The following is a 56680-nucleotide window of genomic DNA, read 5'->3' as shown; positions in this document are numbered from 1 at the left end:
CTTTTACGGCGATGTGTGGGCGGAGGACTGGGAGGCCTATCTTCGGAGTGTGAAGGAAGCCCTGGGCATGCCCTACCCGGACGGCATCAACGTGTCGGTCAACGGGGCGTGGCTGGACCTGGACGGGCTGGAGCCCTGGGCCCTGGACGGCCGCACCATGGTGCCGGTGCGTCCCTTCCTGGAGGCGCTGGGTGCCAAGGTGGACTACGCGGACAACGTGGTCACCGCCGTACTGGCCGACGGGGTCACCCTGGAGCTGACCGGTGGGAGCACCACCATGACCAGGGTGTCCGGGGATAAGATTGACAAGATCGAGATGGACGTGCCCCTGACCGCAGTGGCCAACCGGACCTACATTCCCGCCCGCTTTGCCGGCGAGGCGGTGGGCATGGCCGTGGAGTGGGACGGGGACTATCAGGCGGCCCATTTCACCGATTGGGACAGGATTGCGGAGCAGATTGACGAGAAGTTTGCCACCCTCAACACCTTGATGTCCCTGGATCAGGGTGAGCTGGACCCGGAGCAGACCTACCGGGTAACGGGGCTGGCATCCCAGATTGTGACACTCTACGGCGAGACCGAGGCGGAGAACGACACCTCCACCCAGACCGTGACCCTGAACGGCCTGGTCCGGGGCGGCCAGGTGGATCTGGATCTGGGGGTGGACATGGATCTGGGCGGCCTGCGCGAGATGGTCGTCGCCGGTATGCCCCAGGAGGAGGCACTGCTGGACCTGCTGTCCGACTTTGAGATGGAGGTCCGGGGCGACCTGGACCAGGGGACACTCTATATGACCGGAAACAAGCTGGGGGAGCTGCCTGGCAGCACCCTGGCCAGCGGCGAGTGGGTGGCCCTGGACCCCACCGAAGGCGGGGACACCCAGATGGAGGAGGCTGTCACGATGGGCAGCCTGCTGACCGCCGGACTGAAGGCGAGCGGCGTCAGCGGGGACGGAATGCCGCCCTGCGTCAGCGCCCTGGACACGGCGGAGATGCTGGCCCTCATCCTGGGGGATGACTGCTTCACCGTCTCCACCGCAGGCAGCACCACCACCTACACCCTGAAGGTGGATACCCTTGGATTGACTGACAAGGTTACTGCCTTGACAGAAGAGAAGGGAACCCCGGAGCTGTACCTGCTGCTGAGCTACCTGAGCGGCGGCCTGAAGGTGGACTGCAATGGTACCTTCCGGGTGCGGGATAACCAGATGGTGGATATGGAGCTGGATATGACGGTGAAGGTGCCTGCCCTTGCCGTGAGCAGTACGCCTATGGATATCAGCTTCTCCGCCAGCGGGGACAGCACCAATTTTGAGTGTACTCTGACAGCCAAGGCCGCCTACGGCGGAAAGCTGGAGATGAAGATGGAGATCCTTGTGGAAGAGACCGGCGACATGCCTGTCACCACGCCTCCTGAGGGCGCGGCGGTCCGCACCGCCGACGCGCTGGGCACCGGTACAGTGTATCCCGGCGGGCTGGAGAGCCTGGCCGGCATCATCCGATAACGCAAAAAATCCACCTTCCCGCCGGGGAAGGTGGATTTTTTATGGATTTAGGGGATCAGCCAGAAGCCGACCGCGCCGCAGGCCGCGCCCATGACGGCGCCGGCCAGCACGTCCCGGGGGAAGTGGACGCCGCCGATGACCCGGATGAGGGCGATGAGCACCCCGATAGCCAGGAATACCCCGCCCAGGGGCGGGCACACCCACCAGAAGGCCATGTCGATGACAAAGACCGAGAATACATGGCGGCTGGGGAAGGAGTTGCCCTTGGTGTCCTTGGGGATGAGGGGGGTGATGTCCAGCACCTCGTAGGGCCTGGGGGCGTTGCACCACTTGCGGAAAAAGCTGAGGGCTATAAAGGACACCCCCGGCGTGATGACCGCCCGCAGCAGCCGGTGGTCCCGGGTGAGGAGCAGGAACAAGAGCAGGGCGGGGTAGGCGATGTAGACCGACAGGGTCAGCACCTTGTTCACCGCCCGGACGGCTCCGGCGTAGGGGCGGAAGGGGGCGGACAGGCGGGCGTAGAGAGAAGCTGTCATGGGAACCTCCTGAGGGAATGGATGGATACAAAACCGCACCCGCCCGTCGGGCGGGTGCGGCAGATGGTGCGGGCTGATATCAGGGCAGGTCGGCGTCGATGAGGATATTGTCCGTGCCGTGCTCCTCAAACTCGGCCATATAGCCGTCGATGCGGCGGTTGAGCTCATCATAGTTGGTCTCGTCGATGGGGGGATCGTCCATGTCCCGGCGGGCCAAATCCTCGGCGAGAATCTCGAAAAACACGTTGTTTTCGTACTCCATAATGGCCTCGTGTATGCCGCCGTCCACAAAGGCCCGGGAGGGCACCACCTCGCCCTGCCACAGCTCGGCCAGACTGGGCATCCCCTCCTCCGCCGCCTTGGAGAAGAGCAGGCTCTCCACCTCGTCGTAGTCGGCGAAGCGGTCGTCGCCCCGGGTGGAATTGAGGATCCAGTTCCCGATATAGACCATGTCAAGCAGCCGGCGGTACTGCTTCTTTGTCAGTTCCAGCTTCATGCGCGAAACCTCCTCGCTGTCGTGACATTGCGGAGCATGGGGCTGAGCTGCTCCGCTTGCACATATTATATTAACAAGATAGGGAAAAGTCAAACCCGGCGAAAGGAGAAATCCGGTGAAATTTCCCCTTGTGTTCCGCCGGAGTTTCGCATATAGTATAGAGGAAGCGGCAGGCGGAGGAATTCCGCCCCGCAATTGTTTTGTCTGGAGGTTGTTGCTGTGGACCGTCGGCCAATCGGCGTGTTTGACTCGGGCATGGGCGGCCTGACCGCTGTCCGGGAGCTGATCCATCTGATGCCGGAAGAGGACATCGTCTACTTCGGCGACACCGGCCGGGTGCCCTACGGCAGCCGCTCCCGGGACACCATCATCAAGTACGCCCGGCAGGACGTGGCCTTTCTCAACACCTTTGATCTGAAGGCCATTGTCATCGCCTGCGGCACCGTGTCCACCACGGCGCTGGAGGTGCTGGAGCAGGAGAACCCCATCCCGGTGCTGGGCGTGGTGCGGCCCGCTGTGGCGGAGGCCGCCGCCGCCACCCGCAGCGGGAAGATCGGCCTCATCGGCACCCAGGCCACCATCCGCACCGGGGCCTATGAGCGGTACATCGCCAAGCTGCTGCCCGACGCCCAGGTCACCGCCCGGGCCTGCCCCCTCTTTGTGCCCCTGGTGGAGAACGGCCGCTTCCGCCCCGGGGACAGGGTCACCGAGATGGTGGCCGAGGAGTACCTCACCCCCCTGAAGGAGGCCGGGGTGGACACCCTGGTGCTGGGCTGCACCCACTACCCCCTCCTGTCCCAGGTCATCGGCAACTTCATGGGCCCGGACGTGACGCTCATCAACACCGGCGCGGCCTGCGCCCGGCAGGTATCGGCCATGCTGAAGAAGCGGGACGGCCTCAACAGCCCCGACCACGTGGGCACCCGCCGCTACTTCGCCAGCGACAGCGCCGCCGACTTCGCCTCTCTGGCCTCCATCTTCCTGGGCCGGGACATCACCGGCGCGGTGGAGCAGGTGGATATTACAAAATATTGAGGAGAAACGGGCACCGGTCCTTTACTTTTCCCTCAATTTGGGATATAATACCTTGCATTTTGGTTCACATCAGAGGTCGAGAGAATGGATAAGAGCGTCATTATTTCCATCAAAGGCAGGCAGTCCTACGAGAACGTGGAGGACGAGACCATCGAGCTGGTCACCGAGGGCCTGCTGGCCAAGGAGGGCGAGGGGGAGTACACCCTCAGCTACCAGGAGAGCGAACTCACCGGCCTGGAGGGCACCCTGACCACCTTCCAGATCGAGGACGGCCGCATCACCCTCATGCGCCACGGGGAGGTTAACTCCCAGATGGTGTTCGAGGAGGGCCGCCGCCACCTGTCCATGTACAACACCCCCTACGGGGCCCTGGCCGTGGGCATCAAGACCCACCACATGGACTGCCGCATGGACGAGCACGGCGGCAGCATTGAGATCAACTACGCCATTGAGATCGAGCATGCCGTGGCGGGGCAGAACCTGTTCCAGATCCAGGTCCGGGAGAAGCCCCCGGTGCTCCGGCAGTAAGTTCACGGGCGGCAGGGGCCGCCCTTTACCAGATATTGATGAGGTGATTTGAGATGTCCAACATGATCCAGTCCGCCAAGGACCAGGTGGCGTCCCTGACCCAGGCGGCCTACGAGAAGGCCGCCGCCGATGGGCTCCTGCCCGCCGGCGCCCAGGTAAAGGCCACCATTGAGATTCCCAAGGACGTGTCCCACGGGGACTACGCCTCCTCCTTTGCCATGGCCGGGGCCAAGGCCCTCCACATGGCCCCCAGAGCCATCGCCCAGATCATTCTGGACCACCTGGAGCTGGAGGGGACCTACTTCCAGAGCGCCGAGATCGCCGGCCCCGGCTTCCTGAACTTCCGCCTGGGCAGCCGCTGGTACGGCGAGGTCATCGCGGACATCGAGCGGGAGGGCGCCGCCTACGGCGCCGTGGACGAGGGCCACGGCGAGAAGGTGATGGTGGAGTTCGTCTCCGCCAACCCCACCGGTCCCATGCACATCGGCAACGCCCGGGGCGGCGTGCTGGGCGACAGCCTGGCCAGCGTGCTGGAGCGGGCGGGCTACAACGTGTGGCGTGAGTTCTACGTCAACGACGCCGGCAACCAGATCCACAAGTTCGCCATGTCCATCGACGCCCGGTACCGCCAGCTCATCCTGGGGGAGGAGAACGTGCCCTTCCCCGAGGACGGCTATAAGGGCGACGACATCAGAGAGCTGGCCGCCGCCTTCCGGGCGGAGCAGGGCGACAGCTGGATGGACAAGAGCGAGGAGGAGCGCCAGGAGGCCATGGCCAACTTCGGCCTCAAGCGCAACATCCCCAAGATGCAGGAGGACCTGCGCCGGTACAAGATTGAGTACGACGAGTGGTTCCTGGAGTCCTCTCTCCACAACAGCGGCTATGTGGCCGAGACCGTGGGCCTGCTCACCGACAAGGGCTGGACCTACGAGAAGGACGGCGCCCTGTGGCTCAATACCATTGAGCTGCTCAAGGAGAAGTACATGCGGGAGGGCAAGACCCGGGAGCAGGTGGACAAGCTGGACCTGAAGGACGACGTGCTCCGCCGGGCCAACGGGTTCTACACCTACTTTGCCGCCGACATCGCCTACCACCGCAACAAGCTGGAGAAGCGGGGCTTCCAGACCGCCATCAACATCTGGGGTGCCGACCACCACGGCCACGTGGCCCGGCTCCAGGCGGCTCTGGACGGCCTGGGCCTGGACGGCTCCCACCGCCTGGTGGTGGTGCTCATGCAGCTGGTGAACCTGCTCCAGGACGGCAAGCCCGTCCGGATGAGCAAGCGCTCCGGCAAGGCCATCGCCCTCCACGACCTGCTGGACGAGGTGAGCGTGGATGCCTGCCGCTACTTCTTCAACTCCCGCTCCTTCACCAGCCCCCTGGACTTTGACCTGGACCTGGCCGTCAAGGAGGACTCGGACAACCCGGTGTACTACGTCCAGTACGCCCACGCCCGGATCTGCTCCCTGGTGGCCCGGATGAAGGAGGAGGGGGCCGGCGTGTCCGCTGCCGCCGACATCGACGCCTCTGTGTTCACCACCCCCGAGGAGCTCTCCCTGGTCAAGACCCTCTCCCTCTTCCCTGAGGAGATCCGCCTGGCCAGCCGGGACTACGACCCCTCCCACATCAACCGCTACCTGCTCACCCTGGCCGGCGATTTCCACCGGTTCTACAATTCCTGCCGCATCAAGGGCGAGGAGAAGCACGTGCTGGCCGCCCGGCTCAAGCTGGCGGACACTGTTCGGTCCGTGCTGGCCAACGGCATGGCCCTCATCGGCGTCACCGCCCCCGAGAAAATGTAATTTTGCCTTACAACAATCCCCCGCTCATCTGAGCGGGGGATTGTTTTGTCACTCGCACTCCACCTGGGTGTACGCCTCTGCGCCGCAGGCCTCATGGCCCTCCTCGTCCTGGGGCGGGAACAGGGCCAGGGACGCCCCGAAGAGCAGCGCCGCCAGAATCGCCACCGCCTGCACCTTGTTCTCCTTCAGCAGATGGCCGTACTCCTCCCACAGGGGGAGCCTGAGGCCCTCACCCAGCTTCTCCGCGCCGTAGCAGATGATCAGGGCAATGACCGCGCAGCACGCCAGCCGCACCGCCGTGTCCCGCTTGTTCTCCTTCCGCTCCATCACCGCCGCCTCCTTCCGCGCCTGTATCACCAGTATATGCGCCCCGGCGGCGGGCATGTGAGGAGGAACGGCGTATATTCTGTTTGACCGGTGCTCTGCGCCATGATATAATCTAAAATGGATGTGAATTGGCATATTGTGCCGGAACTTTGACGCAATATTACCCGTCCGCAGCTGGACTGTATTTTACTTTCCCTGACGTCTGAAGAAAAAGGGAAAATGAAGAAAGGAAGGATTCCATGGAACCCAAAGAGATCCAGGAGCTGGCAATCACCGCCACCAAGGGCCGGCTTTTGGGCCTGTCGGCCATCTACCGCGCCGCCTCCGGCCACACCGGCGGCTCCCTGTCCGTGATGGACATCCTCACCGTCCTCTATTTCCATGAGATGAAGGTGAACCCCGACCAGCCCAGGGACCCTGACCGGGACCGCCTGGTGCTGAGCAAGGGCCACTGCACCCCCGCTCTGTACTCGGTACTGGCCCTGCGGGGATTCTTCCCCGTGGAGGACATGCAGCTCTTCCGCAGCATTGACGGCCACTACTCCGGCCACCCCGATATGGTCCACGTAAAGGGCGTGGATATGTCCACCGGCTCTCTGGGCCAGGGGATCTCCGCCGCCGTGGGCATGGCCCTGGCGGGCAAGATCGACAAGAAGGACTACCGGGTGTACGCCATTCTGGGCGACGGCGAGCTGGACGAGGGCCAGGTGTGGGAGGCCGCCATGTCGGCCGCCAAGTACAGCCTGGACAACCTGTGCGCCGTGGTGGACTATAACAGAATGCAGATCGACGGCACCACCGACGATGTGATGCCCCTGGGCGACCTGTCCGCCAAGTGGGCCGCCTTCGGCTGGAACGTGATCGAGACCGACGGCCACGACTACGCCGCCCTGGCCGACGCCTTTGAGCAGGCCAAGACTGTGAAGGGCAAGCCCACCGTGGTTCTGGCCCACACCGTCAAGGGCAAGGGCGTGTCCTTCATGGAGGGCGTGTACACCTGGCACGGAAAGGCCCCCAACGACGAGCAGTACGCCCAGGCCAAGGCCGAGCTGGAAGCACATCTCAAGCAGCTGGAAGAGGAGGGGAAGTAAGATGGCAGGAAGCATCGCGACGAGAGCCGCCTACGGCGCGGCCCTGATTGAGCTGGCCAAGACCCACCCGGAGCTGCTGGTCCTGGACGCGGACCTGGCCCAGGCCGTCAACACCAGCAAGTTCGCCCAGGAGTATCCCGACCGCCACTTTGACATGGGCATTGCCGAGGGCAACATGACCGGCGTGGCCGCCGGTCTGGCCACCTGCGGCAAGCACCCCTTTATCAATACCTTCGCCATTTTCGCCACCGGCCGGGCCTGGGAGCAGGTGCGCAACTCCATCGCCTATCCCGGCCTGCCCGTCACCGTGGTGGGGTCCCACGGCGGCCTCTCCGTGGGCGAGGACGGCGCCACCCACCAGTGCATCGAGGACCTGAGCAACATGCGGGTCATCCCCGGCATGACCGTGGTGGTGCCCTGCGACGGCAACGAGATGACCTTTGCCACTGAGGCCCTGCTGAACCTGAATGCCCCCGCCTACCTGCGTCTGGGCCGCATGGCGGTGGACAACGTCACCGACGAGCTGCCCGGCTACAAGTTCGAGCTGGGCAAGGGCGTCACCATGCGCGACGGCAGCGACGTGACCGTCATCGCCTGCGGCCTCATGGTCCAGGAGGCCCTCAAGGCCGCCGAGACCCTGGCCGGCGAGGGCATCTCCGTCCGGGTCATCGACATGCACACCATCAAGCCCCTGGACGAGGAGCTGGTGCTCCAGGCCGCCAAGGAGACCGGCGCCATTGTCACCAGCGAGGAGCACAATATCGTGGGAGGCCTGGGTGCCGCCGTGTGCGAGTACCTGTCCCAGGCCTGCCCTGTGCCCGTGGTGCGCCACGGCGTGGAGGACTGCTTCGGCCGCTCCGGCCCTGCCAAGAAGGTGCTGGCCGCCTACGGCCTCAACGCCGAGGGCCTGGCCAAGAAGGTGCGGCTGGCTGTCAGCCTGAAGAACCGGTAAGAACAGAGACGATGCCAAAACCAGCGGCAGGCCGCAGCTGCGGCCTGCCGCTTTCAATGCCCGAGCGGGCGGTAAGAAAGGAGAATGTGCTGTGATCAAACTGATTGCCACTGACATGGACGGCACATTGTTGAATGATGACCACGCGATGGTGTCCCAGCGCAACGTGGACGCCCTCCGCAGGGCGGCGGAGCAGGGCATTGAGGTGGTCATCTCCAGCGGGCGGACCTGGAGCCTGCTGAAGGAGATCGCGGACCAGCTGGGCGTGGTGCGCTATGTGGTCATGTCCAACGGCGCGGCCGTGCTGGACCGGCAGACCGGGGAGTGGGTGCTCCAGAAGGGCATGCCCAAGGAGCAGGCGCTGAAATTCGTGGAGATCCTGCTCCGGTACGGCGCGGGCTTTGAGCTCTTCTGCGAGGGCCAGAACTACGTCGACCGGCGGTATGAGGCGCTTGTCATGAAGGAGGCGCCCTCCGCTGCGTATGGGGCCATGTTCCGCCGGCAGGCCATGATCGTGGACGACCTGCGGCCGGTGATCGAGAAGAAGCTGGTGGAGAAGCTCTATGTATTCCATGTGGAGCCGGGCACCCAGGGGCGGATTGAGGAGGAGCTCAGAGCTGTGGGCCCCTATGAGTCCGCCTGCGCCTATGAGTCCAACATGGAGATCACGGCTCCCGGCGTGGACAAGGGAGAGGCGCTGAAGGAGCTGTGCCGGAAGCTGGACATTGATGCTTCGGAGGTCATGGCCTTCGGCGACGCGGACAACGACCTGGGGATGCTGGCCTGGGCGGGCTGCTCCTTTGCCATGGCAAACGGTACGGACAAGGCCAAGGCGGCCGCCAAAGGGCTCACCGGTACCAACTCCGACTCCGGCGTGGCCCAGGGTGTGGAGCGCTGGGCGCTGGCACAGCAGAACTGAACACCGGAAAAGAAAAACAGCCATCCCTCCAGGGATGGCTGTTTTCATGTGTAAATCCGTGTGTAAATTTCGATGTACAGATATTGCGGATCTGTCAGACTTCAGATTTAAAAAGGGAGGAGCGGCTACACGGGATATTCCTTTAGTTCGTTCAAAAATTCCTGATAGTTTTCTTCAGACCAATAAAATGTCAATTCGTCTTCCGTGTACTCCGCCGGAGTGTCTCGCATAAAGTTGCTGCCAATATCGTAATCAAATCTTTTCAGCACAGCTTCTGCAAATTCGCGGAAAAACATTCCGATTCCAGTGATGACATTGCCGTCTTCCATGATGGGCTTGTGTATAAAGTTTTCTTTTTGGATAAAGGAGAAGGTATCTGCAAACTGCATAAAATACCCTGCGGTGAATTTCTTACCGTTTAAAATACCTGCCTTTGACAATAGGGCTGGAGAGGACGAGATTGCCGCAAAGACAACGGGGGTATTAACTCCGCCTTTGAGAAAATCGATCAGCGTTTCATCAAACAAAGCGGGCATCGGATTGATGGTTCCAGGGAGAATGACGCAGTCATAATCCGTGATAGTCACGTCTGCTGTTGTTTTGGTAGGGAAAACACGCAGGCCTTCTTCGCTGCGGTATTCTCTGTTCTCGCTTGCAATATAATCGACTGTTTCGCCGAACCAGACCGTCAGGGCAGAGGTCAGACAGGTAATCTCTTGCAGGGAAAAGTCGGGATATAATAGCACGGAAAATTTTCTCATCGGAGCACCTCTATAAATTATAATGTAAATTTATTCTAGCATGGACGTCTGAAATTTACAATAAAGCAAAAAGAGAGACGGGCTTTTCAGCACGTCTCTCTTTGGAAAATAGGATAGCAGAACGGACAACACACGGGCTTTTTGCGGTGCTGCGGTGTAAGCGCAGGGGATCTTAAGACTGAAATGCGTCCTTTACGTAGCTTATAAAATCCTTCTCAACCAATTCATAATCAATAGAAGACTGAAGGCGGCCAAGCTGATCTTTCCAAGCATCCACGTTCGTTCTCACCTTGCGGAAACCAAGGGATTCATAGACATGTTGTGCCCGTGTGTTCTTCACATTCGTGTCGAGAATGATTTTGGAATAGCCGTTTCTGAACAGCCAGCCAATCAGCAGACTCAGGACTTTTCTGCCCACACCACGATTTTGACAATCGGTTTCACAGAGCTTGATGCCGACTTCGGCCACACCCACGCCTGCATTACTATAACTGCACTCACCGATCAGACGATCGTCTTCCTGAATGATGATGCAACCCTTGTTAAGTCCTTTGATGACCTCGTCCTCAGTCGTCCCCACGCCATTGGGGAAGCCTGCGTGCGCCATCACAGCACCGTCGTTCCACCAGGCGGCGAGCTGCTTTGCATCGGCGGCTTCGGCTTGTCGGATGGTTAAATTTTCGTATTGAATCGTTTCCATCATCTTTCCTCCGTTAAAAATTCCATGTAAGAGCAGGGAAGGGGGATGGCGCATTTGTGCGTGCGTATAACAGTGTCGGATCAATGCGAACCTTGCCCCATGTTCAAGTCCGCGCCCAAACCCAGATCGCAACCCAGCGCAATGGCAGTATTATAGGGTTTTTCCGCGATAAAGTCAATTGTCGCGCCGCGCATCACAATGGACTTGGCCCTTTCCAACACCAGTTGTCCAATCCGCTACTTATGAACCGTACGCTTCCGGCAGGTGCGGCGCTTTTGGGGGCGCTCATGATCGCGGCCTTCGCCGGGGATCATCTGGCCGGCGCTGCCGAGGCTATGGTTACCCTGCTTGAAGTGACACCGGGAGGCTGCCGTGCCTGTACGGGAAAAACTGGATGCGCAGCAGGGGCCGGAGACGTCCAAGAAGGTTCCGGACGAGGTCAAGGGACAAAATACCGCCGGAAGTGCAAAATTAAATTGAGTTCCATGGCGCGTTTTTGAATTTGAAAAGGGTTTGACTTTAATTTTATAAGATTCTTTTGCTTTTCGATTGCCAAGCGGGCTTTAGTATGATATAGTGTAAGGAAGAACAAAGACGTTCGTTTGCGGAGGGAGTATGCCTCCGCATGCGAGCGTCTTTTTTGTTGCGGTGCCGGCCCAAAAGGCCGCCGCAGCGTGACGTTTTACGCCGGGAAGGAGAAGTAGCAGTGCAAGACTTTACCACAAGGAAGCAGCCCGCAGGGCTGTATGATCCGAGATTTGAGCATGATAACTGCGGTATCGGCGCCGTGGTGGACATTAAGGGCCGCAAGAGCCACAAGACCATCGACGATGCGCTGCAGATCGTGGAACATCTGGAACACCGCGCCGGTAAGGACGCCGAGGGCAAAACCGGCGACGGCGTGGGCATTCTGTTGCAGATCGGCCACAAGTTCTTCACCAAGGTGGCGGCGGAAGCCGGCATCACTCTGGGCGGAGAGCGGGAGTACGGCGTGGGCATGTTCTTTTTCCCGCAGGAAGAACTGCGCCGCAATCAGGCCAAGAAGCTGTTTGAGATCGTCTGCCGCAAGGAGGGGCTGAACTTCCTGGGCTGGCGTGCCGTGCCGGTGTGCCCCGAGATTCTGGGCCACAAGGCCCGCTCCTGCATGCCCAGCATCTGGCAGGGCTTTGTGGAAAAGCCCGCCCGTGTGCAGCCCGGCCTGGACTTTGACCGCCGCCTGTACGTGGCCCGCCGGGTCTTTGAGCAGTCCAGCTCCGAGACCTACGTGTGCAGCCTGTCCAGCCGGACCATTGTGTACAAGGGCATGTTCCTGGTGAAGGAGCTGCGCCTGTTCTACCCCGACCTGCAGGACACCGACTATGAATCCGCCATCGGCATGGTGCACAGCCGGTTCTCCACCAACACGGCGCCCAGCTGGAACCGCGCCCACCCCAACCGTATGATCCTGCACAACGGCGAGATCAACACCATCCGCGGCAACGTGGACACCATGCTGGCCCGGGAGGAGAGCATCTCCAGCAACTGCCTGAAGGACGACATGGCCAAGGTGCTGCCCATTGTGAACCAGGACGGCAGCGACTCCGCCATGCTGGACAACACCCTGGAATTCATGGTCATGAACGGCATGGAGCTGCCCCTGGCCGTGATGGTGACCATCCCCGAGCCCTGGAGCAACAACGACAGCATGGACCCCAAGAAGCGCGCCTTCTACCAGTACTACGCCACCATGCTGGAGCCCTGGGACGGCCCCGCGTCCATCCTCTTCTCCGACGGCGATGTGATGGGCGCCGTGCTGGACCGCAACGGTCTGCGCCCCTCCCGCTACTATATCACCCGTGACGGCCGCCTGATCCTCTCCAGCGAGGTGGGTGTGCTGGATGTGGACCCGGCCGAGGTGGTCTCCCGTGACCGTCTGCGCCCCGGAAAGATGCTGCTGGTGGACACCGTGAAGGGCGAACTGGTGGACGACGAGCGCCTGAAGGCGGACTACGCCAACCGCCAGCCCTACGGCGAGTGGCTGGACCGCAACCTGGTCACCCTGAAGGAGCTGAAGATCCCCAACCACCGTCCGCCTGAGCCCAGCCCCCAGGAGCTGGTCCAGCTGCAGAAGGCCTTCGGCTACCGGTATGAGGATGTGACCACCATGATCCTCCCCATGGCCAAGAACGGCGCCGAACCCTCCGGCGCCATGGGCGTGGACACCCCGCTGGCCGTGCTCAGCCACACCCATCCCCCGCTGTTTGACTACTTCAAGCAGATGTTCGCCCAGGTCACCAACCCGCCCATTGACGCACTGCGTGAGAAGGTCATCACCTCCACCACCGTGTATGTGGGCGCCCAGGGCAACCTGCTGGAGGAGAGCAGCGAGAACTGCAAGGTCCTGAAGATCAACAATCCCATCCTGACCGAGACCGACGTGCTGAAGCTGAAGGCCATGAATGTGCCCGGCTTCAAGGTGCAGACCGTCTCCATCTGCTACTATAAGAACACCGATCTGGAAAAGGCCATTGAGCGGCTGTTTGTGGAAGTGGACCGGGCCTACCGTGACGGCGCCAACATCCTGATCCTCTCCGACCGGGAGATCGACGAATACCATGTGGCCATCCCCAGCCTGCTGGCCGTGGGCGCTGTCTCCAAGTACCTGGTGCGCACCAAGAAGCGCACCGCCATGGCCCTGGTGCTGGAGAGCGGCGAACCCCGCCTGGTCCATGACTTTGCCACCCTGCTGGGCTACGGCGCCTGCGCCATCAACCCCTATCTGGCACAGCAGACCATCCGCCAGCTCATTGACGAGAAGCTGCTGGACAAGGACTACTACGCCGCCGTGGAGGACTACAACCACGCCGTGCTGGCCGGCATCGTGAAGATCGCGTCCAAGATGGGCATTTCCACCATCCAGTCCTACCAGGGCAGCCAGATCTTTGAGGCGCTGGGCATCAGCAAGGAAGTGGTGGACAAGTACTTCACCAATACCGTCACCCGTGTGGGCGGCATCACCCTGAAGGACATCCAGGACGACCTGGAGGAGCGCCATCAGAAGGCCTACGATCCCCTGGGCCTGGGCACCGACACCGAGCTGCCCAGCCTGGGCCTGCACAAGTTCCGCAGCGGTCCCCAGGCGGAACAGCACCTTTATAACCCCCAGACCATCCATCTGCTGCAGCAGGCCTGCTGGACCGGCGACTACTCCAAGTTCAAGGCCTACACCCAGGCCATCGACAACACCGGCTCCGATGAGATGCACCTGCGCAGCCTGCTGACCTTCCGCTATCCCGAGCAGGGCGTGCCCATCGACGAGGTGGAGAGCGTGGACAGCCTGGTCCGCCGCTTCAAGACCGCCGCCATGAGCTACGGCGCCCTGTCCGCCGAGGCCCACGAGTGCATGGCCATTGCCATGAACCGCCTGGGAGGCAAGAGCAACACCGGCGAGGGCGGCGAAGCGGAAGAGCGCTTCGGCACCGAACGCAACTCCGCCATCAAGCAGGTGGCCTCCGCCCGTTTCGGCGTCACCAGCAAGTATCTGGTCTCCGCCAGCGAGATCCAGATCAAGATGGCCCAGGGCGCCAAGCCCGGCGAGGGCGGCCAGCTGCCCGGCAGCAAGGTCTATCCCTGGGTTGCCAAGACCCGCCACTCCACCACCGGCGTGGGCCTGATCTCCCCTCCGCCTCACCACGACATCTACTCCATCGAGGACCTGGCTCAGCTGATCTACGACCTGAAGTGCGCCAACCGCAAGGCGGCCATCAATGTCAAGCTGGTCAGTGAAGCCGGTGTCGGCACCATTGCCGCCGGCGTTGCCAAGGCCGGCGCCGAGGTCATCCTGATCTCCGGCTTTGACGGCGGCACGGGCGCCGCGCCCAACAACTCCATCCACAGCGCCGGCCTGCCCTGGGAACTGGGCATCGCCGAGGCCCATCAGTGCCTGATCATGAACGGCCTGCGCAGCCGTGTTCGCATTGAGGCGGACAGCAAGCTGATGAGCGGCCGGGATGTGGCCATTGCCGCCATGCTGGGCGCCGAAGAATTCGGCTTCGGCACCGGTCCCCTGGTGGCCATGGGCTGCGTGATGATGCGTGTGTGCAACCTGGATACCTGCCCCATGGGCATCTGTACCCAGAACCCCGAGCTGCGCCGAAACTTCAAGGGCAAGCCGGAATACGTCATGAACTTCATGCGGTTTATGGCCCAGGAACTGCGGGAGTACATGGCCCGTCTGGGCGTGCGCCGTCTGGAGGATCTGGTGGGCCGCACCGACCTGCTGGCCATCAAGGAAGAGCCTGCCGGCAGCCGCGCCAGCGAGCTGGACCTGACCCCGCTGCTGAGCAACCCCCTCATCGAGAACAGCAGCATCCATTTCCAGCCCGAGGACGTTTACAACTTCGGCCTGGAAAAGACCCCCGACATGAAGATCCTGATGAAGAAGTTCAAGAAGAGCTTCGATATGGACGAGCCCAAGCCGGCCCGGGTGGAGCTGACCGTGGGCAATACCGACCGCGCCTTCGGCACCATCTTCGGCAGCGAGATCACCGCCAAGTTCGGCAACACCCTGCCCGATGATACCTTCCATGTGCTGTGCCACGGCTTTGGCGGCCAGAGCTTCGGCGCGTTCCTGCCAAAGGGCCTGACCCTGGAGCTGGAAGGCGACTGCAACGACTACCTGGGCAAGGGCCTGTCCGGCGGCGAAATCGTGGTCTATCCGCCCAAGAGCGTGACCTACGACCGCAGCCAGAATATTGTCATCGGCAACGTGGCCCTGTACGGCGCCACCAGCGGCAAGGCTTTCATCAACGGCGTGGCCGGCGAACGCTTCTGCGTGCGTAACTCCGGCGCCACCGCCGTGGTGGAGGGCGTGGGCGACCATGGCTGCGAATATATGACCGGCGGCACCGTGGTGGTGCTGGGCAAGACCGGCAAGAACTTTGCGGCCGGTATGAGCGGCGGCATCGCCTACGTTCTGGACGAGGACTGGGATCTCTACCAGCGCGTCAACAAAGACATGGTCAGCATGGAACCCGTGGAACACAAATACGATGTGGCTCTGCTGAAAGATCTGATCCGCGAACATGTGGAGCGCACCGGTTCGCCCCGCGGCAAACAGATTCTCGATGACTTCGGGTCTTATCTGCCGCGCTTCAAGAAGGTCCTGCCTCATGACTACGACAAGATGCTGCGCCTGATTGCCCAGATGGAAGAGAAGGGCGAGGACAGCGAGCAGGCCCAGATTGAAGCCTTCTACGCGATGAAGAATGCCAAATAAGGAGGGCTAACCATGGGAAAACTGAGTGGATTTTTGGAGATCAAGCGGCAGACCAGCACCGAGCTGCCGCCTGAAGAGCGTATTTGCAACTTTAACGAATTTCATATTCCCCTGCCCTCTGATGAACAGCAGGCCCAGGGCGCCCGCTGCATGGACTGCGGCGTGCCCTTCTGCCAGAGCGGCATGATGGTGGGCGGCATGGCCAGCGGCTGCCCGCTGAACAACCTGATTCCCGAGTGGAACGATCTGGTGTACCAGGGCCGCTGGGATCTGGCGCTCCATCGTCTGCGGGCCACCAACCTGTTCCCCGAGTTTACCAGCCGGGTCTGCCCCGCCCTGTGTGAGGCGGCCTGCACCTGCGGTATGGCCACGGGCAACCCCGTCACCGTGAAGGAGAACGAGCACGCCATTGTGGAGTACGGCTATGCCCATGGCCTCATCCAGCCCACCCCGCCCGCCGTCCGCACCGGCAAGAGCGTGGCCGTGGTAGGTTCCGGCCCTTCCGGCCTGTCTGCGGCCGAACTGCTGAACCGCCGCGGTCACAGCGTGACCGTCTTTGAGCGGGAAGACCGTGTGGGCGGCCTGCTGATGTACGGCATCCCCAACATGAAACTGGAGAAGTCCGCAATCGACCGCCGTGTGGCCATCATGAAGGCGGAGGGCATCGAGTTTGTGCTGAATACCAACGTGGGTGTGGATATCAGCAAAGAAGAACTTGCCAGCCGTTATGATGCCGTGGTGCTGTGCTGCGGCGCCAAGCAGGCCCGCGACCTGTCTGTTCCCGGCCGTGAAGCCGAAGGCATCTACTTTGCTGTGGACTACCTGACCAGCGTGACCCGCAGCCTTCTGGACTCCAACTTTGCCGATGGCCGCGCCATCTCTGCCGAGGGCAAACGTGTGCTGGTCATCGGCGGCGGCGATACCGGCAACGACTGCGTGGGCACTGCCATCCGCCAGCACTGCGCCGATGTGCTGCAGCTGGAAATGATGCCCTGCCCGCCGGTCCAGCGCGCGCCCGGCAATGCCTGGCCGGAGTGGCCCAAGGTCCTCAAGACCGACTATGGCCAGCAGGAAGCCATCGCCATGTTCGGCCGCGATCCCCGCGTCTATCAGACCACGGTGAAGGAATTCCTGAAGGGGGAGGACGGCCGGGTCTGCGGCGCCGTGATCTCCAAGCTGGAGAGCCGTGTAGTGGACGAAGCCACCGGCCGCCGCGCCATGGTCCCCACCGGCGAGGAAGAGACGGTGGAGTGCGAGCTGGTTCTGATTGCCGCCGGCTTTACCGGCTGCGAGAGCTACACTGCCGAGGCTTTCGGCCTGGAACTGACGCCCCGCGGCTGTGTAGCCGACCACAACTTTGCCACCAATGTTCCCAACGTCTTCGCCTGCGGCGACATGCGCCGCGGCCAGAGCCTGGTTGTCTGGGCCCTGCGTGAAGGCCGCGATACGGCCGCTGTGGTGGACCGTTTCCTGATGGGGTATACGAATCTGTAATCCCGCAATAAAACGCACAGAGCGCCTCTGCGTTGCCTTTCCGGCAATACAGAGGCGCTCTTTTAAAAATTGCGGTGAACAGTTTTGAAGACGCGCTCTAGTCTGCGTCTAAAGCCCAGCCGGGGCCCAGCGCAGCGGGTCCGCTTTGGAGAGGGGGAGCAGCAGAATGAGCTTGCTCCGACGAGGAACATCGAAACACTATAGAGGCTTCTGTGTCCGGCGCAAAAGCGTACCAGACACCCGTGCTGAAAATGTCATCCGAAGAAGTGATATAATACTCAATTACACCTTCGATTGTTGGGACTGTGAGAGTTTGGTATAATAAAGATAAAACTGAGGATGTGCTATGAGAGATGCAGAAGAGATTTCGTGAGGTGACCCGCATGAAGGCGAACTTGTATGAACATGTGGAGTTTCATTCGGCAGAGGTGGAAGATGCTCCGGCAATCGCACAGCTTCGCAAAAAAATATGGTCGACCACCTATCGAGGGATTTATCCAGATGAGATGATTGACCAGTTTGATTTGGAATGGCACACGCAGAAAGATGCCCAGCGAATTCAAAATCCAGACGATGCGGTCTATTTGATTAAGCGGGAAGAGCGAGTCATTGGCTACATCACCCTCCATAACAGCCAACCTCCGCACTTGTTGTCCCTCTATCTGGAAGATGAATTCCAAAACTGCGGCATCGGACATAAAGCAATGGAGTTTGTAAAGATCCATTTCAAGGCACAAGGAGCGAAGCGTTTTACCTGCCAGTGCCAGCCGGATAATGCGCATGCTATGGCCTTTTATCAGCGCAATGGAGGGAAAGTGGTCAAACAGGATTTGAATAATGAGGAGAGCTGGCAGAATTCCGTGACGTTTCAATTTGATGTGTGAAACACAGCATAAAAACAAATCCGAACCCATCGCCGACCGGCGCAAGGTTCGGATTTGTTTTGTTTGGAACATCGCAACACTATAGATGCAGAAGTTGCCACCTTAATCGCATTGACTTTGATACGGATGTTGCAAGATAATATGTTTGTGATAATATAAAACAACAAGTATTCTGTGTGGAGGCGGTATCTGTGGCACTATGCATTCAAACTCCCTGTAGCTTACAGTGGAGGCTGGATGAGTTGGACAAAATAATCGATTCTATGGAAAATGAAATCGAAGCGGCAATTACGCAGCAACAAATTCAAACAGGTCACGACTATACTAATATTATACTGCGTACGGCTGGAAAATCCATTGTCAGTATGAGGGAAATTATTCACTTATCTGCTTTCGGTTACCCGGATGGAGCATTGTCACTTGCGAGAAACATATACGAGCATGTTATAATATTGGCTTTTTTCGAAAATCACAAATCCGACAATGATTTTGGTAACTATGTAGATGACTACTATGTTGACTATGATATTCAGCGCAACAAGGCCTTGCAATATGAGAGTAAAAACTGCACCCAAGATGCTGAGGCACTGACTGCTCTCAAAAATGAACTTGATCAGCTCAAACAGACAGCGCATCATCGGGTGGCCGGGGATTACTGGTGGTCAGGTAGTTCTAACTTTGGTCAACTTGTGAAGGCAGCAATAGCATCTGTTCCAGATGAGCGAGGGAAACGATTCTTACATGGATTGCACTTTACATATAAAAGAGCTTGTGTAGCTATACATTCCAGCTGTATTGGGAATACCCTGAGATTAGGTGTTGACCCTGATTTTGCTGGAATAGATACTTCTCCTACAATAAAGGGGCATTCGCTGCCGCTGTGGTTTGCAACGACATCGTTTATTTATATCATGGGTGTTACATATGCGCTGCTTAACCTTGACTATATGACACACGACCATGACTTAAATGATCTTGCTTTGTTTTTCCATCAAAAAGAGCAACGACAATCAGATTAAACGCTATTCCATTTAAACTATTGCCGCATTTTGTAAACTCCCTATATACTTAAAGTGCTATAAAAGGCGAAATAAAGTGAAGGAGATTATACAATGCGTCACAATGAGAAAAATGCGAACGTTGGTCAGTCTCCATTACAGCAGCAAGTCTGATACTGAGATTTGCGGAAGCGACAGCCTTCCAGAAGCACTTTTTTATACTTGGATTCAAAGTCCTCACTCAAAAGCTTTCTGTCTATTATAATCTTTTACTCCGCAGGAGATGGCTCTCCGCTGTGAGCCTCCAAAGCTTCGATCCGATGGTCCTGTGTCAAGATTTCCATCTGACTGATGGCGATGGCGTTGAGTTTCGCCAGCCGCTCGGCTTGTGACATACCTTCGTTGATAAACACCGCATTCAGGTTTTCCAGATTGGACAGGCAGACCAACTGAGAGACATTGGCATAGTCGCGAATATTTCCTTTCAGGTCCGGTTGGCTGTCCCGCCACTGCTTTGCAGTCATGCCGAACAGAGCCATGTTCAACACATCGGCTTCACTGGCATACACCATGGAAACCTGCTTTGCGGAAAGCTCCGGCGGGATCAGGTTCTCCTTGATAGCGTCCGTGTGGATGCGGTAGTTGATCTTTGCCAGGTTTCGCTTGATGTCCCAGCCAAGTTGTTTCATCTCCTCGGTCTTGAGCCGCTCAAACTCCTTGACCAGATACAGCTTGAATTCAACAGAAATCCAGGAGGCAAACTCAAAGGCAATCTCTTTGTGTGCATAAGTGCCGCCGTATCGACCAGCTTTTGAAACGATGCCGATAGCGCCGGTTGCCTCTACCCACTTTTGGGGAGTCATCACAAAACTGTTCAGACCGGCCTGACTCCTAAACGCATCGAATTCGACACGGTTAAAAGACGGGTTGTATATGTGATGCCGCGCACAACCTTGCGACGAAATAGTGACTGGCAGTCGCCACATACTATTTTTTTCCGAAACGCATACGGACTGTTTTTCGTTAATGTAATCTTCTGAGCACGAGATTTCATCAAAGCATTTGCTTTCTCAAAATCTTCTTTTGGCACGATTCCTTCGTGTGTTCCGTATGCGTAGTAAGAAACCTTCTGTCCTCGGTTCAGCCGGCATTTATATGGAAGCGTATCTGTTGAGAAGTATTTTTGCCACACAGAATCGCCAATGTACTTTTCATTCGAGATAATATATCGAATAGCAGTTGAATCCCAAGCGACTTCACCAGATTTACACGGGATGCCTTCTTCTCGCAGGTCAGATGCTATCCGCTCTGTACTTTTGCCGGAAAGATACTCTTTGAATATCCGTTGTACGATAACAGCTTGTTCCTCCACAATGCGTATGGAATGATCCTGTAGAGTATATCCGTATGGCAAGTTTGCGGGTATATATGTTCCGGCCTGCATTCGTTTTTGAATGCCCCACCTCATATTGCCGGAGATGGATTCGCTCTCGGCCTGGGCGAAGGATGCGAAGAGCGCAGTCATCATTTCGCCGGACATCGTCGCAGTGTCAATGTTCTCTTTCTCGAAGTAGACGCCGACACCGAGCGATTTCAGCTCTCTGATGGTTTCCAGGCATTCCTTGGTATTGCGGGCAAAGCGGGAGATGGATTTCACCAGAACCCTGTCGATCAGCCCTCTGCGGCAATCTGCCAAGAGCCGCTGGAAGTCCTCACGCTTTTCAGCCGATGTCCCAGTAATACCCTCATCTGCGTATATGTCAACCATTCTCCAGTTTTCCTTGCTGGAGATTAGGTTGCTGTAGTGACGGTTCTGGGCGGCGAAGGAGTTGAGCTGGTCATCAGAGGCGGAGCTGACACGGGCGTATGCCGCAACCCGCAATTTGGCGTTTTGGGGCTTTTCAGTTGCCTCGATGGTGATGACCCGGTATTGCTTTTCTCGAAGTGCCATGCTGCCGTCGGTCATCAGCTTTTCCGCCATGTCAGTTCACCTCCTTTTTTGCAACACAAACAATACCACAACACCTTTGAAATAGCTATTGAAAAGAATGCGATTTCAGAAAGAAAGGATAATGTCCGCACCGGTCTGTGCGGCAATTCTGGCCAAAATTTTGCGGGCCTCTCTTTCTGTAGTTTTCTTCTGCTCTATCAGCGTGCGGAGCAGTTGGGCAATGCCACACAAATCGATATTTGTCATCTCGGTTCCTCGCTTTCGTGGATTTGTTTTGATAACAGAAATATGGGACCCAATCAGGGAGTTTGAGGAGAAAAGGAAGAGGAGTGTAGAGGGGGAAAGATGAAGAACTCAGAGGAACGGAGGTTGAGGAGAAGAAGAGGATGTACTGTGATCAGATCCCATATTTCTGCTATCAAAAGAAAAACAGAGGGCCGCTCCCAAAGGTCAGGTGAGCGAGTGTAGGCTCCGAGTCTGGAGCGGCCCTTTGTTTCTTGATGCTACTTAGTCGCCTGTATTCGACACTACTTCCCCAGGCAGGGCGGCAACTTGAACTGTGCTGGCGCACATCATGGGACTCTCACCCCTCCGAGGATCTCTCCGAGCTGCGTAAGCAGAAGTATCATTGTAGGCTGACGGGGTCATGGCGGGGACAGCTTGCCAAGGCTGCCTTGTCCTGAGTGGGTGTCGCTCTGCACCTTATTTGGCCGTCCTTTGATGCGAAATGCTCCGCACAGGTGGTCTTCGCGCACTCGGCCTGACGCTCATTCTGTCAGCTAACGTATTCAAGTTACCGGATATGACCGCCAATGAGGCAGTGTTTTTCAAGGTTCGATGAGATGTTTTGATCTCATGAAGATTGTAACTCTGCACCAATTCCTCCAACAGAAACAGAATGGAAAGTTCCCCAACCCAAAATGGAAAGTTTTTAGAGAGATGCCTCCAATTCAGACAGAAGAGAAATGGCCATCCGCAGTCCGCGCTTTTGTTCCTCTGCAAAATCTCCTTTTCCCACCAGGAGATAATCCAGAGAAACCGCAAAGAATTCTGCAAATTCTACAGCCAGTTCGATTGGGCCGGTTTGTTTCCCATTTTCGATTTTTGCTATGTAAGGAGTGCTGACATTCATCTTTTCTGCCAGCTGTTCCTGTGTGAGCCCACGCTTTTTTCGCAAGCTCCTGATCCTTGAACCATAGTCCTCTCTATTAAAGTACATGGTGATTTACTCCGTCTTCTGAAATTTGGATGCGAACCAAATTTCGGAGCGGTGGGTCGCGGCAATGGAGCGACCGGACATACCGGACGCTGAGCAGAGGCCGCCATTTTTCGACAAACAAAAAATGCACCCACCGTGCGGTGAGTGCATACGAAGAGAAATATTTGCCGAGCTTTAGCGGTATATAGTGAGTAAGGACAAATGGTGTCGAATAAAAAAGAACCGCAACCCCTTGGAGGATTGCGGTATGTAATGTTGTTCTTTTTTCCCTGACCCCCGGCGGGTGTTCATTGCTCCCTATACGATTTCCTGCCATATTCTCCCCTTGCGGGGATAACAGACAAAAAGTGCGTTTCCCCTCACCGTTTCGATGGGGGTATTATAATAGGGAATTTTTAGGGGTTTCTTAGAAATCGCTTAGGTTTTAGGCAGTTTTGCTGAAATTTGAAGATTATCCGCTTTTTGTATTATTATATATTCATATTGGCTAAAAAGCACAAGCCAAAACTGTGCATTATATATGTGCAATTAGTCTGACAAGACTTTCTATATCTTATTTTTCTATTCTACCAAGGGTACACTAAACTTGTCAACATATTTCTTGTGGTCGGAGGGTTGGCAAGTGGAATATGGAACGATTCGGATTAAGCTGGACGAGCTGTTGAAGGCATCTGGTCTTAGCAAGAACATGCTGAGCCATCGAGCTGAGATGCAGCGGACGCAGATCAATAATTATTGTAAAAACCAAATTACTCGTTTAGATATAGATGTCCTCGCAAGGCTTTGTACGGTGTTGAATTGTGAGATCGGCGATCTATTAGAATTTATACCACCAGAAAAGATAGAAAAATGAGGCTCGCAGGAGGAATTTCCTTTCCCCCTACGAGTCTCATTATGTATTTATTCCTTCAAAAGAGTTCTGCACTCTACATTTTCGGAAGTGCCAGCCGGCCCATGCTCCGCAGGCTGACGCCCAGGGTGGAGAGATTGTGCAGCGTGGCAGAGGTGGCGGGCGGCAGAACACCGGCCACACCAAGGGCAATCAGGGTGCCGTTGAAGCCGATAACGAAGCGGTAGTTGGAGTGGATGCGCGCCATCAGCGCCATGGCGATCCGGCGCAGCTCTACCAGTTCCCAGAGACTATCGGCAGCGATGGTGATGTCCGCGATCTCCCGGGCGATGGCGGCGCCGTCGCTGATGGCGATGCCCGCGTCCGCCTCGGACAAGGCCGGCGAGTCGTTGATGCCGTCGCCTACCATCAACACGGTGTGTCCCTCCCGGCGGAGCCGTGCCACATACTCCGCCTTGTCCGCCGGAAGGACTCCGGCGCGGAAGTCATCCACTCCCACCTGGGCGGCAATGGCTGCGGCGGTGCGGTAACTGTCTCCGGTGAGCATAACGGTGCTGGTAATCCCCAAAGTGCGGAGGGTAGAGAGGACTTCCTCCGCCTCCTCCCGCAGCGGGTCGGCGATGCAGATCACGGCGGCCAGCTGTCCGCCTACGGCCAGGTACAGGTGAGAATACTCCGGCGGCAGGGCGTCAAAGCGATCCTGTTCGCCCTCCGGAATGACGCAGCCCTCATCCTCAAAGACGAAGTGGGCGCTGCCGATGAGGACCCGCTCCCCATCTACGGTGCTGGCGATGCCGTGGGCCACCAAATATTCCACCTTGGAGTGGTACTCATCGTGACGCAGGCCCCGGCGCTTCGCCTCCTCCACCACGGCGTTGGCCATGGAATGTGGGAAGTGTTCCTCCAGGCAGGCGGCCAGCCGCAGCATTTCGGCTTCCTCCTTGGTGCCGAAAGATACCACCTGAGCCACCCGGGGGCAGGCGTGGGTCAGGGTGCCGGTCTTGTCAAAGACGATGGTATCGGCAGCCGCCACAGCCTCCAGGAATTTGCCGCCCTTGACGGTGATGTGGGCGCGTCCCGCCTCCCGCATGGCGGAGAGGACGGCCAGAGGCATGGCCAGCTTCAGCGCACAGGAGAAGTCCACCATCAGTACCGACAGAGCCCGTGTCACATTCCGAGTAAGGGCAAAACTCAGCAGGCTCCCGGCAAAGGTATAGGGCACCAGCTTGTCCGCCAGATTGGCGGCCTTGCTCTCAGCCTCCGACTTCATCTGCTCCGACTGCTCGATCATGTGGACGATCTGGTCATAGCGGCTCTGGCCGGAGGCTTGCTTCACTTCCAGCACACATTCGCCCTCCTCTACCACAGTGCCGGCATAGACCGCGCCGCCGGGGCGCTTGGGTACCGGGATGGACTCTCCGGTGAGGGACGCCTGATTGACGGTGACCTCCCCCTCCAGAACCAGACCATCCACGGGGATGATACCGCCGGCACGAACCACCACGGCGTCCCCCGGCTGGATCTGGGACACGGGGACCAGTACCTCGCCCTGGGCCGTGCGCAGCCAGACCCGATCCACATTTAAGGACATACACCGGGCCAGATCCGCCACGGATTTCTTTCGGGTCCACTCCTCCAGCAGCTCACCCACCTCCAGCAGGAACATGACGGTGCCGGCGGTATCAAAGTCGCCCCGGAACGCCGAGATGGAAATGGACAGGGCGTCCAGCAGCTCCACCTTGACGCGGCGGCGCAGCAGGCAGCGCAGTCCCCTTCGTACAAAGGGGATCATGTGCCAGAGTATGCGGGCAATCCGCAATGGAGGCGGTAGAAACAGGGTGCAGGCGGCCTTGCACACCACCTTTGCCACCAGCTTCTCCTCAAATTCCCGGTTCAGCGCCCGGCTGCTGTGGGCGGGAAGCGCGGTGGTCTGCTCCGCCTCCTGCCAAGAAAAATGCCGAATTTCGTTCAGCACGGTTTGGCGAGTCCCGTCGTAGTACAGGATGACGCAGCAGGTGCGCTCGTGGACGGTGACCTGCCGGCACCAGGACTTTCCCTGAATCCATGCCTCCAGCAGATCCGCCTGAGCGAGTGTCATCTGTTTTTGCCGCAGCCGGAACCGGATGCGCCCCCGGCTTTCGTGCAATATGGTTGCGTTCATAGGTTCCTCCTTCACGAAAAGAGGGAGCCGCTGGCGGCTCCCTCTGGGTCAATCAGGCTTCTTCGCTCTCCAGATTGGCAGCGGCGGCTTCCTCCGCTTCCTTCGCAGCCCGGTCCTCATTCAGCTCCTTGGCGGAGGCCAGAATGTCCGCGGCGTTTTCCTGCACCGTGGTCACAGTCCCCATGACCGAGTCCTTCATCCGCAGGCCGGCGGCCGTGACATGGACATAGGCTTTCTTGGCGTCCTTGCTGGACAGCAGCTTGATGCCAAAAGAACCAAACAACGCACCACCCGCAAAGCAGGCAAGTTTCGTATAAACGCTCATTGTGATCCTTCCTTTCCCTTATTTCCGTTTGTAGCCGGTGACCATGACCATAATCATGCAGATCACAGCGCCCCACGCCCAAAAACGATGCTGTTTCATCGCTGTCACTCCTTTGAATGCTTTGGAATGTCTGATTATTGTAGCAGAAAAGGTGGGTGTTTGTCGCTGTCAAAACGGACGCAGAGTTGCGGTTTCCGACATTTTTCTGTACTGGCCGGGAGTCATGCCATACTCCCGCTTGAACGCTGCGTTGAACTGGCTCATACCCTCATACCCCACAGCCTGCGCAATTTGCTGAATGGGCATCCGGGTGGTGCAGATCAGCTCCTGTGCCCGACGGAGGCGCTGTTGAACCAAAAAGCTGTGAATCGGCATGCCATAGGCGCGGCGGAAACCTTCTTTCAAGAAGGTCGGGGAAAGGGAAAACTGTTTGCAGAGGAACGCAATGGTGAGCTTATCAGACAGATGCGTCTGGATGTATACCTTGACTTCCAACAGACTGTGGGATACTGGGCAGCCTGAGCTGGAGAAAGATTCGTCCGATTCAGATACCTCGGTGCAGAGCAGATACAGCAGTTCCACCGACTTGAAAACAGAGTAGCGTTCCTGCTCCAGCTCGGACAGATAGCGAACCGTTTCAAAAAATGACTGCGTCCAAGGTGTGCCGCACAGGGCCATGCAGCCGTTCCTCGCCGTCATCTTCTCCTTGACGATCCTGGTGTCCAACCTCATCCCCAGGGTGGAGCAGACCGTCACAAGGCTTTCTTTTGCGGCTTTGGCGTCTACGGCGATCAAAATGCCGCCCAGATTTCCGCTATACTGACACGAGCGGAGAGCGGAGCTGTCGGAGAGGAGGAAAATGGCCGGAGCCTCCACCGTGTAGGAAGTCCCCTGTAATGGCCGGACGGCAAGGCGGCCGGTCAAACAGAACAGCACCTCAAACTGGAGCGGTGCGCCGCACACCGGGATGGGCCGCAAGGGCTCCTGCACCGGCTCAGGCAGGGAAAAGCGGCAGATCTGCACCCCTGGCATACCGTGGCTCCAGCGGCCCGTGCCGGAGCCCTGGCTCAATAAATATTCCTTCAGCATGATTTCTCACGACCTGTTTCTCTGAGTTCGAAATTGGTTTCGCCTATGCTGGCTGGGGATACAGAGAGAAGGCAGGAGACGAGATCCTCCTGCCTTCTGCGGTGTTTTTGTCAGGCCAGAGATGCGCCCAGCTCGCGGCAGGCTGCCAGAGCGTCATCGTCCGGAGCCTCGTTGCAGATCACGCTCTCACAGGCCAGATTGGCGCCGGCGTCGTTGCAGCGGGACTCCCAGCTGCGCATCCATTCGCCGTCCCCCCAGCCGTAGGAGCCGAACAGAGCGATGTTCTTCCCGCTCAGCCTGCCCTCACAGGCGGTGAACATAGGCTCGAACTCGCTCTCCTCCAGCTGCTCCGACCCCATGGAGGGGCAGCCGAAAGCGATGGCGGAATACTCGCCGACCTGCTCCGGTGAGAACTCTGCGGCGGTGATCACAGATACCTCGGCGCCCTTGCCTTTGGCGCCTTCGGCTACCGCCATGGCCATGGCCTCGGTGTTTCCCGTGCCGCTCCAATACACAACTGCAACTTTACTCATAAGACTTTAGCGACCTTTCTTTCTGGATTTGTTATGGTAGAAACATCAACCAGCTACGGTGAGCTGCTCGATGGATTTCCCTTGCTGCCACTGCCGGGAGTAGATCTTGCTGCACATCTCATATTTTTCAAAGATGTTTTTGGCGGTCTGCTCGTCGCCGTAGACCTTCCAGCAGCCCACGCACTTGTGATTGCACGCCCGATTGCAGATGAAGCCCAGGACATCCTCCGGCGGATAGCTCAAAAACAGGCCGATCTCATGGGGAAATTCCTCCTCGCTCCGGAGCCGGTGGATGAGGTGAACCACACAGCCATTGGGGTTTTCCGGCACATAGCCGTATTTCAGAAGCAAGGCTCTGGCGCGGTGATCGGTCAGATCGCTCTCCAGCGCATTGGGCCGGTAGGCGTAAATCAAAGCGCGGCCTTTGCAAACCCGGAGCGGCAGAACGCGGATGCCCTTGGGCACCAGTTTCTTGTTCAGCCGACATAAGTCTCTCGTCAGATCCTTCCGGCTGGGGCAGGCGCAGGAAAAGAGGTTTCCCGTCTTGATCCCGGCCAGGGTGGGAGAACAATGGCGAATCAGCAGATCCTCTGACATAGCGTTTTCCTCACAAAAACATGTCCATTCGAAGACTGTACGGCGAAATAGAAAAACTGACAGTAAATGTGGTTAGCGATTGCTAACCTATGCGTTAAATATATAGCTGCCGCTTTTGGTTAGCGGTAGCTAACTAACGCAATTATATACAGGACAAATTCGCTTGTCAAGAGGACGGATGGATTTTGTTGACAGAAAAAATGGCGCTTGTCGGACGCCTGTGTTATAATAAACAAGACGCCCGTTTTTTTGGAGGTTCCTATGGCGATTCACGAGTCTGGCCAGATGTATCTGGAAACTATCTATATTCTTTCACAGAACAGCACCTTTGTTCGAGCTATCGATGTGGGAGAGCAGTTGGGCTTTACCAAGCCCAGCGTCAGCAGAGCCATGTCCATTCTGACAAAGGACGGATATGTGAATGTGGATGCTGACGGAGCAATTACCCTGACGGAGACCGGGCTTGCCATTGCTAAGACGATGTACACCCGCCACACGGTGTTGAGCCAGATGCTGATGGAATTAGGCGTGGACGAAGAGACTGCGACCGAAGATGCCTGCCGGATCGAGCATGTGATCAGCGAAAAATCCTTTGCGGCGGTGCAGGCGCACTTGGAGCAGGTAACGAAAATGCGGGAAGATGCTCACGGGCAGTGAGCCTATGCAAATTTGGCCGACTTTGCTATCGAGCGGCAACGCGATAAGTGAATACCTGCCATTTGGCACGGAATATCAAATGAGGTGGAGCCTTGATATGGCCTCCACCTCATTTTTATGTGATCTGCGCTTTTAAATCAGGAGCGACCTGCTGTGTAAGTTCACCGCCAAGCGTACCTGCTCCATAGCTCCAAACGCTTACGGTAGCTCATCCTTATGTGTCTGCTGGCTTTTCAAAACCTTTCGGGCGGCTTTTTTGATTTTATGGCACACGCCAAGAATAGCGATGCAAAATAGCAGAGCCGCTAATCCATATCCAAACGACTGCGTTGCCGTGTTCATGTTCATGCCTCTTTTCTGGCCGCTGCTGCCAATGAACTCAACCGAACAATCCTCTTTTTTTGTACGGCTCCTTTTGGATTGTGCCGACCTCATACCCCGTGCTGCGAATGGCGTTCATAACAGCCTCTGTGTCCAGCTCTGTTTCAGAGAGGATCACGGTCTGGTTTTTGCTTCGGGAAGAAATCACCTTTTTGACCGGGCAGGCTTTGCGAACAGCGTCATTGACATGAGCCTCGCACATCCCGCACATCATTCCGTTGACTTCCACTGTGTACTTCCACATGATTTCTCATTCCTCCTTGACTTTTGGATCATCGAGCTGCGCGGACCGGACGGTGGTCTGCCGTGCCGCAGTCCGTTCATCCGGGATCTTCCTGGCCATCAGACAGCACAGCGGTGCCAACGAACTTCCGAGAAGCTGATGGCGAATGATGGAATAGCCGCGCTCGGACAGGTATGCCATCAGCTCCCCGGCAGTCCAGACATGATACACCCGAAAGCCTGACAGCTCCATGAACCAGAGCCGGAGTCTGGCGCTTCGGCTTTTGCCCCAGACAAAGGTGGGGGCGAACAGCCATCCCCCCGGCTTCAGAACCCGCCAGGCTTCCGCCAGAGCTTTTTCCGGGTGAGGCATGACATGGAGGGCGTTGGAGATCACGACCGCATCGAAGCTCTCCGGGCCGTAGGGCAGTTTGGTGGCGTCTTGGACGGAGAAATGGAGCCGAGACGAATGCACCTGCTTTTTGGCCTGACGGATCATTTCAGCTGAAAAGTCGGTTGCCTCCCAGCTCCGGACACATGGAGACAGTGGCACGGACAGCTGACCTGTTCCGCAGGCTAACTCCAGCACATCCATGTCCCGTTTCAGAAAAGGACGCATTGCTTTGCATATCTGCTGATAGGTTGCCTGAGAGCGGCGCATGAAACCGGAGTAATGCCGTGAAAACCGCTCCCAAAACTGCTTGTTGTCATCCATGGCAGAAGAGTCACCTCGACATAGGTTAGCTAACGCTAACCAAATCATACTCTTTATCATGGGAAATTGCAAGATGTTATGACCATGACTTTTTGCCGATAGGCTGCAAACATGCACAGCACGAGGCTATTTTGCGCTTCATGAATCTTTTGAATCTTTTCTTTCGCAGCAATAAGGCACCGCCACCGGATGTGTTTCGGTGGCGGCTCTCCTGTTCTTTTTCCGTTGTTGCTCAGTCGTCCTCCAACAGCTTGGAGGGCGGGATTTTCAGTACTTGGGCGATCTTAAACAAGGTTTCCAAGGATACACCTCGAATTGTACCCGTCCCTTCCACCTGACCGACGAAATTGACGCTTTTCCCGATTCTTTCAGCAAGAACCTCCTGTGTCAATCCCGCCTTTTTTCTGTAATAGGCGATTTTTAAGCCCAGAGTGATATATCGTTCCGGAAACTCTGTCTGCATCACTTCACCTCCCGACATTATGCTACCAACAGAACAGGTAAAATATAATTGAAACTAATTAGAGGATTATTTACTTCAAGTAAATGTTTATATATAATAATGGGTGAAACATTTACTTAAGGGAGCTGTTGGTCAGAAAATGCCAACGAGAACGACATGGATCTATTTACCGTCAGTTTCTTTGGACATCGGATCGTTCCGGAATTTCGGGAAGCGGAAGAGCGTGTGGAGTCGTTGATCCACACATTGCTTTTGGAAAAGGAATATGTGGAGTTTCTGGTTGGCCGTAATGGAGACTTTGATCAGATTGTTTCCTCTGCCGTCAAGCGCCAACAGCGCTGTGTACGGGACGATAACAGCGCCCTGATTTGGGTGCTTCCCTATCCGACGGCAGAACTGCGGGACAATCTGGAGAGCTTTGAAGCATATTATGATGAAATCGAACTGTGCAGCGCCGCCGCTGGTAGCCATCCGAAGGGTGCAATTCAGATCCGCAACAGGCAGATGGTGGATCGAAGCGACCTTGTGGTATTTTATGTGGATCATTCCAGCGGCGGAGCATATCAAACACTGCGCTACGCCCAGAGAAAGGACAAAGAGATTCTGAATCTTGCATATTTTCGGGATCTCAAAAGAGCGTCCACCTGATTCCTATGTGGGATGTTTCATTGCAGCTGTGAGGGAAATTTATCGACCAGATGGGAAATGACTTGACGGGTTAGCGATAGCTAACTATAATCAATCATAGGACGCTACGCCTTTTGCTGAGGATCTATGGAGAAATACAAGATTGAGAAAAACTCCGTGCCGGAGATTCTTATACGGTTCTTGGTTGCGTCCGTCAGCTGCTGGCGAAGCTGGCCGACGGACCGATGCACCTGCAAATCATCCGGATCGACTTTGCGGAATACAGTCACGGTTAGATTGGAGGAGAATATGCCGATTGAGCTATGGCAAGGGCTGCTGATCCCTTTTGCCGGGACGACGCTGGGGGCGGCCTGCGTCTTTTTTATGCGAAACAATTTGGGTGAGATGGTACAGCGTGCGCTCACCGGCTTTGCGGCAGGAGTCATGGTGGCGGCTTCCATCTGGAGCCTGCTGCTGCCCGCAATGGAGCAGGCGGCGGACATGGGGCGGTGGTCCTTTGTCCCCGCCGTTGCAGGTTTTTGGCTCGGCATCCTGTTCCTGCTGGGCCTGGATCGGCTGATCCCGCATCTGCACCGCGGCAACGCGGAGGCCGAGGGCATCAAAAGCAGTCTTGGAAAGACGACCATGCTGACCTTGGCTGTGGCGCTGCACAATATTCCGGAGGGAATGGCGGTAGGGGCGGTCTATGCCGGGTGGCTCTACGGAGACAGCGGTATCACGCTGGCGGGGGCGCTGGCTCTTTCTCTGGGGATTGCCATTCAAAACTTCCCGGAGGGTGCGATCATTTCCATGCCCCTGAAAGCGGAGGGGTTCTCCAAATCCCGCTCCTTCCTGTATGGGACGCTGTCCGGCGCAGTGGAGCCAATAGGTGCGATTCTGACCATCCTTCTGGCGGGGATTTTGGTTCCGGTACTGCCCTATGCGCTGAGCTTTGCCGCCGGAGCGATGGTCTATGTGGTAGTAGAGGAATTGATCCCGGAGATGTCAGTGGGAAAGCACTCCAATATAGGGACTATTCTGTTTGCAGTCGGTTTTACCCTCATGATGACGCTGGATGTGGCACTGGGGGCTTGAGTACGATGATACCTAACCGAATTTTTCCCCGCCTGGAATACGAATAAATGATAGTGATGGGGGATGTGTATGAACTGGACACGCACCATCTTAGACGGGCTTGCTATGGCGGCCTACTTTAACCTGTTCGCTGGGTTTGTAGTACTCTATCGACCCCGGTTGATGTTCCCCTGTTATCCGCCAGCCATCATCAAGGCGGCGAAAGATCCGCCCACCGGGGTGGAAAACCGTTTTTACTGGCTATGGATCTGCTTTGGAGAGCTGCTGCCTCTCCTTCTTTATGGTGCGGTCAGTACTGTGGAGGGCGGGAAAACCGGATTCTGGGTTCTGGTTCTGAGGGCCTATATCCAGTGGATGATGGTCAATTTCTGTGACCTGTTCTTTCTGGATTTCTGGCTGATCCAGGGAAAAGCGAAAGCCAGGTTTGTCATCCCCGGTACGGAGGGGCATCCCGGCTATGGGTTCAAGGCATGGATGAAGAGCTACGCTCTGCCGGAGCACCTGCTCCAGTGGCCGCTCATCCTTTGCCCAATCCTGGCGGCGGCTCAGGCGGGGCTGGGCCTGCTGTTGCAAAAAATAGGATGAACAGGAGATGTTCCCAATGAAAGAAAAGCAAAAGCAGCAAAACATGATCCACCTTGGCACCCATGGTGAAGATTACGGGAACTGGATGTCAAACCCGGTCTTATATACAATCGGAGGGCTTCTCGTGGTGACGGGAGCGGTGGCTTCCCTGGCATCCACAGTGTTTCATGTCACGGTGCTGAGCAGATTGGCGTTAATCGCCGCGATTTCACTGCTGTTGTTGCTCTGCTGGTGCGGCTGGATCCGGCGGCAGTACGCGTTCGGCGGTGGAGGAATGATGGAGCGCGTCCACCACACCGTCCTTTCCTATCTGGATTTTGACGGACAGGGACAGCTTCTGGACGTGGGCTGCGGCTCCGGCGCACTGTCCATCCGGGCGGCGCTCATCTGGCCGGATGCCCAAGTCACAGGTATCGACTATTGGGGTGCAGCCTATGGCTACGGACAGATCATGTGCGAGAGAAATGCCGCCGGTGAAGGCGTAGCGGCCCGGTGCCAGTTTCAGCATGGGGACGCCAACCATCTGAATTTTCCGGATGAGAGCTTTGACGCCGTGGTAAGCAACTATGTGTATCACAACATCAACAGAGCGGACAAGCGGGCGCTTCTGATGGAAACGCTGCGGGTTCTGAAAAAGGGCGGCGTGTTTGCGCTGAACGATGAGATGAAGCCCCGGATGTATGGGGATGTGGAGGAATTTGCCCAGGAGCTGCGGGACATGGGCTATCAGGAGGTACGGCTGGTGGATACAGCCGAAGAAGTCTTTGGCTCCCGCCGGCGGGCAGCTATGATGATGCTGGGCTCATCTCGGTTACTTGTGGGCAGAAAGTAATTCGTCCAAATAGGAGGGTTGACCATGTCCAAGTTGGGCGTTGTAGAGGACACGCTGTTTGTCCCCATGCTGGGTAGGATCTATGCCAGCGAGTATTGCCCGCAGATCCTGTACGATCCAAAGGCGCTGGAACTGAAAAAGAGGTTGCCATCCGGCTTGCCGGAGCAGAACGGCCAGAGTCAGTATACCCTGCTGGCTTCCGCCGCTCGGTCTGCCAATATGGATCGGATCATCCGGACCTTTCTGGAGCACAGGTCGAACGGCGTGGTCGTTCAGCTCGGCTGCGGTCTGGAGACGACATATTCCCGCTGCGACAACGGAAGGTCGCGCTGGTATGCCGTGGATTTGCCCCATGTGGTGGAGTACCGGCGGGAGCTGTTGCCGGAGCCGGAGCGGGAGACCTATCTTGCCGGAGATGCCTTTGCTGAGGACTGGATCAGGCAGATCCGTGCCGATGTGCCGGATGCTCCTATTCTGGTCACCGCCGGAGGCCTGTTCCACTATTTTGAGGAAAGCAAGGTTGTGGGCCTCCTGCGGATGCTCACGGGGTTTGGAGAGATTGAAATCGTCTTTGACTCCGTGAGTAAAAGCGGTATGGCCATGATGCGAAAAAAGTACATGAAGCAAGTGGGCCACGGGGATGCGCAGATGTTCTTCTATGTGGATTCCGCATCGGTGCTGGCCGGGAAAATCGGCAGTGGGGTCAGGGTGCTGGCTGAGGAGCCTTATTACCGCCATATCCCCCGAACCGGATTGAAACTGTCCACCAAGATTAGCATGGCGGTTTCAGACCGGTTCTGCATGGTAAAACTGATAAGAATATCTTTATAATAGCAACAGCATACAAATAAAAATCTAAATGGAGCAATCTGCAACCGTATGGAGTGGTATGCCCCAATTGGAATATGATAAAATACCTCCTGCGAAATTCCGTTTCGCTTTTTTTAGCACAAGCGGTTAGCCAAATCTAACTCAAATGGAGGTATGTAGAGAATGGAAGTAAAAAACAACAAACTACAAGCAAAAGACCTGATCAACGTCGGTATTTTTACCGCCATCTATTTTGTCATTTTCTTTGCGGGTATGATGCTGGGGTACATCCCTATTTTTATTCCGCTGCTCGGATTAGTTTGCCCCATCCTGTGCGGTATTCCCTTCATGCTGTACTTAACAAAGGTCAAGAAGTTCGGTATGGTGTCCCTGACCGGTATCATCCTTGGCCTGCTGAATGTTTTAATCGGGGCTGGTGTTCTGGTGCTGATTTTCGGCGTGGTATTTGGCATTCTTGGCGATTTGGTATTGAAAGCCGGGAAATACCAGAGCTGGAAATGCACCCTCCTGGGCAACGGTGTGTTCTCCCTCTGGATCATGGGCTATGTGAGCCGCATGTTCCTCACCCGCACCGAGTTCTTCACTTTCCTGGAAAGTAATTATGGAGCCGAATATACCGCCACACTTGCTTCTTACACCCCCAACTGGATGTTCCCCGTTCTTTTTGTTGTGACCTTCATCGGCGGAATACTGGGGGCGCTGCTTGGAAAAGCGGTGCTGAAAAAGCACTTTGAAAAAGCGGGGATTGCTTAAATGAGCGCCGCAGGAGAATTGAAGTTTGAACGAAATTCCCTTATCCCGATTGACCCGAGAACCAAGATATTCCTGACAGTCACAGTCAGTACGATTACGATGGCAGGCGGAACGGGCGGAATGATGGACATCATCCGCCCGTGCTTGGTTGCCCTGCCGGTCCTCCTTCTGCTACTGTCGCAGCGGTGGAAAGCCGCAGCAAGATTTTCAATTACATACGCAGTCCTCTACGGCCTGGAGCTGACAGTTATCCCCATGCTCACGGGTATGTGGAATTTTATCCTGAATGCAGCCAGCGGGATTTATACGCATATGCTCCCCGGTTTTGTGATGGGATACTACCTCATCAGCACAACAACTGTCAGTGAATTTGTGGCGGCCATGGAGCGGATGCACATCCCACAGAAAATTGTAATCCCTGTATCTGTGGTTTTTCGCTTTTTCCCTACCGTCCGGGAGGAGTATGCCGCTATCCGTGACGCCATGAAAATGCGCGGGATCACAACGCTTCGCAGCCCTATGAAGATGCTGGAGTACCGCATCGTTCCCCTCATGATGTCGGTTGCGAAAATAGGAGAGGAATTGTCGGCAGCCGCCTTGACAAGAGGGTTGGGTGCTCCCCGGAAGCGCACGAATATTTGTGAAATTGGGTTTGGGCCGCTGGATGTCCTGTTTGCCATTGTTTCAATCTTCGGATGGGCAGGTTTTTTCTTAAAGTAAGGGAGTGACTATTGTGATCCAGTTAAAGAATATCAATTTTTGCTACGCAGGCGGGGAAAACGCAGGCCGTCTGGAGCAAATCAATCTTGAAATTCCTGACGGACAGGTAGTTCTCCTGTGTGGCCGGTCCGGCTGCGGAAAAACCACGCTGACCCGCCTGATAAATGGGCTGATCCCCAATTACTATGAGGGGGAGCTGTCCGGAGAGGTCTTGCTGGATGGCAAAAACATCAGCCGGCTTCCGCTCTATGAAACAGCCAAGTATGTGGGCAGTGTTTTTCAAAATCCCCGGACGCAGTTTTTCACGGTGGACTCCACCAGCGAACTGGCCTTTGGATGTGAAAATCAGAGCTTGCCTGAAGAAAAAATCATTCAGCGGGTGAAATCGACTGCGGAGCAGTTTGGAATGGAGAACCTGCTGGGGAAAAATATCTTTTCTCTTTCCGGTGGAGAAAAGCAGAAAATTGCTTGTGCCTCTGTGTCGGCCAGTGATCCACCCATCATCGTGCTGGACGAACCATCTTCTAATCTGGATATGTCAGCCACAAAAGATCTACGCCGGATGATCCAGATTTGGAAGCAGGAAGGGAAAACAGTTATTATTGCGGAACACCGGCTCTATTATCTGAAAGAGTTGATAGACCGTGTTGTGTATCTAAAAGATGGGAAAATTGAAAAAGATTACTCGGCTCTGGATGCACTTAAACTGTCCGTGACGCAACAGGCAGAAATGGGGCTGCGGCCTTTTGACCTGGGCGCATTCCCTGTGACAGCACATCCTGTTGCAAGCAGTGGTTCTATCGAATGTGAGAACTTTCATTTTGCTTATACAAAGCAGAGGGATGCGCTGGATATTGACAGTCTTTCGCTGCCACAGGCGGGTGTGATTGCAGTAATCGGCCATAACGGAGCGGGAAAATCCACTCTGGCCCGCTGTCTCTGTGGTCTGGAGAAACACTGCAAGGGCATTGTGAAAGTGGACGGGAAGCCGTATAATAGAAAACAAAGGCTGTCTCTGTGCTATATGGTTATGCAGGATGTCAACCATCAGCTGTTTACGGAAAGCACAGAGGAAGAAATGCTCATCAGTATGGCGGAGCCAGCTCCCGACAAGGCGGACGCGGTTCTTGACAGATTGGATTTGTTGCAGTTTAAGGAGCGACACCCGATGGCGCTCTCCGGCGGTCAGAAGCAGCGGGTGGCGATTGCCACCGCTCTTGTTTCCGAGCGTAAGATTTTAGTGCTGGATGAACCTACCAGCGGTCTGGACTTACAGCACATGAAAGAAGTGGCCGATGAACTTGTGACGATACAGAAAATGGGAAAGACATCTCTTGTCATCACCCATGATTATGAGCTGATCGTCAGTTGCTGTACTCATGTTCTGCATTTGGAGCATGGTATGGTCCAGGAACAATATGCGTTAGATGCCGCAGGGCTTCAGCGTCTCCAAAAATTTTTCATAGATTCGAGGTGATTTCGGTTTGAACAGAAGCGACCTTTTTTTCTCACAGCAAAATATGAAGTTGCTCTGCCGGGATGAGTCTTGTTCAGTCTATCAGATGAAAAACGAAACGGGAGACGGAACTGCAACCTACTATGAGGTGTATCCCGGAATGGGAGTTATTTATAATGACTTCCACATGGTCAGTTGCCCACCGAGGCGCTTTGATAATACCCACAACATTTCTATTCATCATTGCAGGGAGGGCCGCATTGAGTGGGAAGTCAGCAATGGCGCTTATCTTTATCTTGCGTCCGGGGATATTATGCTGGATAGTTCGGTTACTGAAAACAATCATTGCAGCTTTCCCGTAAGCCATTACCACGGGATCACAATTACGATTTCTGTTCCCGAAGCGGTAGAGGGATTGGGTGATCTCCTGTCCCTGTTTTCCATCGACCTGGAACAGATTGAACAGCAATTTTCCTTAAAGGTTTGGCCTTTCATTATGCACGGAAATTCCGTTCCCGACCATGTGATTTCGGAGTTGTACCAGGTGCCGGATAATATCCGCCTCGAATATCTCAGGGTAAAAATTTTAGAGTTGTTGGTTACGCTCAAGACGGTAGACCCTACGGTTTTAGGCGTGGAGCGTCCCTACTTTTATAAGACTCAGGTGGAGAAGGTCAAGGCTATCATGTCGTTTATGACAAATGAGCCGGAGCGCCATTTCACGATGGAGGAACTTTCTGAAAAGTTTGATATTTCTACTTCTGCCCTAAAGCAGTGCTTTAAGGGCGTGTATGGCACCGCCATTTATACTTATATGCGAAATTACCGCATGGACTTGGCAGCTTCACTTTTGACACAGACAGATGAGCCGATTACGGTGATTGCCGGAAAAGTTGGCTATACGAACACCAGCAAGTTTTCTGAAGCGTTCAAGAAGGTAAAAGGAAAAACGCCGCTGGAATATCGAAAAATAAAAATCTAAACGGAGTAAAACCCGGCTGGGCAGAGTGGCGGACAACATGAATATCTGCAATACTTAGAGAGTATCAAGTCGATTGATACTCTCTATTATTTTGCTTAAGGAGGAAAGGAAATGAAGCAGAAAAGCTGGATTTCTATTGTGTTTTCCTTTGCTTCACAGTGCCGGGGCAAGATTGCCCTGTCCGTCTTATGTGCGATCATCAGTGTGGTTGCCGGACTGATACCCTATTGGAGTGTTTACCAAATTATCACGCTCTTTATCGGCGGTTCACCTGTGATGGCAGAGGTTTGGAAATGGTGCTGGATCGGACTTGGCGCTTATGCGATACGCTTCTTGCTCTATGGTATTTCAACGAGCCTGTCCCACATATCCGCATACACCATTTTGGAAAATATTCGCTTGACCCTTGCCCAGCGGCTGATGAAAGCGCCGCTGGGGACAGTCATCGGAGAGTCTGTGGGTAAGTTGAAAAGCGTATTGATAGACCGGGTGGAAACGATTGAGTTGCCACTGGCCCACATGATCCCGGAGTGTATCTCCAACCTGCTGCTCCCCGTGGCAGTCTTTGTTTATCTGGTCTGCATTGACTGGCGTATGGCTCTGGCTATGCTGGTGACTGTACCTCTCGCTTTTATCGCCTTTGCCATGATGATGAAGAATTTTAATAAGCTCTATGCCGATTATATGGAGTCCAACAACTATGTGAACGGCGTGATTGTAGAGTATGTGGAGGGCATTGAAGTTATCAAAGCGTTTAATCAGTCCTCCAGTTCCTATGAAAAATTCACAAAGGCGGTTCAATCTTTCAAGGACTACACCCTCAAATGGTATCAAAGCACCTGGAAGTTGATGAATTTTATTTCTGCGGTATTGCCTTCCACCTTCCTGGGAACGCTCCCGATTGGTATGTATCTCTACTGGACCGGAAGCCTGGCTCCGCAGGATCTTGTGATGTGCCTGATCCTCTCGCTGGGGATTGTAGGTCCGTTGATGAACTTTACCACCTATGTCAATGAAACGAAAACGGTTGAGTATGCCGTACACGATGTAGACAAGCTGCTCCATGTGGAAGAACTGCCCGATACTGGAAAGCCAGTGGAGGTTCAGTCCAAAGACATTCAGCTTCAGGATGTTTCGTTCTCTTATGACAAAGAGAGCGGTAAACAGGTGCTTTCCCATATCAATCTGAAAATCTCAGAGGGAAAGTTTACGGCACTTGTCGGCCCGTCCGGTGGAGGTAAGTCCACCATCGCTCGCTTGATTGCCCGTTTTTGGGATGTGAATGATGGAAAAATCACCATTGGCGGTGTGGACATTCGCAGTATGCCGCTGGCCCAACTTGCCGATATTGTCAGCTTTGTTACACAGGATAACTTTCTGTTCAACTGCTCCATCAAGGAAAATATCCGGCTGGGAAACCCTGATGCTACGGACGAAGAAGTATATGCGGCAGCAAAAGCCGCCTGCTGTGATGAATTTATACAGAAATTGGACAATGGCTATGACACGATGGCCGGGGATGCAGGGAACCGGCTTTCAGGCGGTGAAAAACAGCGCATTTCTATTGCCCGCATGATTTTGAAAAATGCCCCCATTGTGATTTTGGACGAGGCAACCGCGTTCACCGATCAGGAGAACGAAGAAAAAATCCAGCAGTCTATCGCTGCTTTGACAAAAGGGAAAACGCTGCTGGTCATCGCACATCGTCTGTCCACCATCAAAAATGCCGATCAGATTATTGTCCTGCAAAACGGGCAGGTTGAGAACACAGGTACTCATCAGCAGCTTTTAGATGGCGACTCTCTCTATCGGGATATGTGGGAGGCGCATATCGGAGCGCAGAACTGGTCTGCCGGTTCCGGGAAAGGAGGTAACTGATATGTTTCGGATTGTAAATCGACTGATCCAATGGACAGGAAAATATAAACGGCGTATTTACATCGGGTTTATCTACGCTTTCATTCATAGCATTTTTACCGCAATTCCTATTATGCTGGCTGCAAAGGGACTGAGTGCTGTTCTGGATGACTGGGGTGGCGTCAAGCCATTGGAGGGCCGGGACATCTGGATCATGCTGGGGGCCATGATTTTAGCTGTATTGGGCCGATACCTGTTCTCATATCTCCGAGCCATCACGCAGGAAAGTGTCGGTTATGAAGCAACCGCTGACGAGAGAATACGGCTGGGAGACATTTTGAAGCGGGTGTCGCTGGGCTTTTTCAGTAAGAACAATATGGGCGAACTGTCCGCAGCGGCCACAACCGACCTCTCGTTTATGGAAATGTTCGCCATGAATATGGTCAACACCGTTGTTAATGGCTATATCACCGTTATCGTCCTGATATTGTTCCTTGCATTTTATAGTCCTCTGGCGGGAGGAATTGCTCTGGCTGGTGTCCTTCTGTCTGCCCTGTTTCTCCATCTGCTGGAGGCGCGCAGCCACCAAAACGCGCCTATCCATCAAAAGGCACAGGACGATATGGTGGAAAGTTCCATCGAGTATCTGCGAGGGATGCAGGTGGTGAAAGCCTTTAAGCAGGAAGGCGTGTCTATTGCCGGTATCCGCAAAGCATACAACGACAGCAAGAAAATCAACATCAAAATTGAAGTGGAATATATGCCCTTCAACTGCCTGCACCTGTTTTCTCTGAAAGCCGCCTCCATTGCCATTGTAGCTGTGGCCGCTCTGCTGACCTATAACGGCAGTATGGAACTTCCTACCATGCTCATGCTGGATATGTTTTCCTTTATGATTTTCGGAAGTGTTGAGGCAATGAACAACGCCGCCCATGTATTGGAGGTCATTGACGCTACGCTGGATAAACTGGACGGCATTGAACACGCCGACATTATAGACAAAGACGGGAAAGATATTTCTTTGCAGAACACAGACATTGCTTTCCGTGATGTGACATTCTCCTACGATAAAGTTCCTGTTTTGCAAAATATCAGCTTTTCCATCCCCCAGGGCAGCACTACGGCCATTGTAGGGCCATCTGGCAGCGGCAAGACCACGATTTGCAACCTGATTGCCCGTTTCTATGATGTGGACAGCGGCGAGGTCACAGTAGGCGGTGAGGATGTGCGGAACATGACCTGTGACAGTTTGCTCCGCAATATCTCGATGGTCTTTCAAAAGGTCTATTTGTTCCACGATACCATTGAAAACAACATCCGTTTCGGCAATCCAGGTGCAACGCAGGAAGAAATTATAGAAGCTGCGAAAAAGGCTCGGTGCCACGACTTCATTATGGCTCTTCCCGATGGATATGAAACGGTGATCGGTGAGGGCGGCTCTACGCTGTCTGGCGGAGAAAAACAGCGCATTTCTATTGCCCGCGCCATTTTGAAAAATGCCAACATTGTAATTCTTGATGAGGCAACAGCAAGTATTGACCCCGAAAATGAGCACCTGATCCAGCAGGCAATCAGTGAATTGACCATTGGAAAAACGGTTATTGTTATCGCCCACCGTCTGGCAACGATTGAACACGCTGACCAGATTTTAGTGGTGGATAAAGGTCAGGTTGTTCAGAAAGGAACACATCAGCAGCTTGTTCAGCAGGAAGGTCTTTATCGCCGTTTCATTACAATCCGTGAGCAGGCAGAGGGCTGGAGCATTGCTTGATACTTTGAAGTGGAACCGTACCATGAAACTTCATGCGTCCGGGGAGGACTATCTGGAGGCCATCCTTGTCCTCAAAAAGAAAAAGGGCATGGTGAGGTCTGCGGATGTGGCCCGACACTTGGAGGTGTCGAAGCCAAGTGTGTGCCATGCGGTGGCTACACTGAAAAAGGGCGGCTTCCTGCTCATGGATGGAGATCACTTCCTGCACCTGACTGATGTGGGCCGGGAAGTGGCGGAGCAAATCTACGAAAAGCATCGCTTCTTTACCGACCGGCTGATTGAAGCCGGTGTAGACCCCGAAACGGCGGAACGGGATGCTTGCCGGATTGAGCATGTAATCAGCGAGGAAACCTTTGAGCGGCTGAAAGTTGCTCATAAACAGAGCGAGAAAGCGGTGATATCATCGGACGAGTCATGATTCTGGAACTGCACGAAAGAGATGCGAAAGTTTTGGAGCAGATCCTGTCTATCCTCAAAAACCACCCTGAGATAGAAAAATTCGAGATTGATGAGGAACCGATGGTATCGCTCCCCAGTCTTGAGATTTTTCCACGCAAACGAAAGGTGTTTCGGGATCGCCAGGAGATTCAGCTTACCGCAAAAGAATATCGGATTCTCCTGCTGCTGGCCGCCAATAAAGGCCGTGTGCTGACCTACGCACAGATTTATGAACAGGTCTGGGGTGATTTCACAACAGGAAACGAGAACAATACGATAGGTTTTCATATCTGCAACCTGCGCGAGAAGCTATATCGGGCTAATCCAGATGCCCCGTTCTACATTCGCTCTGTGCGGGAAGTCGGCTATAGCTTGGAAGTGATTGCAGAGTGATATATAGGGGTTGCTGTGGTTTTATACAGCAACCCTTTTTTGTAATACTTTATTCACTGGCTCTTGACAAACAATATGGTTCGCTCTATTATAACGGTGTTATATATAACACCGTTACATGAGGTGCGCTTATGGAAGAGAAAACGACTGCCACACTGGAAAAAATCCAGCGGGCCGCCATGGAGGAGTTTACGGAGAAAGGCTTTCAGGGTGCCTCCCTGCGGCAGATCGTGAAGCAGGCCGGTGTCACCACCGGCGCACTATATGGCTATTTCTCCAGCAAGGAGGCGCTCTTTGCCTCCATCGTGGAGCCTCACGCCGCTGCGCTGATGGGCCGGTTCATGGAGGCACAGACCGCCTTTGCCGAGATGCCCGAGCAGGAGCAGCCGGAACACATGGGACTGGAGTCCAGCCAGTGCGTCCATTGGATGGTGGACTACATCTGCGACCACCGGGAGCCCGTGAAGCTGCTGCTGTGCAAGGCCGAGGGCACCAGCTATGAGCATTTCGTCCACAATATGGTGGAGGTCGAAGTGGAATACACCCTCCAATACCTGGAGGTTCTGCACCGTCTGGGGCATGAGTCCCCCCAGTTGGATGCCCAGCTATGCCACATCATCGCCAGCGGGATGTTCAATGGCATCTTTGAGATCGTCGTCCACGATATGCCCAAGGAGCAGGCCATGCACTATGTGGATCAGCTGCGGGATTTCTACACTGCCGGGTGGCTGAAGCTGATCGGGCAGTAACATACCGCCAATCTTTTTTGGAAGATCGGGGCTTCGCCCCTTTCTTTTTACACAATCGGTTAGTTAATGCTAACCTTAAAAGGAGGAGTATTTGTGAAGCAAAAGAAGCAAAACGCGCTGTCTGTCCTGCTGGAATACGCAGGCAGCCATCGGCGGCTTACCCTTCTGGGGCTGGGACTGTCGGCGGTGTCCATGGTGTGCAGCATGATCCCGTACCTCTGCATTTGGCTGGCGGCACGAGATCTGATCGCTGTGGCGCCGGACTGGACTCAGGCCCAGAGTGTGACGGACTACGGTTGGATTGCCTTCGCTTTTGCGGTAGGCGGTATCCTCATCTACTTCCTTGGCCTGATGTGTACCCACTTGGCTGCGTTCCGCACGGCAGCCAACATCCGCAAGCAGGGCATGGCCCATGTGATGCAGGCACCGTTGGGTTATTTTGACGCCAATGCCTCCGGTCTGATCCGTAGCAAGCTGGATGCGGCGGCCGCCGACACGGAAACGCTGCTGGCCCACAATCTGGCGGACATTGTAGGCACGATTACATTGTTTCTCGCCATGCTGGTGCTGATGTTCGTGTTTGACTGGCGCATGGGTGCGGCCTGCTTGCTGGCGGCGGTGATTTCCATACTCGCCATGTGCAGCATGATGGGCGGCAAGAATGCCGCATTGATGGCAGAGTACCAGGCGGCTCAGGACCGCATGACCAAATCCGGCACCGAGTATGTGCGCGGCATCCCGGTAGTCAAAATTTTTCAGCAGACCGTCTACTCCTTCAAGGCCTTTCAGCAGGCCATCGAGGACTACAGCGCCAAGGCGGAGCACTATCAGGGCGATGTGTGCCGTGTGCCCCAGTCCATCAACCTGACCTTCACCGAGGGCGCCTTTCTGTTTCTGGTGCCGGTGGTGCTGTTCCTGGCTCACGGTGCGCTGGCTTCCGGTGATTATGCGGGATTTGTAACGAACTTTGCTTTTTACGCCGTGTTCTCCGCTATCATTTCCACCGCGCTGGCCAAAATCATGTTTGCGGCCTCCGGCATGATGTTGGCCGACACCGCTCTGGGCCGCATCCAGCCGGTCATGGACGCGCCGACACTGGCGGTACCGGAGCATCCCCAGACGCCCAAGGACAATCGGGTGGTTTTCCGGGATGTGAGTTTTACCTACGACGGCGCGCAGTCCCCCGCCCTGTCCCATGTCTCCTTCACCGCCGAGCCCGGAGAGACGGTGGCGCTGGTGGGGCCTTCGGGCGGCGGCAAGACCACTGCCGCCAGCCTGATCCCCCGGTTCTGGGATGCGGATACTGGCACGGTAGAGGTGGGCGGCATGGATGTGCGCCAGCTCGATCCCCATGTTCTGATGGAGCAGGTGGCTTTCGTGTTCCAGAACAACCGGCTGTTCAAAGCCAGCATTCTGGAAAATGTTCGGGCCGCCCGGCCCGACGCCAGCCGGGAGCAGGTGCTGGCCGCCCTGGAGGCCGCCCAGTGCGGCGACATTCTGGAAAAGCTGCCCCAGGGACTGGACACCGTGATCGGCACCGAGGGAACCTATCTCTCCGGCGGCGAGGCCCAGCGCATCGCCCTGGCCCGGGCCATTTTGAAGGACGCACCTATCGTAGTGCTGGATGAGGCTACGGCCTTTGCCGACCCGGAAAATGAGGCGCTGATACAGAAAGCCTTCGCACGGCTGACGAAGGACCGCACCGTCATCATGATCGCCCACCGACTCTCCACGGTGGTGGGTGCGGACAAGATCCTGGTTCTGGAGGGTGGCCGGGTGACGGAGCAAGGCACCCACGGGGAGCTGATCACGGCAGGAGGATTGTACACACGGATGTGGGCCGACTACAATCAGGCGATCCAGTGGAAAATGGAAAGCGGCAAGGAGGAACGGTAATGTTCGGAGCAAACTTTCAACGGAAATATGCCCTGACGGATCAGGGCGTACAGAACACCAAAAAGGGAACCTTCTGGACGGTAATCGTCAATCTGGTGGTCATGGGTGGGGTCGGCATTTTGTACCTTGTGATGTCCGGCCTTATGGAAACTTTGGCCGGCGGTGTCCTGCCTGTGGCCTTGCCGGTGCTGGCTGGCCTCGTGATATTTGCATTTCTCTCCTTTCTCACTCATCTCCAGCAGTACAAGGCCACCTACGGCCTGGTGTACGGTGAGGTCAAGGCCACTCGCCTGCGTCTGGCGGAGCGGCTTCGCAAGTTGCCGCTCGGATTTTTCGGCAAGCGGGATCTGGCCGACCTGACGGAGACCCTGATGGGCGATGTCAACCGCATGGAGCATGTCTGGAGCCATGTGCTGGGCTACTTGTACGGCTCCTACATATCCACCGCCGTGATTGCGGTGTGCCTGCTCTGGTATGACTGGCGGCTGGCCCTTGCCTGCCTCTGGGGGGTGCCGGTGGCCTTCGGCCTGCTGTTTGGGAGCCGGAAGCTTACCGAGCGCCAGGCAGAGCAGATCAAGCGCGCCGCTGTGCGGGTCTCGGACGGGATGCAGGAGGCGCTGGAAAATGTGCGGGAGATCCGTGCCACCAATCAGGAGGAGCGATACCTTGCCGGGCTGTACCGGAAGATTGACGACCATGAACGGATCATGATCCGCGGCGAGCTGGTCACCGGCCTGTTCGTCAACGGGGCCAGCGTCATCATGCGGCTGGGCGTGGCCACCACGATCCTTGTGGGTGCGGGGCTGATTTTGTCGGGACAGATCGACTTCATGCTGCTGTTCCTGTTCCTGATGGTCATCACCCGGATCTATGCCCCCTTCGATCAGAGCCTGGCACTGATCGCCGAGCTGTTTGTCTCCCAGGTGTCGGCAGACCGGATGAATGCTCTGTTCGACACGCCCATCGCCGAAGGGGCGGAGGTTTTCCAACCCCAGGGACACGACATTGTCTTTGACCATGTGGAGTTCGCCTATGATAAAGAGGCTGTCCTGCACGATGTCAGCTTTACCGCCAAAGAAGGCGAGATCACTGCGCTGGTGGGGCCCTCCGGCTCCGGCAAAAGTACCTGCGCCCGGCTGGCTGCCCGCCTGTGGGATATCACCGGGGGTACTATTAAAGTGGGCGGGGTGGATATCGCCACGGTGGACCCGGAGGTGCTGTTGACCGATTACTCCATGGTTTTTCAGGATGTGGTGCTGTTTGACGACACGGTGATGGAGAATATTCGCCTGGGCAGGCGAGGTGCCTCTGACGCGGAGGTGATGGCTGCGGCCAGGGCCGCCAACTGCGAGGAGTTTGTCAGTAAACTGCCACAGGGATATCAGACGCCCATCGGAGAAAACGGCGCCAAGCTCTCCGGCGGCGAGCGGCAGCGCATCTCCATCGCCCGAGCGCTGCTCAAGAACGCGCCCATCGTGTTGCTGGATGAGGCCACCGCCTCTCTGGATGTGGAAAACGAAACCAAGGTGCAGGGGGCGCTTTCTCGGCTTCTGGCGGGCAAAACGGTACTGGTCATCGCCCATCGGATGCGCACCGTGGCCGGGGCGGATCATATCGTGGTGCTGAAGGACGGAAAGGTGGCGCAGCAAGGCTCCCCGCAGGCGCTGATGGCTGAGGGCGGCCTGTTCCGGCACATGGTGGAGCTCCAGAGTGAAAGCGCCCAGTGGCAGTTGAGTGGGGCAAGGCCATAATTCTTTGTGCAATAGAGAGAAGCCCACAGTTCCGGACACAAAACTGTGGGCTTCTTTCTGAATCAAAAAGACAAAATACATTTGATTTAATCGTCATCAGCAATCGAAAGCCGTGCCCTGCGCCGATACTCCAGCGGAGGGCAGCCGAAGCGCCGGACAAAAACTGCGGCAAATTTGCTCTGATTTTCGTAGCCTACCTGTGCTGCGATCTCCGCCACTCGTAATTCACTGCTCTGCAGCAATTCTGCGGCCCGGCGCATCCTCACCTCCCGCAAAAATGTGGAGAGGTTTTCTCCAAACACACCGCGGAAGTAATTCTTGAGGCTGGTTTCGGCAATCTGGAACCGCTCTGCCAGCTCCCGCGCTGTGTGGTTCTGGCTCAGGTCTGCGCACAGGATGTTCTGTATCTCTCTGGCGATGGCCACCTGAGAGCTGGTAAAATAGCGGACTGCGGGACTGGTTTCAAGAGACTGGCGTTCTACCTTCCAAAGCAGCTGGGCGGAGAGAAGTTTCAACAGTCCCACTTCCTCCGAATCTCGAAACTGCCACAGGTTATCCAGCAATGTCTGCACACAGGCAGGCGTGGGTCCCAAATACAGTCGGCGGGAGGTATGCAGGTGCTCCATGATCCCCTCCAGGCTTACCTCCCCCTCCTGAAACAGTGGATAGGGACGATGGGCCAACAAATCCAGATCCAAAAACAACTCGATACCCTCATAGAGACCGCTGGGGTAGCGATACTCCTCCTGAGCCTGCTGGGTTCCTACGGCCATGTGTCCTTGAGAGAGGAAGGCAAACTGTCCATCCTCCAGCGCCACCTCACAGCGCCCCTTTCGGCAGAAGTTCAGCAGCAGAATGTTGGCCGCTTCATTTTGTGCCAAAGGCCATACTTGGGTATAGATCCGGTTGAAAGAAAGAACTGCACCATCCCATAGGGAGAACAATCGCAGGTTTCCGTTTTCCGGGCCGCAGAGGGTCATCACCGCAGCCTTGCCGGCGGATTGAACCTTCACATGGCCCGGGAAACGGCTGGCATCAAAAAGTTGCGTCATATTGGACATGAGCAGCGCCTCCGTTACTCGATCTGGCTTTGATTGTACCGGACCGGCAACGAGCCGTCAATGATTGCTCAGAAACTAAGTGCTGTTTGGAGCCAAAACACCTGTATGGAGTTGGTAGCAGACAAGCAGTTATGCTATCCTGTCTTGTGGTTAGCGATACCTAACGATTACCGACAGGAGGAAATGAAATATGTCTCAATCATTGGAACAGGGAAAACGCAAACTGACTGCCAAAGACGCCATCACCGCCGGCGCACTGGGGGCGGTGTGCATTGCCATCCGCTTTCTTTTTATGCTGGTGGGCGGCGTCAGCCCCTATGTATGGTTTGCTACCCACTTTATTGATGCCATTCTGATCGGGCCGGTGTTCATGCTGATGGTGGCCAAGGTGCGGAAAAACGGCCCCTTCCTGCTCACCAGCCTGATCACCGGCTTGGTGCTGGTGGCCGCCACCTGGATGTTCCCCATCACGGGACTGGTGGGAGGAATTCTGTGTGAGCTGTGCCTGCGGGCTGGACAGTTCCGGAAGAAAGGCTGGCTGATGCTGGGCTTCTTCTGCTTCAATCTGGGCTTTATCGGGGACTTTCTGCCCCTCTGGTTTACCAAAGAAAGCTATTTGGAGTATGCCGCCCAGATGATGGACGCTGGCTATATGGCCACCATGGAGGGCCTGCTGACCTGGCCGGTGTTCGGGGTCATTGTACTGAGCATTCTGGTAGGTTCTGTTCTGGGCTCCTTGCTGGGTATGAAGCTCATGCGTAAGCATTTTGTCAAGGCCGGGCTGGCCCAATGAGGAAGAATATTCGCCCTTCTTTTCTTGATCCTCGAACCAAGATCCTGATCTGGCTGTTGGCCAATGTGGTGGTATTCACCTGGAGCCCTGCGGTTTTCCAGCTCAGTGTCATGGTAGCCTATTTGATTCTCTTTCTGGTAGAACGGAAAGGAACCATGCTGGCAGGGCTGCTGGCGACATATCTGGCTATCCTGGCGATACAGTACTGGCTGTTACCGCTGCTGCCCGGCTCTTTGGCTACGGTCTTTGCTACGGTAACCTACTTCATTCTGGTGTTCCCCTGCATTGCCGGCGGTGCCTATCTGATTGCCACCACCAGCGTCAGCCAGTTCATGGCTGCTTTGGAGAGGATGGGTGCTCCCCGGAGTTTTTCTATTACCCTTGCGGTGACTTTGCGCTTTCTGCCTGCACTTCGGCAGGATTTGCGTCATATCTGGGATGCAATGAATCTTCGAAATATCCGTGGCTTTGAGGAGAAACTGGAGTGCATTTATGTACCAATGCTTATGGGGGCAGCCCAGACAGCAGAAGAACTCAGCGAGTCCGCCACCGCTCGGGGCATCGAATTCCCAGGAAAGATGTCCTCCTGGCGGCCCATCGGATTTCACATCCAGGATGTGGTGGTCACACTACTGTTTTTGGCTCTCTGCGTGGGCGGAATCTGCTGCAAGGGGGTGCTGCCATGATTATCTTTGACCATGTGACCTATGCTTATGAGGGCAAGGAGACGCCAAGCCTTCGGGACTGCACCTTTTCTGTGAAACCGGGGGAACTTATCCTGCTCACCGGAGAGAGCGGCTGCGGCAAGACCACAATCATCAAGCTCGTCAATGGCCTGCTCCAGCATACTGGAGGTGGGACACTGGCGGGAACTGTTATGGTCGGCGGCCAGGATGTGGCACAGACCCCGCTGTGGGAACTGGCGCGGACGGTGGGTTCGGTGTTTCAGAACCCCAAGTCCCAGTTCTTCAATCTGGACACCACCAGCGAGGTGCTTTTTGGGCTGGAGAGTCGTGGAGCGTCCCATGATGAAATGGCACAGGCGCTGGAATCCGCTGTCCAAGTCTGCGGAGTGGGACCGCTGCTGGAGCGGAGCATTTTTGCTCTGTCCGGTGGAGAAAAACAGCGCATTGCCTGCGCCAGCGCCTGGGCCATGGGGCCGGAGCTGTTTGTACTGGACGAGCCTTCCTCCAATCTGGATGGGGAGGGTATCCGCCAGCTCCGGGAGATCCTGAAACAGTTGAAAAAGGGCGGAAAGACCGTGTTGATGGCAGAGCACCGCCTTTGGTACGCTGCGGATCTTGCTGATCGGGTGTTCTATCTGCGGAGCGGGCAGCTGGAACGGGAATATAACGGGAAAGATTTCCTCGCTCTGCACGAGGAGGAACGCCGCTCCATGGGACTGCGGAGCATTGCGGAGGTACCGGTGTCCTCGCCTGAGCCAAGCCCAGCGGCTGGAGCAGACGGCTTGATGGTTCGGGAGTTGCGGGCGACCTATAACGGTGCGGCTGTATGGGAGGGCGTATCTTTCCATGCGCCCAGGGGACAAATTACCGCCATTACCGGCCAAAACGGGGCAGGCAAGACCACCCTGGCCCGGTGTCTGTGCGGTTTGATGAAGGAACAAAGCGGTACAATTTTTTGGGATGGAAAGCCTCTGAGCCGAACGGAAAGAAGGCGGAAGGCGTTCCTGATCATGCAGGATGTGAACCTCCAGCTTTTTGGAGACAGCGTGCTGGCAGAGATCCGGCTGGGAAATACGGCCACAGAGCAGGAGGCTTTGACAACCTTGGGCCGAATGGATCTGGCTCAGTATGCGGATACTCACCCCATGGCTCTATCCGGCGGGCAGAAGCAGAGGCTGGCCGTTGCAGATGGCTGTTTCAGCGGAAAGGAACTGCTGATCTTTGACGAGCCTACCAGCGGACTTGACTATGGCCACATGCTGGAGGTGAGCCGACGCCTCCGGGAGTTGGCGGAGCAGGGACTATGTGTGGTGGTTATCACCCATGACGGAGAATTCCTGCGGGAGAGTGGGGCTTGGACGGCGGATTGGCTGCCAAATGACAAGCAGCGATGAAGTGTCCAGGAAATAGCCGCCTATATAACAGAAGGGGGACTGACTATGCCTTTGCACAAATCGGGTGAAGATTATCTGGAGGCCATCCTTGTTCTCCAAAAGAAAAAGGGCATGGTGAGGTCTGCGGATGTGGCTCGGCACATGGATGTGTCCAAGCCCAGCGTGTGCCATGCGGTGGCTACACTAAAAAAGGGCGGCTTCCTACTCATGGATGGAGATCACTTCCTGCACCTGACTGATCTCGGCCGTGAGGTTGCCGAGGATACCTACGAAAAGCATCTCTTTTTTACAGAGATACTTGTGGCAGCTGGTGTCGATCCTGTTACTGCCGAACGGGATGCCTGCCGGATTGAGCATGTAGTCAGCAAGGAAACCTTTGAGCGACTGAAAGCAACTCGTAAACTGAGTGGGAAAGCGGTGATATCATCGGACGAGTCATGATTCTGGAGCTGCACGAAAGAGATACGGAAGTTTTGGAGCAGATCCTGTCTATCCTCAAAAACCACCCTGAGATAGAAAAATTCGAGATTGATGAGGAACCGATGGTGTCGCTCCCTGGTCTTGAGATCTTTCCAAGCAGACGAAAGGTCTTTCGGGATCGCCAGGAGATTCAGCTTACCGCAAAAGAATATCGGATTCTCCTGCTGCTGGCCACCAACAAAGGCCGTGTGCTGACCTACGCACAGATTTACGAACAGGTCTGGGGCGATTTCACTACAGGAAACGAAAACAATACGATAGGTTTTCATATCTGCAACCTGCGCGAGAAGCTGTATCGGGCTAATCCAGATGCCCCGTTCTACATTCGCTCCGTGCGGGAAGTCGGATACTGCCTGGATGTCGATGAACCGTAATTCTACCGCCATTTTCTTTCACATGGATGTCTTTTCTCTGATCTAAATCTCTGTTAGAGTGAGTCCTTCTGGGTGGTTCACAATGAACCGCCCCTTGGTCCACCGCACGGGCGCAAATCTCCCTTGGCGGAAGATTTTGAAATTATTATTGATACAGAGAGTGGTTTGTACTGCATTGTGGTACAAACCACTCTCTCATTTATATCACGGTATAAAGATTGGAGGTGCTGCTCCCGTTTGCTCTTTGGCGGGAAGCCTTTTTCAGATATCCGTGCCGCTCCAGATCGTGAAGCGCCCGCTTGACCGTGGAGCGGGACAGCTTCATGTCCGAGGCAATGGTCTTAATGCCCGGCCAGCACTTTCCCTCGGCATCGGAGCGATCTCGCAGGTACATATAGACCGCCTTCGCTCTGGAGGGAAGCTCAGTGTCGGCGTAAATCGTTCCGAAGTAACTCATCGTTCCTCCTCTCCGAATGTCTTCATTTGCTTTCCCCTTTTTACAGCCCTCTCCTGAGCCGGAGCATGGGCGATGCCGCCCCGGCTGGATACCGCATAGCCGCGGCTTTCGTCCATCTCCTCCGGCTCACTGAGCTGCGGGAGATTCCACTCCAGATCCACCCGGTTGGCATAGGCCACCGCTCGGTTGGCTCTCTCCGGCACCACATACGGCTCCCCGAAGGTAATGCCCCAGTTTAAGAAGAGTTGGAGCCGGGTCCGCATGGGATGAGTGCCGGTTTTCATGACGATAAAGCTGCCCTTGGGAATGGATTTTAGCTCGTCGGGCGTCAGCAGGGCGCGCTCCATCATCTGCAGGCTCTGGCTGGGATCGTTCTTGCCCCGGCTCACCGAGCCGGAGAGGACGGTGCGGCTGCCCAGGGCTTTGGACAGCACCTCCGCAGTCTGGCTGTTGGGGGCGAAGCCGCCGAAGATGGTGTCCTGGCAGTTGTCCTGAATGATCTCGCAGCCCTCTTTCCCGTAGTTTTTTTCAAGTTGCGCTAAGGACTGGATGATCGGCACGAGCGTTAACCGGCGAGAGCGTCCAGCTGAGAAAAGGGGCAGTATATCAAACGGAGGCATGGTGCCGAATTCATCACAGAAAAGCACCACCCGGTTCTTCAGCTTGCCGCCGTTCTCATCGGCCACGGCGAACAGCTCCCGGCTCAGGTTCTGAATCATGAGACCGGCCATAAAGTTCTTGGTCGTGTCTTCTTCCGGCAGGATCAGAAAGATGGCAGACTTCTCCGAAGCAAACTTCTCAGCGTCAATGGCGCTGTCGAAGCACAGAATCTGCTCCAGCTCGCTGTCCAGAAAGGCATTCAAGCGGGACAGCACGGTGGACATGACGGAGGCCATTGCCTGCTCGGCGCTGTTGAGGGCGGCGCCGGCAAACCACCTCGCCTTGTGATCCGGCGGCAGTTTTGCCATCAGGAGCTGGAAGTGGCTCTTGCCCTTGACACGGCTGGGCTCCAGCAGATCCTGCACCAGCTTGAACACGGAGACGATATGGCGGCGCTCCTGGGGGTGGTCTTTATCGGGCGGCAGGAACTCGGCCAGCATCAGGATGACCGAGGTGAGAAGCCCTTCCGCCGCATCGTAGAAGAAAGCGTTCTGGCCGCGGTTGCTGTCATCGCCGTCCGGATTGACGATGGTCTTGGACAGGATTTTGGCGTATTTCTCGGCCTTGGCCCGGGCCGCGAGATTGTTCGGGTCACTCCGGGCAATGTCCATATACCGGTTGACCAGCGTCAGCAGATTGTTACCGTCTGAGCGGGTGGGATTTCGCAGGTCGATCACGGCCACATTCTGATACCCATAGCAGTTCTTGGCAATGGCGCCGTAATTGCGGGCGAGGTCGCCCTTGCTGTCCAGCGCCAGCCAGCTCATGCCGCTGGCGCAGGCGTACTCCAGATTGGGATAGAGAAAATAGGCGGTCTTGCCGATGCCGGAAGCGCCGATCATCAGGCAGTGGATGTCATCGCTGTCCACCAGAGCGGTGAGTTCGCCTTTCTTTCCCTTGCACCCCAGCACCAGCCCCTGCTCCGTGGGCAGGTTCTGGCCGCTGCGCCATTTCTTCACCTCGAAGGGGACATGGGCATAGGTCTGCCGGATCTCTTTGGCTGTGGCCCATCTTGCGGTGCCGTGCTGGCCGTCGCCGACCGTTTTGGATTTGATCCCGCTCAGGGTATAGTAGTGGGACAAGGCGGCCAGACAGCCGATGACCAGAAACATCAGCCCGCCGGCGGCCAACAAAATCAGGACTTGGTGTGGCATGGTTAACCCCTTTCAGGGCACACCACTTCCTGCTCGGTTCCATACTTCTGAATGCGCACATCACTCTTGTTACGGCCTACTTCGGGCGAACAGGAAGTGGTGTGCGTTGTTGTTATTTACTGCATGACTTGTGCGTAGGACGGTTCCTCAGCGGTCAGATCATCATTCCAATCCTTGTGTGCGGGAATGAGCCTTTCCACCGTGTACCTCTCTGCCAGCTGTTCCTTCATGCGCCGGCTGGCCAGATGGCCAGCCTCGTCATTGTCGAGGCAGAGCAGGACCGTATTGATCTGCGGCTGCCGCTCCAGCAGCTTCAGCACCGGCTGAATGGAGGTGCCGCAGCAGGCCACATAGCTGTGGCTCTGCCAGCCCTCCGGATGGAGCGTGATGTAGGAGAGCATATCGATGGGAGCTTCGAACACATAGAGGCTCCCATCTGTGCCGATGTGGTGGAAGCTGTGGCGGGGATCGCAGCCCTCCACATTGAGCCGGAAGGCTTTGCCGAAGCTGTTGGCGCTGCGCTTGTGGGCATGGCGGGGGACGCCGTCTTCATCCGTACCCACGAAAACCGCATTGTGGTAATCGGCGTCTTCATACAGCAGCTTCTCTCTTGCAAAGTGCGCCACAACGCTCCGGTCGATATTCCGGTGCTTGACCAGATAGGCATAGACCCGGCGCATATTGGAATTGGCCGGCGGAAGGACAAAGGGCTTCGGCGGCTCCTCTACCCGTTCTTCGGCAGAGGGATAAACCGTTCCCAGCTCGCCTCCCAGAAGCATGGTCACCGCCTCCGGATAGCTGAGGTGATAAAACCGCTGCACGAAGCTGACGGCGTGGCCGCCCCGCTCCTCGGCATGATCGTACCACTCGTTGCCGCGGATGGTGACACTATGGTCACGGGCCAGCCGTTTCTCTCTGCCGGAGGCAAGGAGCTTTTCGCCCCGGCAGCGGAGGAACTCCTCCAGATCAACGGAGGCGGCTCGCTGCTTCTGTTCTTCCGTGAAATGAATGTAAGTCGACATAGGCTCCTCCTGTTACATGGTCTGCTGATAGGATACCTGCTCCTCATGATCATCCGCCTTGTGGCCCATGGCCATCCGCTTTTCCGTCAGCCGCTTGCGCCGTTTGGAATCAATGCGAATCCCTGCCGGATTGCGAGGCGGCATGGAATTGTCCCGGAAGATCCGGCTCATGTGGTGGAGCAGTTTGGTTGCCGCCAGCATCACGGACGGATCACGGAACTGGTCGAAGCGGTCGAGGAAGAATTGGGCGTACTCATTGCCCTGGGCGGCGGAGCGTGTGAACCACTCTCTGGCCTGCTCCCGATCCTGCTCCACATCCCGGCCCAGGAGATACAGCTTTCCCAAGGTGTATTGGGCAAAGGGATTTCCCTGTCCGGCAGCAGTGGTCAGGTACTCCAGAGCCTTTGCCACATTCTTTGTCACAGACTCACCGGTGAGATAGAGTTTCCCCAGACAGTATTGGGCAAACTGGTTTCCATGCCCGGCGGCCCTGTCCAGCCAGCGCATGGCCTCCGCTGTGCGCTTCTGGGAAAGGAGCAGTTTTCCGAGAGCGTATTCTGAAAAGTCATTTCCGGCCTCTGCAGATAAGCGAAACCACTGCTCCGCTTTTTCGTGGTCCCGCATGGTGGAGAGATCATCCCGATAGAACTTGCCGATCTGATGCGCCGCCACCGTGTATCCTTCCGCCCAGAGCTGTTCCAGCACTCGGACGGCTTCGGCGTGTTCCTCGTCCAACGCATAGACATCCCGCAGGATCGCTTTGGCGGCACGATAGCGTCGAGCCTGTTCATATACGCTGTTGGATCGATGCTCCTCATGTGCCGTCTCCGGCTCATCTTGCATCTTCTCATCTTCAAAAGTCAGGAGGCCGAGACGAATATTCTCGGCCTCCCGGATGATATCGTTTTTGATCCGGCGGAACTCTTTTTGCTGAGAGAGCGGGAGATGCTCCCGCGGTGTACGGCTGCCATAGCACTCGTTCAACTCATCCCGGATCTGATTCCAGGTCTCATAGCACTTCGCCACTTCCGGCTGCCGGGCCAGCTCATCTACGATGGCGTCCACCAACGCCTTCAGCGGCTTCTTCAGATAGCCATACTGCTTTTTTCCGGTGGTGGTTTCCAGGGCCTGCACCAGCTGGCGCATCTGCTTCTCGATGACGGGGTTGTCGCAGAGCTGACGCTCCATCTTCTGAATCAGCTCCCGCATGGTATCCTGCGCCGCTTCGATCAGTTCTTTATAGGCCACATCCTTCCGCTCGTAGATCTGATTCATCTCATCACGGAAGATGGTGTTGGTCAGCTTGGAGCGCATGGCCGCAATGTTCAGGCGCTTTTATGAGGCCATCAAGGCCGGAAAGTAGGAGGTGCATATTATGGAAAACATCTTTGCCGCATTTGCGGACAAGGCCAATCT

58 protein-coding genes (1 of these 58 cut by a window edge) are annotated in these 56680 nt (G+C 56.0%); 34 read left to right on the top strand and 24 right to left on the bottom strand.

Translation table 11 applies throughout. From position 1 onward, the window contains the following. Positions 1 to 1504 carry the 3' portion of a copper amine oxidase N-terminal domain-containing protein gene (locus tag WMO64_RS10270; RefSeq protein ID WP_349231905.1) on the top strand. It extends 257 nt beyond the left edge of the window, so the window shows 1504 of its 1761 coding nt (coding positions 258–1761); its start codon lies off the left edge, out of view; it ends in the stop codon at positions 1502 to 1504. 47 nt (positions 1505 to 1551) lie between these two features. On the opposite strand, the gene WMO64_RS10265 is transcribed toward WMO64_RS10270, so the two are convergent. Then, positions 1552 to 2040 carry a phosphatase PAP2 family protein gene (locus tag WMO64_RS10265; protein WP_294516857.1) on the bottom strand — a complete coding sequence of 163 codons (489 nt, stop codon included), beginning with the start codon at positions 2038 to 2040 and terminating at the stop codon, positions 1552 to 1554. 79 nt (positions 2041 to 2119) lie between these two features. Beyond that, positions 2120 to 2536 (bottom strand): hypothetical protein, encoded by a 417-nt coding sequence (locus WMO64_RS10260; RefSeq protein WP_294516860.1) that lies wholly within the window; start codon positions 2534 to 2536, stop codon positions 2120 to 2122. A 219-nt stretch (positions 2537 to 2755) separates the two neighbouring features. On the opposite strand from WMO64_RS10260, the gene murI reads away from it, so the two are divergent. The 3 genes from murI to argS all read left to right on the top strand — a co-directional run bounded on the left by murI (position 2756) and on the right by argS (position 5901). Further along, entirely contained in the window at positions 2756 to 3571 is an 816-nt protein-coding gene (gene murI / locus WMO64_RS10255) for a glutamate racemase (protein WP_294516862.1), read from the top strand. An 84-nt stretch (positions 3572 to 3655) separates the two neighbouring features. Then, positions 3656 to 4099: a YwiB family protein gene (locus tag WMO64_RS10250; protein ID WP_294516864.1), complete on the top strand. Its 444-nt coding sequence runs from the start codon at positions 3656 to 3658 to the stop codon at positions 4097 to 4099. A gap of 53 nt (positions 4100 to 4152) precedes the next feature. Continuing rightward, positions 4153 to 5901 (top strand): arginine--tRNA ligase, encoded by a 1749-nt coding sequence (gene argS / locus WMO64_RS10245; protein WP_294516866.1) that lies wholly within the window; start codon positions 4153 to 4155, stop codon positions 5899 to 5901. A 48-nt stretch (positions 5902 to 5949) separates the two neighbouring features. Here the strand turns inward: argS and WMO64_RS10240 are convergent, their stop codons facing one another. Beyond that, on the bottom strand, positions 5950 to 6228 hold the full coding sequence (locus WMO64_RS10240; RefSeq protein ID WP_294516868.1) for a hypothetical protein: 279 nt from the start codon (positions 6226 to 6228) through the stop codon (positions 5950 to 5952). A 239-nt stretch (positions 6229 to 6467) separates the two neighbouring features. Between WMO64_RS10240 and WMO64_RS10235 the strand changes: the two genes are divergently transcribed. The 3 genes from WMO64_RS10235 to WMO64_RS10225 all read left to right on the top strand — a co-directional run bounded on the left by WMO64_RS10235 (position 6468) and on the right by WMO64_RS10225 (position 9190). Further along, positions 6468 to 7319 carry a transketolase gene (locus WMO64_RS10235; RefSeq protein ID WP_294516870.1) on the top strand — a complete coding sequence of 284 codons (852 nt, stop codon included), beginning with the start codon at positions 6468 to 6470 and terminating at the stop codon, positions 7317 to 7319. Position 7320: 1 nt separating this feature from the next. Next, positions 7321 to 8271 (top strand): transketolase family protein, encoded by a 951-nt coding sequence (locus WMO64_RS10230; protein WP_294516872.1) that lies wholly within the window; start codon positions 7321 to 7323, stop codon positions 8269 to 8271. Between the two features lie 91 nt (positions 8272 to 8362). Next, positions 8363 to 9190 (top strand): HAD family hydrolase, encoded by an 828-nt coding sequence (locus tag WMO64_RS10225; protein ID WP_294516875.1) that lies wholly within the window; start codon positions 8363 to 8365, stop codon positions 9188 to 9190. A gap of 125 nt (positions 9191 to 9315) precedes the next feature. On the opposite strand, the gene WMO64_RS10220 is transcribed toward WMO64_RS10225, so the two are convergent. Both WMO64_RS10220 and WMO64_RS10215 read right to left on the bottom strand, forming a co-directional pair. Further along, on the bottom strand, positions 9316 to 9951 hold the full coding sequence (locus tag WMO64_RS10220) for a DJ-1/PfpI family protein (RefSeq protein ID WP_294516877.1): 636 nt from the start codon (positions 9949 to 9951) through the stop codon (positions 9316 to 9318). A 172-nt stretch (positions 9952 to 10123) separates the two neighbouring features. Next, positions 10124 to 10654 carry a GNAT family N-acetyltransferase gene (locus WMO64_RS10215; RefSeq protein WP_294516879.1) on the bottom strand — a complete coding sequence of 177 codons (531 nt, stop codon included), beginning with the start codon at positions 10652 to 10654 and terminating at the stop codon, positions 10124 to 10126. 703 nt (positions 10655 to 11357) lie between these two features. Here WMO64_RS10215 and gltB point away from each other — a divergent pair. The 4 genes from gltB (at position 11358) to WMO64_RS10195 (ending at position 19305) form a co-directional block, all read left to right on the top strand. Continuing rightward, on the top strand, positions 11358 to 15908 hold the full coding sequence (gene gltB / locus WMO64_RS10210; RefSeq protein ID WP_294516881.1) for a glutamate synthase large subunit: 4551 nt from the start codon (positions 11358 to 11360) through the stop codon (positions 15906 to 15908). A gap of 12 nt (positions 15909 to 15920) precedes the next feature. After that, positions 15921 to 17402 (top strand): glutamate synthase subunit beta, encoded by a 1482-nt coding sequence (locus WMO64_RS10205; RefSeq protein WP_349231904.1) that lies wholly within the window; start codon positions 15921 to 15923, stop codon positions 17400 to 17402. Between the two features lie 353 nt (positions 17403 to 17755). Further along, positions 17756 to 18286 (top strand): GNAT family N-acetyltransferase, encoded by a 531-nt coding sequence (locus WMO64_RS10200; protein WP_349231903.1) that lies wholly within the window; start codon positions 17756 to 17758, stop codon positions 18284 to 18286. A gap of 242 nt (positions 18287 to 18528) precedes the next feature. Next, the gene (locus WMO64_RS10195) at positions 18529 to 19305 is read left to right on the top strand and encodes a DUF5677 domain-containing protein (protein WP_349231902.1); all 777 of its coding nucleotides are present in this window, start codon (positions 18529 to 18531) and stop codon (positions 19303 to 19305) included. Between the two features lie 248 nt (positions 19306 to 19553). Here WMO64_RS10195 and WMO64_RS10190 read toward each other — a convergent pair whose 3' ends face one another. The 4 genes from WMO64_RS10190 to WMO64_RS10175 form a co-directional block, all read right to left on the bottom strand. Then, complete coding sequence (locus WMO64_RS10190; protein WP_435412065.1) at positions 19554 to 20147, bottom strand: KilA-N domain-containing protein; 594 nt, start codon at positions 20145 to 20147, stop codon at positions 19554 to 19556. 11 nt (positions 20148 to 20158) lie between these two features. Continuing rightward, a complete protein-coding gene (locus WMO64_RS10185) occupies positions 20159 to 21265 on the bottom strand; it encodes a recombinase family protein (protein ID WP_435412064.1) in 1107 nt (368 codons plus the stop codon). A 75-nt stretch (positions 21266 to 21340) separates the two neighbouring features. Then, the gene (locus tag WMO64_RS10180) at positions 21341 to 21481 is read right to left on the bottom strand and encodes a hypothetical protein (RefSeq protein WP_156417376.1); all 141 of its coding nucleotides are present in this window, start codon (positions 21479 to 21481) and stop codon (positions 21341 to 21343) included. A gap of 685 nt (positions 21482 to 22166) precedes the next feature. After that, on the bottom strand, positions 22167 to 22454 hold the full coding sequence (locus WMO64_RS10175) for a helix-turn-helix domain-containing protein (protein WP_349231901.1): 288 nt from the start codon (positions 22452 to 22454) through the stop codon (positions 22167 to 22169). A gap of 622 nt (positions 22455 to 23076) precedes the next feature. Here WMO64_RS10175 and WMO64_RS10170 point away from each other — a divergent pair. After that, positions 23077 to 23307, top strand: a complete 231-nt coding sequence (locus WMO64_RS10170) for a helix-turn-helix domain-containing protein (RefSeq protein WP_040648020.1) — start codon at positions 23077 to 23079, stop codon at positions 23305 to 23307. A 73-nt stretch (positions 23308 to 23380) separates the two neighbouring features. Here WMO64_RS10170 and WMO64_RS10165 read toward each other — a convergent pair whose 3' ends face one another. The 6 genes from WMO64_RS10165 to WMO64_RS10145 all read right to left on the bottom strand — a co-directional run bounded on the left by WMO64_RS10165 (position 23381) and on the right by WMO64_RS10145 (position 28009). After that, positions 23381 to 25465: a heavy metal translocating P-type ATPase gene (locus WMO64_RS10165; protein WP_349231900.1), complete on the bottom strand. Its 2085-nt coding sequence runs from the start codon at positions 25463 to 25465 to the stop codon at positions 23381 to 23383. Positions 25466 to 25517: 52 nt separating this feature from the next. Continuing rightward, positions 25518 to 25790 (bottom strand): DUF6110 family protein, encoded by a 273-nt coding sequence (locus tag WMO64_RS10160; protein ID WP_006575244.1) that lies wholly within the window; start codon positions 25788 to 25790, stop codon positions 25518 to 25520. Positions 25791 to 25808: 18 nt separating this feature from the next. After that, the gene (locus tag WMO64_RS17165; RefSeq protein WP_242964725.1) at positions 25809 to 25889 is read right to left on the bottom strand and encodes a DUF6219 family protein; all 81 of its coding nucleotides are present in this window, start codon (positions 25887 to 25889) and stop codon (positions 25809 to 25811) included. A 69-nt stretch (positions 25890 to 25958) separates the two neighbouring features. Continuing rightward, positions 25959 to 26879 carry a helix-turn-helix domain-containing protein gene (locus WMO64_RS10155; RefSeq protein WP_118426289.1) on the bottom strand — a complete coding sequence of 307 codons (921 nt, stop codon included), beginning with the start codon at positions 26877 to 26879 and terminating at the stop codon, positions 25959 to 25961. A gap of 110 nt (positions 26880 to 26989) precedes the next feature. Further along, on the bottom strand, positions 26990 to 27412 hold the full coding sequence (locus tag WMO64_RS10150) for a flavodoxin (RefSeq protein WP_349231899.1): 423 nt from the start codon (positions 27410 to 27412) through the stop codon (positions 26990 to 26992). A 45-nt stretch (positions 27413 to 27457) separates the two neighbouring features. Next, entirely contained in the window at positions 27458 to 28009 is a 552-nt protein-coding gene (locus WMO64_RS10145; RefSeq protein WP_118426290.1) for a DUF3793 family protein, read from the bottom strand. A gap of 261 nt (positions 28010 to 28270) precedes the next feature. Between WMO64_RS10145 and WMO64_RS10140 the strand changes: the two genes are divergently transcribed. After that, positions 28271 to 28666 (top strand): metal-dependent transcriptional regulator, encoded by a 396-nt coding sequence (locus WMO64_RS10140; RefSeq protein ID WP_349231898.1) that lies wholly within the window; start codon positions 28271 to 28273, stop codon positions 28664 to 28666. A 198-nt stretch (positions 28667 to 28864) separates the two neighbouring features. Here WMO64_RS10140 and WMO64_RS10135 read toward each other — a convergent pair whose 3' ends face one another. From WMO64_RS10135 to WMO64_RS10120, 4 genes are all read right to left on the bottom strand, one after another. Then, positions 28865 to 29008, bottom strand: a complete 144-nt coding sequence (locus WMO64_RS10135) for a hypothetical protein (RefSeq protein WP_242958736.1) — start codon at positions 29006 to 29008, stop codon at positions 28865 to 28867. A 37-nt stretch (positions 29009 to 29045) separates the two neighbouring features. Beyond that, on the bottom strand, positions 29046 to 29291 hold the full coding sequence (locus WMO64_RS10130) for a heavy-metal-associated domain-containing protein (protein ID WP_087388229.1): 246 nt from the start codon (positions 29289 to 29291) through the stop codon (positions 29046 to 29048). Between the two features lie 6 nt (positions 29292 to 29297). Next, positions 29298 to 29984, bottom strand: a complete 687-nt coding sequence (locus WMO64_RS10125; RefSeq protein WP_118426291.1) for a class I SAM-dependent methyltransferase — start codon at positions 29982 to 29984, stop codon at positions 29298 to 29300. A 232-nt stretch (positions 29985 to 30216) separates the two neighbouring features. Continuing rightward, positions 30217 to 30447 carry a helix-turn-helix domain-containing protein gene (locus tag WMO64_RS10120; RefSeq protein ID WP_006573024.1) on the bottom strand — a complete coding sequence of 77 codons (231 nt, stop codon included), beginning with the start codon at positions 30445 to 30447 and terminating at the stop codon, positions 30217 to 30219. Positions 30448 to 30603: 156 nt separating this feature from the next. Here WMO64_RS10120 and WMO64_RS10115 point away from each other — a divergent pair, with 156 nt between their 5' ends. The 16 genes from WMO64_RS10115 (at position 30604) to WMO64_RS10040 (ending at position 47183) form a co-directional block, all read left to right on the top strand. Then, positions 30604 to 31095, top strand: a complete 492-nt coding sequence (locus WMO64_RS10115; protein WP_349231897.1) for a hypothetical protein — start codon at positions 30604 to 30606, stop codon at positions 31093 to 31095. 288 nt (positions 31096 to 31383) lie between these two features. Next, the gene (locus WMO64_RS10110) at positions 31384 to 32169 is read left to right on the top strand and encodes a ZIP family metal transporter (protein ID WP_204750800.1); all 786 of its coding nucleotides are present in this window, start codon (positions 31384 to 31386) and stop codon (positions 32167 to 32169) included. A gap of 69 nt (positions 32170 to 32238) precedes the next feature. Next, positions 32239 to 32754, top strand: coding sequence for a hypothetical protein (locus WMO64_RS10105; RefSeq protein ID WP_349231896.1), 516 nt, complete (start codon positions 32239 to 32241; stop codon positions 32752 to 32754). Positions 32755 to 32770: 16 nt separating this feature from the next. Next, complete coding sequence (locus WMO64_RS10100) at positions 32771 to 33586, top strand: class I SAM-dependent methyltransferase (protein WP_349231895.1); 816 nt, start codon at positions 32771 to 32773, stop codon at positions 33584 to 33586. A gap of 24 nt (positions 33587 to 33610) precedes the next feature. Then, a complete protein-coding gene (locus tag WMO64_RS10095; protein WP_349231894.1) occupies positions 33611 to 34417 on the top strand; it encodes a class I SAM-dependent methyltransferase in 807 nt (268 codons plus the stop codon). 162 nt (positions 34418 to 34579) lie between these two features. Further along, positions 34580 to 35170: an MptD family putative ECF transporter S component gene (locus WMO64_RS10090; RefSeq protein ID WP_349231893.1), complete on the top strand. Its 591-nt coding sequence runs from the start codon at positions 34580 to 34582 to the stop codon at positions 35168 to 35170. Further along, entirely contained in the window at positions 35171 to 35890 is a 720-nt protein-coding gene (locus WMO64_RS10085; RefSeq protein WP_101693812.1) for a CbiQ family ECF transporter T component, read from the top strand. It abuts the gene before it with no gap. A gap of 13 nt (positions 35891 to 35903) precedes the next feature. Continuing rightward, positions 35904 to 37367, top strand: coding sequence for an ABC transporter ATP-binding protein (locus WMO64_RS10080; RefSeq protein WP_349231892.1), 1464 nt, complete (start codon positions 35904 to 35906; stop codon positions 37365 to 37367). Between the two features lie 7 nt (positions 37368 to 37374). After that, positions 37375 to 38328, top strand: a complete 954-nt coding sequence (locus WMO64_RS10075) for an AraC family transcriptional regulator (protein ID WP_349231891.1) — start codon at positions 37375 to 37377, stop codon at positions 38326 to 38328. Positions 38329 to 38439: 111 nt separating this feature from the next. Beyond that, positions 38440 to 40206, top strand: coding sequence for an ABC transporter ATP-binding protein (locus WMO64_RS10070; RefSeq protein ID WP_349231890.1), 1767 nt, complete (start codon positions 38440 to 38442; stop codon positions 40204 to 40206). 1 nt (position 40207) lies between these two features. Next, on the top strand, positions 40208 to 41956 hold the full coding sequence (locus WMO64_RS10065) for an ABC transporter ATP-binding protein (RefSeq protein WP_349231889.1): 1749 nt from the start codon (positions 40208 to 40210) through the stop codon (positions 41954 to 41956). Between the two features lie 22 nt (positions 41957 to 41978). Beyond that, on the top strand, positions 41979 to 42374 hold the full coding sequence (locus WMO64_RS10060; RefSeq protein ID WP_349231888.1) for a metal-dependent transcriptional regulator: 396 nt from the start codon (positions 41979 to 41981) through the stop codon (positions 42372 to 42374). Next, positions 42371 to 42787: a winged helix-turn-helix domain-containing protein gene (locus tag WMO64_RS10055; RefSeq protein ID WP_349231887.1), complete on the top strand. Its 417-nt coding sequence runs from the start codon at positions 42371 to 42373 to the stop codon at positions 42785 to 42787. The genes WMO64_RS10060 and WMO64_RS10055 overlap by 4 nt, the downstream gene beginning before the upstream one ends. 131 nt (positions 42788 to 42918) lie before the next feature. Beyond that, positions 42919 to 43536, top strand: a complete 618-nt coding sequence (locus WMO64_RS10050; protein ID WP_349231886.1) for a TetR/AcrR family transcriptional regulator — start codon at positions 42919 to 42921, stop codon at positions 43534 to 43536. 93 nt (positions 43537 to 43629) lie between these two features. After that, positions 43630 to 45432, top strand: a complete 1803-nt coding sequence (locus tag WMO64_RS10045; protein ID WP_349231885.1) for an ABC transporter ATP-binding protein — start codon at positions 43630 to 43632, stop codon at positions 45430 to 45432. After that, a complete protein-coding gene (locus WMO64_RS10040) occupies positions 45432 to 47183 on the top strand; it encodes an ABC transporter ATP-binding protein (RefSeq protein ID WP_118426298.1) in 1752 nt (583 codons plus the stop codon). Before WMO64_RS10045 ends, WMO64_RS10040 begins: the two co-directional genes overlap by 1 nt. A gap of 86 nt (positions 47184 to 47269) precedes the next feature. On the opposite strand, the gene WMO64_RS10035 is transcribed toward WMO64_RS10040, so the two are convergent. After that, complete coding sequence (locus WMO64_RS10035) at positions 47270 to 48244, bottom strand: helix-turn-helix domain-containing protein (protein WP_349231884.1); 975 nt, start codon at positions 48242 to 48244, stop codon at positions 47270 to 47272. A gap of 190 nt (positions 48245 to 48434) precedes the next feature. On the opposite strand from WMO64_RS10035, the gene WMO64_RS10030 reads away from it, so the two are divergent. The 5 genes from WMO64_RS10030 to WMO64_RS10010 are packed head-to-tail and all read left to right on the top strand — an operon-like array spanning position 48435 to position 51971. Continuing rightward, the gene (locus WMO64_RS10030; protein WP_077138554.1) at positions 48435 to 49037 is read left to right on the top strand and encodes an MptD family putative ECF transporter S component; all 603 of its coding nucleotides are present in this window, start codon (positions 48435 to 48437) and stop codon (positions 49035 to 49037) included. Continuing rightward, the gene (locus WMO64_RS10025; protein ID WP_058964282.1) at positions 49034 to 49723 is read left to right on the top strand and encodes an energy-coupling factor transporter transmembrane component T; all 690 of its coding nucleotides are present in this window, start codon (positions 49034 to 49036) and stop codon (positions 49721 to 49723) included. Before WMO64_RS10030 ends, WMO64_RS10025 begins: the two co-directional genes overlap by 4 nt. Further along, complete coding sequence (locus tag WMO64_RS10020; RefSeq protein WP_349231883.1) at positions 49720 to 51117, top strand: ABC transporter ATP-binding protein; 1398 nt, start codon at positions 49720 to 49722, stop codon at positions 51115 to 51117. Before WMO64_RS10025 ends, WMO64_RS10020 begins: the two co-directional genes overlap by 4 nt. A 45-nt stretch (positions 51118 to 51162) precedes the next feature. Further along, positions 51163 to 51558, top strand: a complete 396-nt coding sequence (locus WMO64_RS10015; protein WP_087180298.1) for a metal-dependent transcriptional regulator — start codon at positions 51163 to 51165, stop codon at positions 51556 to 51558. Next, positions 51555 to 51971, top strand: a complete 417-nt coding sequence (locus WMO64_RS10010; protein ID WP_227604060.1) for a winged helix-turn-helix domain-containing protein — start codon at positions 51555 to 51557, stop codon at positions 51969 to 51971. Before WMO64_RS10015 ends, WMO64_RS10010 begins: the two co-directional genes overlap by 4 nt. Before the next feature lie 199 nt (positions 51972 to 52170). Here WMO64_RS10010 and WMO64_RS10005 read toward each other — a convergent pair whose 3' ends face one another. From WMO64_RS10005 to mobL, 4 genes are all read right to left on the bottom strand, one after another. Next, on the bottom strand, positions 52171 to 52428 hold the full coding sequence (locus WMO64_RS10005; RefSeq protein WP_349231882.1) for a helix-turn-helix domain-containing protein: 258 nt from the start codon (positions 52426 to 52428) through the stop codon (positions 52171 to 52173). Continuing rightward, on the bottom strand, positions 52425 to 54242 hold the full coding sequence (locus tag WMO64_RS10000; protein ID WP_349231881.1) for a type IV secretory system conjugative DNA transfer family protein: 1818 nt from the start codon (positions 54240 to 54242) through the stop codon (positions 52425 to 52427). The genes WMO64_RS10005 and WMO64_RS10000 overlap by 4 nt, the downstream gene beginning before the upstream one ends. Positions 54243 to 54358: 116 nt before the next feature. Continuing rightward, a complete protein-coding gene (locus WMO64_RS09995) occupies positions 54359 to 55264 on the bottom strand; it encodes a DUF3991 and toprim domain-containing protein (RefSeq protein WP_349231880.1) in 906 nt (301 codons plus the stop codon). A gap of 12 nt (positions 55265 to 55276) precedes the next feature. Continuing rightward, a complete protein-coding gene (mobL, locus tag WMO64_RS09990; protein WP_349231879.1) occupies positions 55277 to 56578 on the bottom strand; it encodes a relaxase MobL in 1302 nt (433 codons plus the stop codon). Positions 56579 to 56680: the final 102 nt, after the last annotated feature.

It is taken from the genome of Pseudoflavonifractor intestinihominis, from assembly GCF_040096055.1.
Taxonomy (GTDB): domain Bacteria; phylum Bacillota; class Clostridia; order Oscillospirales; family Oscillospiraceae; genus Pseudoflavonifractor; species Pseudoflavonifractor intestinihominis.
Note: the sequence above shows the minus strand (reverse complement) of the source record. Positions and strands in the feature narration are given on the sequence as shown.

Coding starts and splice junctions, on each gene's coding strand:
- WMO64_RS10265 (WP_294516857.1), bottom strand. CDS start 2,040: ATGACAGCTTCTCTCTACGCCCGCCTGTCCGCCCCCTTCCGCCCCTAC.
- WMO64_RS10260 (WP_294516860.1), bottom strand. CDS start 2,536: ATGAAGCTGGAACTGACAAAGAAGCAGTACCGCCGGCTGCTTGACATG.
- WMO64_RS10250 (WP_294516864.1), top strand. CDS start 3,656: ATGGATAAGAGCGTCATTATTTCCATCAAAGGCAGGCAGTCCTACGAG.
- argS (WP_294516866.1), top strand. CDS start 4,153: ATGTCCAACATGATCCAGTCCGCCAAGGACCAGGTGGCGTCCCTGACC.
- WMO64_RS10240 (WP_294516868.1), bottom strand. CDS start 6,228: ATGGAGCGGAAGGAGAACAAGCGGGACACGGCGGTGCGGCTGGCGTGC.
- WMO64_RS10235 (WP_294516870.1), top strand. CDS start 6,468: ATGGAACCCAAAGAGATCCAGGAGCTGGCAATCACCGCCACCAAGGGC.
- WMO64_RS10230 (WP_294516872.1), top strand. CDS start 7,321: ATGGCAGGAAGCATCGCGACGAGAGCCGCCTACGGCGCGGCCCTGATT.
- WMO64_RS10220 (WP_294516877.1), bottom strand. CDS start 9,951: ATGAGAAAATTTTCCGTGCTATTATATCCCGACTTTTCCCTGCAAGAG.
- WMO64_RS10215 (WP_294516879.1), bottom strand. CDS start 10,654: ATGATGGAAACGATTCAATACGAAAATTTAACCATCCGACAAGCCGAA.
- WMO64_RS10205 (WP_349231904.1), top strand. CDS start 15,921: ATGGGAAAACTGAGTGGATTTTTGGAGATCAAGCGGCAGACCAGCACC.
- WMO64_RS10200 (WP_349231903.1), top strand. CDS start 17,756: ATGCAGAAGAGATTTCGTGAGGTGACCCGCATGAAGGCGAACTTGTAT.
- WMO64_RS10190 (WP_435412065.1), bottom strand. CDS start 20,147: ATGACTCCCCAAAAGTGGGTAGAGGCAACCGGCGCTATCGGCATCGTT.
- WMO64_RS10185 (WP_435412064.1), bottom strand. CDS start 21,265: ATGGCGGAAAAGCTGATGACCGACGGCAGCATGGCACTTCGAGAAAAG.
- WMO64_RS10180 (WP_156417376.1), bottom strand. CDS start 21,481: ATGACAAATATCGATTTGTGTGGCATTGCCCAACTGCTCCGCACGCTG.
- WMO64_RS10175 (WP_349231901.1), bottom strand. CDS start 22,454: ATGTACTTTAATAGAGAGGACTATGGTTCAAGGATCAGGAGCTTGCGA.
- WMO64_RS10165 (WP_349231900.1), bottom strand. CDS start 25,465: ATGAACGCAACCATATTGCACGAAAGCCGGGGGCGCATCCGGTTCCGG.
- WMO64_RS10160 (WP_006575244.1), bottom strand. CDS start 25,790: ATGAGCGTTTATACGAAACTTGCCTGCTTTGCGGGTGGTGCGTTGTTT.
- WMO64_RS17165 (WP_242964725.1), bottom strand. CDS start 25,889: ATGAAACAGCATCGTTTTTGGGCGTGGGGCGCTGTGATCTGCATGATT.
- WMO64_RS10155 (WP_118426289.1), bottom strand. CDS start 26,879: ATGCTGAAGGAATATTTATTGAGCCAGGGCTCCGGCACGGGCCGCTGG.
- WMO64_RS10150 (WP_349231899.1), bottom strand. CDS start 27,412: ATGAGTAAAGTTGCAGTTGTGTATTGGAGCGGCACGGGAAACACCGAG.
- WMO64_RS10145 (WP_118426290.1), bottom strand. CDS start 28,009: ATGTCAGAGGATCTGCTGATTCGCCATTGTTCTCCCACCCTGGCCGGG.
- WMO64_RS10140 (WP_349231898.1), top strand. CDS start 28,271: ATGGCGATTCACGAGTCTGGCCAGATGTATCTGGAAACTATCTATATT.
- WMO64_RS10135 (WP_242958736.1), bottom strand. CDS start 29,008: ATGAACACGGCAACGCAGTCGTTTGGATATGGATTAGCGGCTCTGCTA.
- WMO64_RS10130 (WP_087388229.1), bottom strand. CDS start 29,291: ATGTGGAAGTACACAGTGGAAGTCAACGGAATGATGTGCGGGATGTGC.
- WMO64_RS10125 (WP_118426291.1), bottom strand. CDS start 29,984: ATGGATGACAACAAGCAGTTTTGGGAGCGGTTTTCACGGCATTACTCC.
- WMO64_RS10120 (WP_006573024.1), bottom strand. CDS start 30,447: ATGCAGACAGAGTTTCCGGAACGATATATCACTCTGGGCTTAAAAATC.
- WMO64_RS10115 (WP_349231897.1), top strand. CDS start 30,604: ATGGATCTATTTACCGTCAGTTTCTTTGGACATCGGATCGTTCCGGAA.
- WMO64_RS10110 (WP_204750800.1), top strand. CDS start 31,384: ATGCCGATTGAGCTATGGCAAGGGCTGCTGATCCCTTTTGCCGGGACG.
- WMO64_RS10105 (WP_349231896.1), top strand. CDS start 32,239: ATGAACTGGACACGCACCATCTTAGACGGGCTTGCTATGGCGGCCTAC.
- WMO64_RS10100 (WP_349231895.1), top strand. CDS start 32,771: ATGAAAGAAAAGCAAAAGCAGCAAAACATGATCCACCTTGGCACCCAT.
- WMO64_RS10095 (WP_349231894.1), top strand. CDS start 33,611: ATGTCCAAGTTGGGCGTTGTAGAGGACACGCTGTTTGTCCCCATGCTG.
- WMO64_RS10090 (WP_349231893.1), top strand. CDS start 34,580: ATGGAAGTAAAAAACAACAAACTACAAGCAAAAGACCTGATCAACGTC.
- WMO64_RS10085 (WP_101693812.1), top strand. CDS start 35,171: ATGAGCGCCGCAGGAGAATTGAAGTTTGAACGAAATTCCCTTATCCCG.
- WMO64_RS10070 (WP_349231890.1), top strand. CDS start 38,440: ATGAAGCAGAAAAGCTGGATTTCTATTGTGTTTTCCTTTGCTTCACAG.
- WMO64_RS10065 (WP_349231889.1), top strand. CDS start 40,208: ATGTTTCGGATTGTAAATCGACTGATCCAATGGACAGGAAAATATAAA.
- WMO64_RS10060 (WP_349231888.1), top strand. CDS start 41,979: ATGAAACTTCATGCGTCCGGGGAGGACTATCTGGAGGCCATCCTTGTC.
- WMO64_RS10055 (WP_349231887.1), top strand. CDS start 42,371: ATGATTCTGGAACTGCACGAAAGAGATGCGAAAGTTTTGGAGCAGATC.
- WMO64_RS10050 (WP_349231886.1), top strand. CDS start 42,919: ATGGAAGAGAAAACGACTGCCACACTGGAAAAAATCCAGCGGGCCGCC.
- WMO64_RS10040 (WP_118426298.1), top strand. CDS start 45,432: ATGTTCGGAGCAAACTTTCAACGGAAATATGCCCTGACGGATCAGGGC.
- WMO64_RS10035 (WP_349231884.1), bottom strand. CDS start 48,244: ATGTCCAATATGACGCAACTTTTTGATGCCAGCCGTTTCCCGGGCCAT.
- WMO64_RS10030 (WP_077138554.1), top strand. CDS start 48,435: ATGTCTCAATCATTGGAACAGGGAAAACGCAAACTGACTGCCAAAGAC.
- WMO64_RS10025 (WP_058964282.1), top strand. CDS start 49,034: ATGAGGAAGAATATTCGCCCTTCTTTTCTTGATCCTCGAACCAAGATC.
- WMO64_RS10020 (WP_349231883.1), top strand. CDS start 49,720: ATGATTATCTTTGACCATGTGACCTATGCTTATGAGGGCAAGGAGACG.
- WMO64_RS10015 (WP_087180298.1), top strand. CDS start 51,163: ATGCCTTTGCACAAATCGGGTGAAGATTATCTGGAGGCCATCCTTGTT.
- WMO64_RS10010 (WP_227604060.1), top strand. CDS start 51,555: ATGATTCTGGAGCTGCACGAAAGAGATACGGAAGTTTTGGAGCAGATC.
- WMO64_RS10005 (WP_349231882.1), bottom strand. CDS start 52,428: ATGAGTTACTTCGGAACGATTTACGCCGACACTGAGCTTCCCTCCAGA.
- WMO64_RS10000 (WP_349231881.1), bottom strand. CDS start 54,242: ATGCCACACCAAGTCCTGATTTTGTTGGCCGCCGGCGGGCTGATGTTT.
- WMO64_RS09995 (WP_349231880.1), bottom strand. CDS start 55,264: ATGTCGACTTACATTCATTTCACGGAAGAACAGAAGCAGCGAGCCGCC.
- mobL (WP_349231879.1), bottom strand. CDS start 56,578: ATGCGCTCCAAGCTGACCAACACCATCTTCCGTGATGAGATGAATCAG.